Here is a 57,128-nt window from a genome sequence, read left to right on the forward strand (position 1 = left end):
GCCGCGTCGGGCTCCGCGGGCTGCCAGGGCCGGGCGCGGCTGCCCCAGACCGGATGCGGCATCGCCAGCGGGACGACGCCGCGCAGGGTCTCGTGGCCGTCGCGCGCGTCCCGGCTCCAGGCGAGGGCGACCGCGACGGGACGACCGGACGGGCGGTGCTGGGCGAGCGGGAGGAGGTGGTCCGGGTCGCGCAGCGGGTCGGTGACCGCGTTCCGCACCAGCAGGGCCCGCCACGCGGCGACGGAGGCCCCGTCGACCGCGCCGGGTCGCCGCAGATCGACCCGCCAGGTCCCGGCCTCGGGGTCGGCATCGGGCTCCGGCGCGGCCGCGAGGTCCGGCCGCTCGGACAGCCCGCCCTGTATCACGGTGAAGCGTCGCACCATCCGCCTGTCCTGCCTCTCGACGATCCGTCCCGATCCGGGACGACCCGGCGCCTCCGGGGCGCCCTTCGCGTCGAGGGCTTCAAGGACGGTGCCGACCGCCGGCGTCAGGGGCCGGGGATCGCCAGGGGGTTGTCGGTGAGGGCGGCGGCATCCGGCGCGTCGACCCGGGGGCGGCCGAGGAAGGCGTCCCAGAGCTGGCGCACGAAGGCGGGATCGAGATCGCGCAGGATCAGGACGAGCCGCGACGTGTGGTCGGGATCCGGCCATTCCGGCAGGGTGACCGGCGCGTGGAATACGTGCTGGACCCCGTGGACGACGAGGGGACGCCCGGGATCGTCGGCGAGGGCGACCAGGCCCTTGAGCCGGAGCAGCTTCGGCCCGTGGCCGGAGCGCAGGAGATCCATGAACATCTCGAAGGCGGGGCGCGGGATAGGCGCCGCGCTGGTCAGGCAGATCGCCCGGATCGACGCGTCGTGGCGGTTCACGTCGGCGTGGTGATGGTCCGCCTGCGCCAGCGCCGCGTCGCCGAGCCACGCGCGCACGTCGGCGGTCTTGCCGTCGAGGCCGAACAGGCCGCCGAGGAGCGTCTCCGCGGGGGCATCCGGGGCGACGATCGGGGCGGCCGGGTTGAGCGCCGTCAGGCGCGCGCGGATCCCCGACAGGTCACCCGCGAGGTCGGCCTTGGTCAGCACGATCCGGTCGGCGACCGCGGCCTGCCGCAGGGCCTCCGGATGGGCGTCGAGGGTCGCGGCGCCGTTAGCCGCGTCCACCACCGTCACCACGGCCTGGAGGCGGTACCGCAGCACGAGGTAGGGGTGGTAGATCAGCGCGTGCAGGATCGGCGCCGGATCGGCGAGGCCCGTCGTCTCGATGACGACCCGCCGGAACGGCCGGATCCGGCCGTTGTCGCGCTTGCGCAGCAGATCCTCGAGGGTCGCGATCAGGTCGCCGCGCACCGTGCAGCACAGGCAGCCGGCGCCGAGCAGGATCATGTCCTCGTCGACGGTCTCGATCAGCAGGTGGTCCAGGCCGATCTCGCCGAACTCGTTGACGATCACCACCGTGTCGGCGAGGGCGGGATCGCGCAGCAGCCGGTTCAGCAGGGTGGTCTTCCCGGCTCCGAGGAAGCCGGTGAGCACGGTCAGCGGGATCGGCTCCGGGCGGCGCGGGTCCGGAGTGGGGGCGGAAGACTCTGACATAGGCGGCGAAGTGGGGTGTGCCGGCGTCCGCGGCAACGCGGCGGGCGGCCGGACACCCGCGCGGGCCTACTCGTCGGCCGCCGCCTTCTTGGCGGCCGGCTTCCTGGCCGGAGCCTTCGCGGCCGCCTTGTCGGACTTCGTCTCGGGCTTCGTCTCGGCCTTGGCGGGCGCCGGCTTGTGGGCGGCCGCCTTCGGCGCCGGCTTGGTCAGGCCCTTCCCGGGCTTCGCCTCCGGCATCCCGGGCGTGACGTCCGACGTGTAGGCGCTGGCGTTCCGGGGCACGCCGTGGGCCGGCTTCGCGGCGACCTTCGGGGCGGTCCTGGCGGCGGCCTTCGCGGCCTCGGCCCGCTCCAGGCGCGCCGCGCGCGCCTGCTTGGCCGCCTCCAGGGCCGCCGCGCGCTTGGCCTTGGCGGCCTCGAGCTTGGCGGCGCGGGTGTTGGCGGCGGCGGCCTTCTGCTCGGCCTCCTGCGCCTCGAGGATCTGCTGGCCCTCGGCCGGGTTGCGGCCGACCCACACGGCGATCGGCTGGAGCGGCGCCCGCGGCGGCAGGGACCGCGCCCGCAGGGCCGGGTTGGAGAACGCGGCGAGCGCCAGGGCCGGCGAGTTCGCCGCCGAGCCGCCGATCAGCTGCGCGGCCGAGCCGGGGGCGCTCAGCGCGCCGGGACCGTCCTCGATGGCCGGGGGCTTCTTGCCGCCGCACACGAAGGGACGCATGTCCGGGGGCGCCGGGATCGCGGAGGCCGGGAGCGCGTCGAGGGTGGGGCTCGACCAGCCGGCGCTCTGGCCGAAGGCGTAGTCGAACAGGTCGGCGGTCTTCACGTCGCGCTCGCGCGGGCTCGGCTGCCCCATCACGATGGTGACGATCCGCCGGCCGTTGCGCGTGGCGGTCGCCACGACGTTGAAGCCGCCCGAGCAGATGAAGCCCGTCTTCATCCCGTCCGTGCCGGGATAGCGCCCGAGCAGGCCGTTGTGGTTCGCCATGACGGCGCGGCCGAACTGGATCGCCGAGATCGAGAACAGGTCGTGGGAATCCGGGAAGTCGCGGATCAGCGCCCGGGCGAGGACCGCCATGTCGCGGGCCGAGGTCCACTGGCGCGGGTCGGGCAGGCCGTTGGGATTGTACCAGCGGCTGTCGTGCATGCCGATCCGCTGCGCGGTCTCGTTCATCAGGGCGGCGAAGTTCTCGACGGATCCCCCGAGCGACTCGCCGATCGCGTAGGCGACGTCGTTCGCCGACTTGACCATGATGATCTTCAGGGCGTTGTCGAGGGTGAGCTGCGTCCCCGGCTTGAAGCCCATCTTCGAGGGCGGCTCGGCGGCGGCGGCGGCCGAGATGGTGATCATCGAATCGAGCGAGACCTTGCCCTGCCGGACGAGGTCCAGGGCGACGTAGGTCGTCATCAGCTTCGTGATCGAGGCCGGGTACCAGGGATCGGTCGGCGCCTGCGCGTAGATGACCTTGCCGGAATCCACGTCGGCCACGAGGATCGGCACGGTCACGGCGTTCGCTGCGCCGATCCCGACCAGGCCCGCCCCGAGCAGACCCGTCAGCGCCGCAAGCCCGACGGTGAGGCGTCGGTAGAGAGAAGAGGACATTCGAGCCCGACTCGTCAGAGGATCGCCTGGATCGACGCCGGGGGGCGTCGGATTTCCGGCCGGCCAGCCGGAGAGCGGCGCAACCCGGTCGGCCTGAGGCGGTCGCCGGACTGCATCTCGGCATGAACGAGCCCACCGTGGCAAGAGCAAGGCGAGATCACATCGCGGGTCTGCAGGGCGCGGTTGTCGGTGGCCCGCGGGCGCGGCACGGCTTATGTGCAGGCCGAGCGCGCGGGCCGGATCGCGCGCGGCGGTGACTGGGACGGTTGTGGCTTACGCGGTCAAGGAGATCTTCCACACGCTCCAGGGGGAGGGCGCGCAGGCGGGCCGTGCCGCCGTGTTCTGCCGCTTCGCCGGATGCAACCTCTGGTCCGGGCGCGAGGCCGATCGCGCCGCCGCGGCCTGCCGGTTCTGCGACACCGACTTCGTCGGGATGGACGGGGAGGGCGGCGGGCGGTTCGCGGACGCGGCCTCCCTCGCCGACGCGATCGCCGCCACCTGGGCGGGCGGCGCCGAGAACCGCTACGTCGTCTTCACCGGCGGCGAGCCGCTGCTGCAGCTCGACACGCCGCTGATCGAGGCCGTCCACGCGGCCGGGTTCGAGATCGCGATCGAGACCAACGGCACGCTGCCGGCCCCGCCGGGGATCGACTGGATCTGCGTCAGCCCCAAGGGGAGCAACGCCCTCGCGCAGGTTTCCGGCCACGAGCTGAAGCTCGTCTACCCGCAGGCGGACGCCGATCCGGCGGCCTTCGTGGGTCTCGCCTTCCAGCACCGCTTCCTCCAGCCCATGGACGGCCCGGACCGGGCCGCCAGCACCGAGGCGGCGATCGCCTATTGCCGCCGGGACGCCCGCTGGCGGCTCTCGCTGCAGACCCACAAGATGATCGGCATTCCCTGAGCGGCCCGGATTCGGTCCCGGGATCGGGTTCGGACGACGTGATCGCCGAGCCGGTGCCGCACGAGGCGCCGGTCCCCTCTCCCGTGCGGGAGAGGGACAGGGTGAGGGATCAGGGCCATCCGGACGAGTCGCGGCCTGTCGGCAACCCGAGAGCGCGCCTGATCCTGAAGCTTCTCGTCCCTCACCCCGACCCTCTCCCGCACGGGAGAGGGGGTTACGGCGCGGTTGTCTCGACCGGGATCGCCGTCTCTCCGAACCGTCAGGACGCGATCGGGGACGGCACTACCTGACGACAGCCCTCAGCTGGGCGCGCGCCGCGCGGATCGCCGAGCGCGCGAACCGTCCGCCCGCGCGCGGCGGATCGGGATCCTGGCCGTCCAGCACTGCGCGGCGCAGGGCCACCAACGCGGGATCACCCCATCGGTCGAGGACGCGTCCGAACGCGGCGTGGCGCCCGGCATCGAACGGGACCGGTCGCCCGGCCTCATCCCGCACGGGATGGGCCGGATGCAGCGTCCCGCAGGGGATCCAACCCGGCGGGATCGGCGCGGTGGCCGCGTGCGTGCGTGCGAGTCGCAGGAGTTGCGGCAGCGCGTGGCACCGCGGCCCGAGCCCCGCGGCCGCCCGATCGGCCTCCGGCGCGAAGACCTCGACACGACCGATGCGGGTGATGACGATCTGGTCCAGGCCCGAGATGACAGCGGACGGCATCGCCGCGGCGCCGGCGGCGAGGAGCGGACGGCCCGCCAGCGCCCGCAAGCGGGCGATCCGCGCGGGATCGGCGGTCCGGAGGCAGGCATCCGCGGCGCGCAGACCGAGGCCGAGATCGAACAGGCGCGCGGCGCGGTCCTCCGGCCGGATTGCCGCCTCGTCGGGACCCAGTTCGGTCAGAACGGTGCGCCGGCCCATCGCGCAGGCGGCCTCGGGAAGGCAGAGCGCGACCGTCTGGCTCCAGCCGTCGGCGAAGCCGGTCTCGTAGGCGAACGGCCTGAGATCCGGATACGCCCGGATCGCGAGCGCGCCGCGGGCCGTGACGAGGCCGACCGCTTCGTCCCCGAGGGGCCACGCCGGCTCGTCGGGCTCCCGCGCGAAGACGGCGCCGGCGCCGTAGCCGCCGAGGCTCCACGCGCAGGCCGGATCGGCCAGCTGGGCGCGCAGCAGGCCGTCCACAGCGGGTCCGGCTCCGCCCGTCATCGGTCCCTCTCGTGAACGCCACCGCAGCCGGCACGCCTTGACACGGACGGCGAATGACCGGAAGTCGCGGTGCATCACCGAGGTTGTGGTCGGCGAGGCGGGCGCGCGACCCGGAACGACCGACGCGGAGACGTCCGCTGGACCTCGCGACGGGATCCGCAAGAAGGGCGCTGGCATGGACGTCATCGAGACCGAGATCCCCGACGTGAAGCGCATCGTCCTGAAGCGCTTCGGCGACGCGCGGGGCTGGTTCTCGGAGACCTTCCGGGCCGACACCCTGGCGCGGGCCGGCATCACCACGCCGTTCGTGCAGGACAACCAGTCCTTCTCGGCCCCGCAGGGGACGGTCCGCGGCCTGCACTTCCAGATCGCCCCCCGCGCGCAGGCCAAGCTGATCCGCGTGCTGCAGGGCGCGATCCTCGACGTCGCGGTCGACATCCGCAGCGACTCGCCGACCTACGGGAAGTACGTCGCCGTCACGCTCGACGCCGAGAACGGCGAGCAGCTCTACATCCCGCACGGCTTCGCGCACGGCTTCTGCACCCTGACCCCCGACGTGATGGTCGCCTACAAGGTCGACGACTACTACAGCCCCGAGCACGACCGCGCGCTGTTCTGGAACGATCCGGCGATCGGGATCCCGTGGCCGGTCTCGGGAGAGGCGGCGATCCTGTCCGACAAGGATCGCCGGGCGCCCAAGCTCGCCGATCTCGGCCGCGTCTTCTGAAGAGCGCGGCCCGGCCGCAATTTTGTCACGACGGCCGGTCTTAGGCTGCCCCGGCTTTCTCAGTTCTCGATCGATCCGAAGAGGTAATCCGCCATGCGCATCCTGGTGACCGGAGGCTGCGGCTTCATCGGCTCGGCGCTGGTGCTGCACCTCGTCAACGATCTCGGCCACGACGTCTGCACCCTCGACGCGATGACCTACGCGGCCAACCCGGTCTCGCTGGCGCCGCTCGCCGACAACCCGCGCCATCGCCTGGTCGAGGCCGACATCTGCGACCGCGCCGCCGTGCAGAAGGCCTACGCGGACTTCAAGCCCGAGGCGGTGATGCACCTGGCCGCCGAGAGCCACGTCGACCGCTCGATCACCGACCCGGGCGCCTTCGTGCGCACCAACGTGATCGGCACGCAGACCATGCTGGACGGCGCCCGCGGCCATTACGAGACCCTGCCGGAGGCCGAGAAGAGGACCTTCCGCTTCCTCCACGTCTCCACCGACGAGGTCTACGGCTCGCTGCCGCCCGACGCGTTCTTCACGGAGGAGAGCCGCTACGATCCGCGCTCGCCCTACTCGGCCTCGAAGGCGGCCTCCGACCACCTCGCCCGCGCCTGGCACGAGACCTACGGGCTGCCGGTCCTGGTGACCAACTGCTCGAACAATTACGGGCCGCGCCACTTCCCCGAGAAGCTGATCCCGCTGATGATCCTCAACGCCCTCGAGGGCAAGAAGCTGCCCGTCTACGGCGACGGCCTGAACGAGCGCGACTGGATCCACGTGGAGGACCACGCCAAGGGCCTCGTCGCCGTGCTGGAGCGCGGGCGGATCGGCGAGACCTACCTGCTCGGCGGCCGCGCGGTGCGCAACAACCTCGCGGTGGTCAAGGCGCTGTGCGCGGCCTTCGACCGGCTGCGCCCGCAGGGCGCCCCGCACGAGCAGCTGATCAGCTTCGTGGCCGACCGCCCGGGCCACGACCGGCGCTACGCGATCGACTGCACCAAGGCCGAGACCGAGCTCGGCTGGCACCCGCAGAAGACCTTCGAGCAGGCGCTTGAGGAGACCGTGGCGTGGTACCTCGGGAACGAGGGCTGGTGGCGCCCGATCCGCGAGGGCCGCTACAAGGGCGAGCGCCTGGGGCTCAACGGCTGATGGACGTCCTCGTCCTCGGCGGCGCCGGGCAGGTCGGCACCGAGCTGCAGGCCCTGGCTTGGCCGGACGGCGTCACCGTCCACGCGCCCGGCCGCGCGGAGCTCGACATCACCGACGCGGACGCCGTCGCGGCGGCGCTCGCGGCCCGCGCCTACTGGGCGGTGATCAACACCGCCGCCTACACGGCGGTCGACAAGGCCGAGTCCGACGTGGTGGCGGCGTGGCGCCTCAACGCCCTCGCCCCGGCGATCCTGGCGGCCGCCACGGCGGCCCGATCCATCCCGCTGGTGCACGTCTCGACCGACTACGTCTTCGCCGGGACCAAGCCCGACGGGGCCTACGCGCCCGACGCTCCGATCGACCCGCAGAGCGTCTACGGCGCCAGCAAGGCCGCCGGCGAGCTGGCGGTGCGCACCGGCAACCCGCGCCACGCCGTCGTCCGGACCGCCTGGGTGGTGAGCCCGCACCGGGGCAACTTCGTCAAGACGATGCTGCGGCTCGCGGCCGAGCGCGACGCCCTGACCGTGGTGAACGACCAGCACGGCTGCCCGACCTCGGCCGCCGACCTCGCCGCCGCCCTCGCGACGATCGCGCAGGCCATGGCGGCGGATCCGGAGGCGCCCGCCGGCACGTTCCACTGCGTGAACCGGGGCGACACCACGTGGTGCGGCTTCGCCGAGGCGATCGTGGCGGGCTCGGCCCGGCGCGGCGGCCGCGCCGTGCCGGTCAAGGGCATCCCGACCTCCGCCTACCCGACACCGGCCCGGCGGCCGGCCAATTCGCGCCTGTCCACCGACAGCCTCACGGCCGCCTACGGCATCGCGCCGCGGCCCTGGCAGGCGGCGCTCGACGACATCCTGGACCGGCTCGTCGGGCCGGTCTCAGAGGGAGTTTCCAAGCCATGAAGGGCATCGTCCTGGCCGGCGGATCCGGCACGCGCCTGCACCCGGCCACGCTGTCGATCAACAAGCAGCTCCTGCCGGTCTACGACAAGCCGATGATCTACTACCCGGTCTCGGTGCTGATGCTCGCCGGCATCCGCGAGATCCTGATCATCTCGTCGCCGGAGCACCTCGACAACTACAAGCGGTTGTTCGGCACCGGCGAGCAGTTCGGCCTCAAGTTCTCCTACGCCCTGCAGCCGCGGCCGGAGGGCCTCGCCCAGGCCTTCGTGATCGGGCGCGACTTCGTGGGCGACGACGACGTGGCGCTGATCCTCGGCGACAACCTGTTCTTCGGCGCCGGCATGGGCGAGCTCCTGGAGCGCGCGTCGAGCCGGAAGCAGGGCGCGACGGTCTTCGCCTACCACGTCGACAACCCGCAGGCCTACGGCGTCGTCAACCTCGACAAGTCGGGGCGGCCGACGAAGATCGTCGAGAAGCCGCAGAACCCGGAATCGACCTGGGCGGTGACCGGCCTGTACTTCTACGACAACCAGGTGCTCGACATCGCCGCCGACGTGAAGCCCTCGGCCCGCGGCGAGCTGGAGATCACCAGCGTCAACGAGGCCTACCTGCAGCGCGGCCAGCTGCACGTGGAGCGCATGTCGCGCGGCTACGCGTGGCTCGACACCGGGACCCACGACAGCCTGCTCGAGGCGAGCGAGTTCGTCCGCACGCTGCAGAACCGGCAGGGCCTCCAGGTGGCCTGCCTGGAGGAGATCGCCTACCTGCAGAAGTTCATCACCCGCGACCAGCTCGTGGCCCGCGGCGAGATGTTCGCCAAGACCGCCTACGGGCAGAACCTGCTGCGCCTCGCCCGCGAGAGCGAGGACGATCTGCGCCTGCGCCGGGGCAAGTAGTCCCGCCAGCGGCGCTCGGTCGCCGCCCCTCTAGCGGGGGGCGCAGCCGATGCAGATGCCGCGCATGAGCCGGTCGTTCTTCGCCTCGCGCGGCGTGCGCACGCGCCGGTCGTCCGGCGTCGCCGCGCCGGCCCCGCGGCTCGGCGGCATCACGCGGCCGACCGACGAGGTGTTCGGCGCCGTCGCGGTCGAGGCGGGGCTGCCGCCGGTGCCGGTCTGGGCCTGCGCCGCCGCGGCGGTGGCCGCCAGGAGCGGCAGGACGAGCGCGAGGCCGAGGGTCGTGAGCGGGCGGATCATCGGTCGGGAACTCCGTGCCGGGCCATAACGCGGGTGTGACCCTCCGGTTCGATCGGGCCGCGCGATCCCCACCTTTGTTCGCCTTTGCAGAACCGATGCGGCGCCGTATCAGGGGCCGCGTTCCCGCCGCCGCCATCCTGAAGCGTCGAAACCCGGAGCCGCCGCGACGATGCGGGACCCCAACGCGATCGACTTCTGGCGCGGCTTCGCCCTGATCACGATCTTCATCAACCACATCCCGGGCAACACCTTCGAGCGCTACACCTTCTCGCAGTACGGCATCTCGGACGCGGCCGAGCTGTTCGTGTTCCTGGCGGGCTGGTCGATCGGGATCGCCACCCGCGGGCGCGACGGCACCCCGGAGCCGCCGGGCCGGAGCGTGGTGCGGCTCCTCGCCCGCACCGTCGAGGTCTACCGGGCGCAGCTCACCGTGATGCTGCTGGCGCTCGCCATCATCGCGGGCGCGGCGCTGCTGCTCGACAACCCGCTGATCCTCGAGTGGCACAACGCCGGCGGTTTCTTCGCGGACCCGATCCAGTCGGTCTGCGGGATGGCGCTGCTGACCTACCAGCTCGGCTACTTCAACATCCTGCCGCTCTACGTGCTGCTGATCGGCATCGCGCCGGTCTTCGTCCTGGTCGGCCGCTTCAGCCTCCTCGCGGCCCTGGGGCTGTCGGTCAGCCTCTATCTCGCGAGCCTCGTCTTCGGGTGGAACGTGCCGTCCTGGCCGGGCGAGGGCGACTGGTTCTTCGACCCGCTGTGCTGGCAGCTCCTGCTGGTGCTGGGCTTCGTCCTTCAGGGCTGGAACCTGCGCTCCGACGCCCTGCGCCGCTGGTCGCGGCGCCTGTTCCCGGCGGGCGTCGTCATCGTCCTCCTCGGGATCGTGCTCGCGGTGACGGAGATCCGCCCGGATCCGATGCTCGTTCCGGAGCCGCGCCTGCTCTTCACGTTCGAGAAGACCTACCTGACCCCGGCGCGACTGCTTCATTTTCTGGGGGTATTGTTAGCGTTTGCACCGCTTTACGCAGTGCTGGCCCCCCGAATCGGCCGCGTCGTCGGCTATCTGACTCAGATGGGCCGGAATTCACTGGCTGTCTTCTCGATGGGCTCGATCCTGAGCCTGATCGGGCAGCTCGTGCGTTTCCAGACGGGCGGCGGCGCGCTGATCGATATGCTGGTCGCCGGCTCGGGCCTGGTCGGGCTGGGGTTTACGGCATGGTTCGTCGAATGGCGCAGCCGCAGCAGATCGGCGCGACCCCGCGCATGACGCGGACCCGGCTCGCCGCGGCGCTGGCCGCTGTGCTGCTGTCGGGCACCGCCGGCGGAGCGGCCGAGCAGGCGGCCGTCCCGGCGGCGGACGATCCGGCCCTGTCGCAGGAATGCCGGGTCCCCGGCGCGCAGCTCTACACCGTCGCCCAGCTCGGCGCCGTCAAGGCGGCGCTGGCGGAGAACCGTCCCCTCAGGATCCTGGCGATCGGCGGCAGCGCGGCCCCCGGGGCCTCGGCCTCCTACCCGGCCAAGCTCGAGGCCGCCCTGGAACACGCCCTGCCGAAGGTCGACGTGGTGATCGACCACCGCGGCCTGCCGGGCGAGATCGCCTCCGGGGCCGCCGAGCGCCTGCGCACCATGGTGGCCGAGGCCGAGCCCGACCTCGTCGTCTGGCAGGTCGGCACCCACGACGCCATCGCCCGGGTCGACGTCGACGCCTTCGCGAGCGCGCTCACCGAGGCCGTGGGCTGGATGCGGTCCCACGGGATCGACGTGGTGCTGGTCGACCCGATCTACACGGCCAGCATGGCGGCCGACGTCGACTACAACCGGATCGTCGAGGCGGTGCGGAGCGTCGCGACCCAGCAGGGCGTTCCGCTGGTCCGCCGCTACGAGGCGCTGCAGTACCTGTCCCGCCGCAGCGACAAGGGCGAGGGCCACATGCTCGGCCGCCAGTTCCGGCTCAACGACCTCGGCCTGCGCTGCATGGCCGAGCACGTGGCCCTGACGATCGCCACCTCGCTGACGCGGACGGAGGCGCCCAAGGAGCCGAAGGCGGCCCCGGCCCAGCCGCCCTTAACCGAGCCGCAACGCGCCCCGGGCTAGACCGGACGGCCAGAGATCGGCCTCCCGCCGAGTTCAGGACCGGCGCGGAGCGCGTAGTGTCAGCCACGGCCCTCCCTGTCCTCGCGTTCCGGCACCTCCGGGCGCTGCGCGGCGGTCCGCAGCGGGCTGCCCTGACGGTCTTCGCGATCCGCGTCGGCTCGGCCGGTTTCGCCTACGGCGCCCAGGTGCTCGCGGCGCGGCTGATGGGCTGGGACGCCTACGGGATCTTCGCGTCGGTCTGGGTCTGGACCGCGATGCTCGGCCACACCCTGACCCTCGGCCTGTCGCAGGGCGCCTGCCGGTTCGTGCCGGGCGACCAGGCGCAGGGCGACCTCGACCTCGCGCGGGGCTACATCCGGGCCGGCGCCCTGGTGACCGGCGGCGCCGCGCTCGCCGTCGCCTGCCTCGGCGCGGCGCTGCTCGCGCTCGAGCCCGACCTGTTCGCCCCCGCCTACCGGGCACCGATCGTGGTCGCGCTCTGCGTGATGCCGCTGTTCGCGCTCCAGGATTACCTCGAGGGCGTGGCGCGCAGCCAGAACTGGGTCGGGCTCGCCATCGCGCCGCCCTACCTCCTGCGCCAGACCCTGATGATGGCCTGCATGGTCGCGGCGATCCTGCTCGGCGCGCCGCCCCGGGCCGAGGTCGCGATGGCCTGCATGCTGATCGCCGCCGCCGTGGCGACCGCCCTGCAGGCCGGCCTGCTCGCCGCCCGGCTCCGGCGGGACCTGCCGCCCGGGCCGCACCGCTACCGGTGGCGCACGTGGCTCGGCACGGGCCTGCCGATCGCCGCGATCGACCTCGCCAATGCCGGCTTCACCTTCGTCGACGTGGTCGTGCTCGGCGCCCTGGTGAGTCCGGCGGAGGTCGGGGTCTACTTCGCGGCGACGCGCATCCAGCAGTTCGTCGTGTTCGTCCACTACGCGGTCAGCGCGGCGACGCTCCAGCGCTACAGCGCCGCCCAGGCGCGGGCCAACCGCTTCCTCCTCGCCGAGCTGGTCCGGCGCCAGGGCCGCCTGACGGCGGCCGCGACGCTCGTGGTCGGCGGCGCGATCCTGGCCGTCAGCCCCCTGCTGCTGGCCATGTTCGGACCGGGGCTCGGCGGCAGCGTCCCGATCCTGTGCATCCTGATCGCCGGCAGCGTCGGGGCGAGCCTGTTCGGTCCGGGCGAGGATCTCCTGACCATGCTGGGCGGAGAGCGGCTCTGCGCCGGCATCACGGCGGGGAGCCTCCTCGCCGCCGCCGGCCTGTGCCTCGCCCTGGTCCCGGCCCTCGGGACCCTCGGCGCGGCCGTGGCGGTGGCGGTGGCGAGCGTGGGCCGGGCCGGCCTCCTGGCCCGGGCCGCGGGGCGGATCCACGGGCTGCCGACGCCGGTCTGGGCCGCCGGGACCGTCCGATGATCCCGGCGAGCCCCCCCCGCGCGCCGTCCGGAGGCGCGATCACCCTCGGCGACGCGCCGGAGCCGGAGGCCTGGGACGCGCTGGTCGCGGCGAGCGCCGCGCCGCACCCGCATTTCTCGCGGCACGTCATCGAGGCCCATCGGGCCGCCGGGCTGCTGCCGGCGGCCCTCCGCTACGTCACGGTCCGCGAGGGCGGCCGGCTGGTCGCGCTGCTGCCGTACCGGACGGCCCGGGACCTGTCGGGACTCGGTGGCCGGATCCTGCGGCCCTTCCTCTCGCCCTACGTGACCGCCACGGCGCCCCTGATCGCCGACGGCCCGGACCGGGCCGCCCACGCGCTTGCCCTGGTGGCCGGCCTCGAAGCCGCCGCCGGCGGATCCGCCTGGCGCTGGCCGCTGCTGCCGACCGGGGAGGGCGCCGTACCGGAGATGCTGGCGGCGATGCGCGCGCGCGGCTGGGCCATCGGCACGGTGGCGGGCTTCGACCGCCCGGTCATGGACCGGCGCGCCGATCACGCGGCGTTCCTCGCCGATCACCCCGATCGGGCGCGCTTCAAGGATCTGCGCCGCCGGGCGCGCCGCCTGGCGGAGGCCGGAATCGTCGCCCACGCGTGCGCCACGGCCGGCGCCGACCTCGCCCGCCTCGTGACTTCCTTCCTCGACCTGGAGCGCGCCGGGTGGAAGGGGCGGGCCGGCACCGCCATGGCCTGCCGGCCCGAGAGCGCCGCGCTGGCCCGGGCGCTGTTCACAGCGGCTCCGGGTCCGGTCGGCGTCCGGGCCGACGCGCTGACCCTCGACGGCCGGCCGGTCGCCGTCAGCCTCGCCCTGGTCCACGGCGGCACCGCGACCCTGCTGAAGACCGCCTACGACGAGGACCTGCGCAGCCACGCCCCGGGCCTGCTGCTGGAAGCCGAGATCGTGCGCGCCTGCCACGAGACCGCCTTCGCCGACCGGCTCGACTCGGCGACGTCGGAGGGATCGGCCCTGGAAGGTCTCTACCGCGACCGGGTTCCGGTCGCCGAGATCATCGCCGTCCCGCCCGGTCGGCAGGTGATCGCGCTGGAGCGGCGCCTCCGGCTCGCACGGTTCGAGCGGGACGCGCGGGCGGCCGCGAGGCGGGCCCTGCGGCGGCGCTAGCGCCGTTCCCGACCGCATCGCGACGGTTTGGAAGGACGCGATTCCGGTCGAGGCAGACGCGCCGTGCGCCATCTCTCCCGTGCGGGAGACGGGACCCGCGCCCCGCTCGGCACCGGACCGACCATCGCCCCCGCCGCGATCCGAGCGGAAGCGGCACTAGCGGCCCCGGTACGGACCGTCGCCCTGCACCTGGTCGTAGACGCCGTGCCCGGTCCGGGCACGGTAGGCGCGACCCGCGATCGCGCCGGGGGTCGGCGGCGTGCCGGGCTGGGCGAAGCTCGTCTCCGGCCGGTAGGCCGGCCCCCAGCCGATCTCCTCGTCGCCGGCGGGATCCTTGCCCGGGAAGCCGGTGACGTAGCCCGTGCTCTGCGCGAGGGCGGGCCCGGCGGCGAGCCCGAGCAGGAGCGCCAGGGCGCAGCGGTACGTTGTTCTGGATCGCATCGGCCGTATTCTCCACCTCCGGTCCGCCGAGCGGACCACCTGCGGAGCAAACCCGGGTCCGGACCGGAGGGTTTTCCGGCGTGTACTCATGCCGCGGGAGAGACGGTGAGGGGGCTGCTCGGGATACCGGCAGCCGGCGCGGGGCGCGCGATGATCGCGGAGGCGGGCATCATGGACGATTGGAAGGCGGGGCTCCGGGCGGAGATGCGGGCCATCGACATCGCCACGGGCGACGCGGCCTCGGCGCAGCTGCCGGACCTGCTGCGACGCCTCAGCCGCCATCAGGCCGGTCTCGGCGGCAACCCGATCCTGTCGCTCTACCGGCGCTGGCGCATCCGGCGCCTCGCGCGCGCTGTCGCCGATGCGCGCTGGCACGCGGAACAGGGGCGTCTCGCACGCCGCGGCGGGCTCGATCCGCGACCCTGAGCGGCTCTGCTCAGGGTTCCCCGCTCAGGCGACGGCGGTGCGGCCCGCCGCGGTCCGGCCCGCCCGCGGCGCCTCGCGCGTCGGCGACGCGGAACCGGCCGTCGCAGGATTGGCTGACGCGGCCGGAACGAGGGCGTCCGGACGCTCGGCCGGCGTGGCCGGCAGCCGCACGAGCACGATGGTGCCCACCGTCTCCTCGGAGCGGATCCGGAGCGAGCCGCCGTGCAGCTCGACCATCGAGCGGGTGATGGCGAGGCCCAGGCCCGAACCCTTGTGGCAGCGGGTCATCTGTCGCTCGACCTGCGTGAAGGGCCGGCCGAGGCGGGCGAGGTCGGTGCGCGGGATGCCGATGCCGTTGTCCTCGATGTAGAGGTGTGTGCAGGCGCCGGCGCGGCGGCCGCGGACCGCGACGCGGCCGCCGGCCGGCGTGAACTTCACGGCGTTCTGCACGAGATTGGCGAGGATCTGCCCGATCGCCTGCGGGTCGGCCAGCAGCTCGAGCCCCGGCACGACGTCGACGCTGACGGTGATCGCCTTCTCGCGGGCGGCCGCCTCGACGGGCGCGAGGGCCGCGCTGACGGCGGTCTCGGCGGAGATCGCCCGCGGGCTCAGGCGCACGCGCCGGGCCTCGAGCCGGGCCATGTCGAGGATGTCGTCGATCATGGACAGCAGGTGCGAACCGCTCTCGCGGATGTCGCGGCAGTACTCGGTGTAGCGCGGGGTGCCGAGCGGGCCGAGCACGGCGTTCTCCATCACGTCGGCGAAGCCGATGATGGCGTTGAGCGGCGTGCGCAGCTCGTGGCTCATATTGGCCAGGAACTCGGCCTTGGCCTGGTTGGCCGCCTCGGCGGCCGCCTTCTGGTCGAGGTAGCGCTCGGCGAGGTCCGCGAGCTGCTGGGTCTGGAGCTCGAGGGTGCGGCGGGACCGTTTGAGGTCCTTCACGGTCTCGATGAGCTCGCGCTCGGAGGCGAGGAGCTGTTCCTGATTCCGCTTCAGGCTGGTGATGTCGGTCCCGACCGAGACGTAACCCCCGTCCTTGGTGCGCCGCTCGCTGATCTGCAGCCAGCGGCCGTCGCTGAGCTCGGCCTCGAAGGTGCGGGCCGCCATGCCGGTCAGCGCCATCCCGGCCTCGGGCGATTCCCGCCGGACCTGGGGCAGCACGCCGCGGCCCATGACGTCGGTGTAGCTCCGGCCGGCCTGCGCATCCTCGGGGCTCAGCGCGTGGAGGTGGCGGAACTTCGAATTGCACAGGACCAGGCGGTTGCCGGTATCCCAGAGCACGAAGGCCTCCGAGATCGCCTCGACGGCGTCGCGCAGACGCATGTCGGCCGCGGCGTTGGTCTCCTCCAGGGCCCGCTGCTCGCTGATGTCGTTGGCGATGCCGACGAGGTGGCGGCCGCCGTCGGCGGCGTCGGCCACGACCTCGGCGCGGGCGCGCAACCAGACATAGGCCCCGTCGGCGCCGCGCATGCGGAAGGCGTGGTCGACATGCGTCTGGTTGGCCGCGAGCCCCCGGGCGAGGCTGTACAGGTCGCCGTCGTCGGGATGGACGAGGCCGTTGACGTCCCCGAACGAGAGGTACTCGTGCTGCCGCCTGTAGCCGAGAAGGGTGTACATCGAATCCGACCAGTAGATCCGGCCGCGCGCGATGTCCCAGTCCCACAGTCCGCAGGCGCCCCGGCGCAGGGCGGTCTCCAGGCGACCGCGGATCTGCTCGCGGGCGCGGTCGGCGCGGGCGGCTTGGCGGGTCTGGAGGCCGTAGGCGAGCCCGACGCCGACGATGACGATCGCGGCGGCGGCGATCAGGACGATCTGGTCGCGGGTGCGCGCGCTCCAGCCGCGCAGCAGCGGCTCGACGGGCTGGAGCACCGCCACCTGTCCCGCGCCGCCGGGCAGGCTGTGCATGGCGGCGAGCACGCTCTCGCCGCCGGGAAGTTCGAGGGCCATGGCGCCGGCGCGCTCGCCGAGGCCGGAGAGCGGCTCGCTGTCGCCGAGCACCGCCGCGAGGGTCGTCCGGTCGGCGGGCAGCGGCGGATGGGCGGCGACGATCCGGGTATCGGGGCGGACCACCAGCAGGCGGCGGCCGGGATGCCGCTCGCTCTCGGGCATCAGGGCGCGCAGGTCCTCGGCCACGGTGCCGGCCGGACCCACCGCCCGGGCGGCCAGCCGGGCGAAGCCCTCGACCTCGGCCTTCGCGCCCGCCAGGATCTCGGCCCGCTGGCCCTGGATGTGGAGCGCGGCCAGCCCGACGAGACAGGCCAGGAACACCGCGAGCGTTCCCGGCACGGCGTAGCGCAGCCAGCGCTCGGCTTGGCCGAGACGCGGGTCCGGGCTCCGCATGGGCCAGGAGATCGTGAGACTCGAATCCGCACGCGCGGAGAAGGAAGCGGAAGCCGCCTCCGGCATGGCCGAACCTCGCCCGTGGGAACTGTGATCCGGTGCGGGCACCCGGCCCCCGAAGGCCCCCCGAATCTGACTGAATACAATCACTTCGGGGGGCAGTTTGTCCACGGATTTTTTACCATAAGGGCTTGACGAAAGCCGGGTGTTGCCCGGCCGCCCGAGAATCGATTTCTACCGCAGGTTCAGACGCTTAGCCGTCTCCGAGGGTGCGCGCGAGGATGTCGGCCGTGTCCCGGGAAAGCCCCGGGATCGCCTTGATCCCATTCAGCATTTCGACCGCTCTGGCGCCGCGTGATTTTTCCAGCCGGCGCCAGGATCCGAAGGCCGTGAGGAGCCTCGCGGCAACCTGTGGGTTGGTCGAATCGAGCGCCGCGACCGTGTCGGTCACGCGGGCGAACCCCGCCCCGTCGCGCCGGGCGAACTGGGTCGGATTGCCGAACGCGAAGCTCCCGATCAGCGCCCGCACGCGGTTCGGGTTGGTCAGGGTGAAGGCCGGGTGTTCCTGCAGCCGCGCGATCCGGTCGAGGGTGCCGGGCTCCGGGATCTGGGCCTGGATGGCGAACCACTTGTCGAGGACGAGGGGCTCGTCGGCGTAGCGGGCCGCGAACGCCGCGAAGGCGGCCTCGCGGGTCTCCCCCGGGATCAGCGCCAGCGTGCCGAGGGCGGCGAGCCGGTCGGTCATGTTGGTGGCCTCGGTCAGGCGCTCGGCGGCGCGGGCGGCGCCCGCCCGGGGATCGCCGGCGGCGATCAGGTCGAGGGCCGCGTTGCGGAGCGACCGGCGTCCCGCCGAGGCGGCGTCGGGGCTGTAGGGCGCGCCGGCCTCCGGCGCGAGCGCCGCGTCGATCGATTCGAGCCGCGGCCGCAGGGCCTGGCCCAGACGCGCCCGCAGGTTGAATCGCGCCCGGTGGATCGCGTCGGGATCCACGTCGGCCGGCACCGCGTCGGCGGCCTCGCCCTCGCTCGGCAGCGCCAGGACCAGGGCCGCGAAGGCCGGGTCGGCCAGGGCTTCGTCTTCGAGGAATTGGCCGAGTGCCGCGGCGAACGCCTCCGTCCGGTCGGCGTCTGGCTCGAGGATCAGCCGCAATGCCACGTCCTGCGCGGCCTGCCAGCGGTTGAACGGGTCGCTGTCCTGCGCGAGGAGCCGCATCCGCTCCGCGTCGGTCAGGGCGAGGTCGAGCCGCACCGGCGCCGAGAAGTCGCGCAGGAGCGAGGGGACCGGCTCCTCGGCGACCGCGTCGAACACGATCTCGGCCTCCGGGCGGTCGAGAACGTAGACGCCGTCCCGGACGTCCGGGCAGGTCGCGCCGTCCAGCGGCCCGGACGCCCCGACGAGACCGAGGGCCACGGGGATCACCAGGGGCGGCCCGTCGGGCTCCGCGCTCCCGCCGGGCAGGCTCTGGGCGAACCGGAGCGTGTAGCGCGCGGCGGCCGGATCGTACGCGGTCGTGACGGCGAGGCGGGGCGTGCCGGGACGCTCGTACCAGCGGGCGAAGGCGTCGAGACCGCGCCCGGTCACCGCCGCGAAGGCGGCGAGGAAGTCCTCCACGGTGGCGGCGCGCCCGTCATTGTCGGCGTAGTACCGGTCCATGCCGGCCCGGAAGGCCTCGGGACCGATCAGCGTCCGCAGCATCCGGACGATCTCGGCACCCTTGTCGTAGACGGTCGCCGTGTAGAAGTTGTTGATCTCGGCATAGGCCCGCGGCCGCACCGGGTGCCGCAGCGGCCCGGCATCCTCGGGGAACTGGCGCGCCCGCAGGGAGCGCACCTCGGCGATGCGGTGCACCGGCCGGGAGCGCATGTCGGAGGAGAATTCCTGGTCGCGGAAGACCGTGAGCCCTTCCTTCAGGCAGAGCTGGAACCAGTCCCGGCACGTGACGCGGTTGCCGGACCAGTTGTGGAAGTACTCGTGGGCGATGATCGCCTCGATGGCGGCGTAGTCGCCGTCTGTCGCGGTTTCGGGACTCGCCAGGACGTATTTGTCGTTGAAGATGTTGAGACCCTTGTTCTCCATGGCGCCCATGTTGAAGTCGGACACCGCGACGACGTTGAACACGTCGAGGTCGTAGGCGCGGCCGAAGGCGGTCTCGTCCCAGGCCATGGAGCGGATGACGGCGTCGAGGGCGTAGCCCGCCCGATCTTCCTTGCCGGGCTCGACGTAGACCGCGCAGGTGACGGGGCGGCCCTCCATCGTGGTGAAGCGCGTCTCGACCTTCCCGAGCCGGCCGCCCACGAGGGCGAACAGGTAGGCGGGCTTCGGGTGGGGATCGTGCCAGATCGCGAAGTGGCGGTCCGGCCCGGCCTCGCCGGTCTCGACGGGATTGCCGTTGCCGAGCAGGACCGGCGCGTCGGCCCGGTCGGCCTCGATGCGCGTGGTGTAGACCGACAACACGTCCGGCCGATCGAGGAAGTATGTGATCCGCCGGAAACCGTCGGCCTCGCACTGGGTGCAGTAGACGCCGTTCGACCGGTAGAGGCCCATCAGCTTCGTGTTGGCGGTCGGGTCCACCTCCGTGACGAGACGCAGCGCGAAGGGCCGCCGCGGCGGATCGCGGAGGATGAGGCCGGACGGCGTCGCCGCGTAGGCGTCGGGCGGCAGCGGCGCGCCGTCGAGTTCGGCCGAGACCAGGCGGAGATCGTCGCCGTCGAGAGTGAGCGGCGCCGCTGGCACACCGGCCGGGTTCGGCCGCAGCGTCAGCGTCGCGTCGATGCGGGTCGCGTGCGGATCGAGACGGATGTCGAGGTCGACGCGATCGATCAGGTAGTCGCTGGGCCGGTATTCCTCGAGGCGGATCAGCGGCGGCGTCTCGGTGCGCATTCGGCTCACTCCGGGTGCGGGACGAGCCCGTTCTGGTCCCTCGGAGCGCGCGGCGCAACGATCGGAGCCGTCGAAGCGGCGCGGGTGGGGCGGTCTTCGGTCGGCTCAGAGCCCTGGGGCGTGGCGGCCCTCCGCGAGGAGAGGGCGATCGAGGCCGATCCTGTCGAGCGCGGCGGACAGGCAGCCCCGGACGAACGGCTCGGCCCAGCGCATGACGGCGAAGCTCGTGAGAAGCATGGCGCAGCAGGCGACCACGAGCGCCGCGTGGGGCGGAACCCCGGCGCCGACGAGGCGATGGATCAGGGCGGCACCGTCGACGTTGTGCAGGAGGTAGAGCGGGTAGGTCATCAGCCCGAGCCGCCGGGCCAGCGCGCAGCCCCGCTCGCCGAGCCGCGCGCGGAGCCACGCGTTGCCGCGCACGCTGGCGACGATCATCAGGACGCAGGCCGCGAAGACGAGGCGCGGGAGGAGCGGAGACTCGCTCCGGCTCATCTGGAACAGGAACGACTCGGCCGCGTCGCCGATCTCGATGAGTGTCCCGACCGCGCAGGCGGCGATCACGCAGAGGCGTCCAGCCGTCGGGCCCTTGACCAGCGACAGCCACAGGAAGACGCCGAGCGCGAAGAAGCAGCCGTGGCGCAGGAGCGTCAGCTCGGCCACGCGGCTCGCCGCGACGGTGCCGAGACTCGGCACGGCCAGGGTCGCGACCCAGAAGAGAGTGCTGGCTCCGCCGACCGCCGCGCAGACCGGGCCGACGCTCCGGAATCGCCCGAGCCGCAGCAGCGCGAAGACGAGCGCGTAGAACGCGATCTCCACGCCGAGGGTCCAGTAGACCCCGTCCAGCCACGGCTCGACCGGAACGAACAGCACGCAGTCGAGATAGGCCCGCAGCACGTGCGGGACGGATCCCATGCGGCCGATGGCGAGCGAGACGAGGGCGGTGAGCGTGGCGCAGATCCAGACCGCGGGCACGAGGCGCAGGAGGCGGCTGCGCAGGAAGGCGCGCGCGGTCGCATGCTCGGCCGAGTAGGCGATCACGAAGCCCGAGATGACGAAGAACAGCTCGACCCCGATCCATCCGAACCACGTCCAGGCGAACAGGCCGGGGTAGGCCGCGGCGGAGTCGAAGGCGCGCCCGGCCGTCGAGAGCGGCGCCTGCCAAGCGTAGGCGCCAAGATGAAACGTCATGACCAGCATTGCGGCGATAAATCGCGCCGCATCGAGACCGATCATCTGTGCATCATGCCTGCCGCGCCGAGAATTCTGGGTTATCATCGCGGGCTCCGACGTTCGAAACCGCTCTCATCATCCCACCGAATAGATCGAACCCGTCGCGGCGGGGCTACATCTTGCTGAGTAAGACGCGCACCATCGTTCGGCTTAAGGATCTCTCCACCGACGGATCCGGAGAGTGCGGCCGGGCCGATCAGAAACAGACGGCCGTCCGGCGGCTGCCTCCGGGGCCTGCCGCCGAAGCGGCAACGTGGGCTCGACAGATCCCGATCCGCGCGAACGCCCGGGCCGTTTTGTCCCGAGTCTGCACCGGGCGGCCTTCTCACCGCGGGAGTGGCCGCTAGCTAGCGGGACGAGTCAGCCGGGGACGGGCCAGCGGTCCGTTTTCGAAGATCACAGGACAGGTCCCGATGGAATTTCTGCACACCATGGTCCGCGTCGCCGACCTCGACCGGGCGCTCGCCTTCTACGTCGACACGTTCGGCCTGAAGGAGGTGCGCCGGGTCGAGAACGAGAAGGGCCGCTTCACCCTCGTGTTCCTCGCCGCGCCCGGTGATGTCGAGCGGGCCGCGGCGACCAAGTCGCCGCTGATCGAGCTCACGTACAACTGGGATCCGGAGACCTACTCGGGCGGGCGCAATTTCGGCCATCTCGCCTATCAGGTCGACGACATCTACGGCTTCTGCGCCAGGCTGCAGGAGAAGGGCGTCACCATCAACCGGCCACCGCGCGACGGCTACATGGCCTTCGTGAAGTCGCCGGACGGCATTTCCATCGAGATCCTCCAGAAGGGCGGCGCCAAGGAGCCGCAGGAGCCGTGGAAGTCGATGGAGAACACCGGCACCTGGTAGCGGGCCCGCACCCTTGACCCGAACGGCCCCGCGGGCGCATCTGCCCGCGGATCAGCCGGCCGGGCAGCCGCTCCGGACGCGCGAGCGTTCGGGGAGGAAAGTCCGGGCTCCATGGAGAGACGGTGCCGGATAACCTCCGGCGGGGGCGACCCCAGGGACAGTGCCACAGAGAGCAGACCGCCCCGGATCCGTCCGGGGTCAGGGTGAAAGGGTGCGGTAAGAGCGCACCGCGGACGCGGCAACGCGGACGGCACGGCAAACCCCACCGGGAGCAAGACCGAATAGGGGCGGCGCGCCCTTCGCGAGAAGGGCAGGCCGGCTCTCCAGGCCAGTCGCCCGGGTTGGTTGCTCGAGGCGGTCGGCAACGATCGTCCCAGAGGAATGGCTGCCACGTCGGCGCGCGCGAGCGCTCCGGCCCTACAGAACCCGGCTTACAGGCCGGCTGATCCACCGCCCGATAAGACCTGCTTCTTCAACGCCTTATCGATCCGGCGCCCGTCCGCGGCCGCCGGGCGCGCGCCGAAAATTCCGGTGCGGCAAAAACCTTCGGTTAACCTTGCCGGGTTCAGATCGGTCCGCGCGGCAGCGCCAAGCTTGTGCGTTGACGATCCTCCGAGGCCCATGATACCCGGCATCCTCCCGTCAACGGCGTGTATCGGATCGCCGGGCGCACCCTGCCATCGCGCAGGTCCCGTCCGTGCGCGGCGTGTTGCGCGCTCAGCATCCGGTGCCGTTCCCGTCACGCGCGCCGCGCTCGCGCGGCCCGGCACAGGGCACCATGAGACGCACGAGCCGCATCCGCGCCCGGATTTCCGGGACGCGCCGACAATCCGCCCGTCCTCGCGCGCCGCGCCGCGCCGCGCCCCCGAGGCGGTCATGAGCCGGCGCCGCCCCGCTCCCGAGAGTTCGCCCCGTCACGACGGCGCCGATGCGCCGCCCGAGCCGCACGTGCCCGTCCTCCTCGCGGAGGTCGTCGAGGCGCTCGGCACCGAGGGCGGGACCGCGGTCGACGGCACGTTCGGTGCCGGCGGCTACACCCGCGCGCTGCTCGCGGCCGATCCGGCCCTGCAGGTCGTCGCGATCGATCGCGACCCCACGGCGATCGCGGGCGGGCAGGCGCTCGTCGCCGAGTCCGGCGGGCGCCTGCGCCTCCTGCCCGGCCGCTTCGGCGACCTCGACGGCCTCCTCGCGGAGGCCGGTATCGCGCAGGTCGACCGGGTCGTCCTCGATATCGGTGTCTCGTCGATGCAGCTCGACGCGCCGGAGCGGGGCTTCTCGTTCCGCAGCGACGGCCCCCTCGACATGCGCATGGCCTGCGACGGGCCGAGCGCCGCCGACCTCGTGAACGAGGCCGACGAGACCGTTCTGGCCGACATCATCTACCATTTCGGCGAGGAGCGGCGCTCGCGGGCGGTCGCGCGGACGATCCTCGAGGCGCGCCGCCGGGGGCGGATCGAGACCACCGCGCAGCTGGCCGAGCTCGTCGCCGGCGTGGTGCGGACCGAGCCCGGCAGCCACATCCACCCGGCGACGCGGACCTTCCAGGGCCTGCGGATCGCCGTCAACGACGAGCTCGGCGAGCTGGTCCGTGCCCTGCACGCGGCCGAGCGCGTGCTCAGGCCCGGCGGCCGGCTCGCCGTCGTGACGTTCCACTCGCTCGAGGATCGGATCGTCAAGCAGTTCTTCGCGGCGCGCAGCGGCCGCTCAGCGCAGGGCTCGCGCCATCTGCCCGGCGGCCCCGTCGAGACCGTCCGCAGCTTCCGCCCCGTCACCAAGGGTCCGGTCCTGCCGGGCGAGGCCGAGACTGCCCGGAACCCGCGCGCCCGCTCGGCCAAGCTCCGGGCCGCGGAGCGCACCGAATCCGACGTTCCCGAACCGCTGGCCGCGCTGACCGCGCTGGCGAGCCTGCCCGACGCGGCCCGAGGCCATCGCCGATGATCCGCCTCCTGAACCTGCTGGCGGTGGCCGGCCTCGTCGCCTCGGCGATCTACGCCTACTCGATCAAGTACGACACGCTCTACCAGGGCGGCCAGGTCTCGAAGCTGCAGACGGCCCTGCACAAGGAGCGGCAGGCGATCGCCGTGCTGCGCGCCGAGTGGCAGCTCCTGACGCGGCCGGATCGCCTCCAGGCGGCCGTCGACAAGCATCTCGCCCTGGAGCCGATCGGCACCAGCCACTTGGCGCGCCTCTCGGACCTGCCCGCACGGCCGGAGCGCGGGGACGAGATCGGCCGCCTGCTCGCCGCCACGGCGACGCCCAAGGACAAGGGTGCGATCGAGCCGCGCACGACCGGTTCGATCACCCGCACCGTCACCACGACCCGCACCCCGACGACGGCTTCGAGGTAAATCCCCGTGTCCGATGACGCCGACCAGACCCTAGACCCGGCGGTCGAGCCCGCCGTGTCGGACCACGAGGCGGCGCTGCTCGAAGCCGCCGCGCTGGCGCATGCCGCCGGCGCGCCACGCCCCCTGGAAGAGGAGGCGCGCGTGCCCGAGCCGCGCGCCGAGCGCGCCAAGGCGCTCCTGCGCAGCATGTTCCGGCTGGCGATCGAGCGCTCGCACATGCGCGTCGCGATGGTCGGGTTGGTCTTCGTCGGCGTGTTCGGGACGATCTCGGCCAAACTCCTGATGATGGCGATCTTCGGGGAGCCGCCCAGCCAGGAGCACCGGGTCGCGGCGGCGTCCTCGACCGCCTTCCGGCCCGACATCATCGACCGCAACGGCGAGATCCTGGCCACCGACATCCGTACGGTCTCGGTCTTCGCCGAGCCGGGCAACATCTACGACAAGGACGAGGCGGTCGAGCTGCTCACCGCCGTCCTGCCGGAACTCAACGCGTCCGAGCTGCGCGCGAAGCTGACGCAACGCAAGGACAAGAAGGGCGCGGGCTTCGTCTGGGTGAAGCGCGAGCTCACGCCGAAGCAGCAGGCCGAGGTTCACCGGCTCGGCATCCCGGGCATCGGCTTCCTGCCCGACCACAAGCGGGTCTACCCGAACGGCGTCGCCGCCGCCCACATCCTGGGCGCGACGAACCTCGACGGCGTCGGCATCGCCGGCATGGAGAAATACATCGACTCCACCGGCCTGCAGGCCCTCAACAGCTTCGGGCTGATCAACAAGCAGGCCGACCTGAAGCCGGTGCAGCTGTCGATCGACCTGCGGGCGCAGTTCGCCGTGCGCGACGAGCTGGCCTGGGGCATCGACCACTTCAAGGCCAAGGCCGGCGCCTCGATGATCCTCGACGTGAAGACCGGCGAAGTCATCGCCCTCGTCTCCATGCCGGATTTCGACCCGAACGATCCGAAGGACGCGCTCTCGCCCGACCGGATCAACCGGATGAATGTCGGCGTCTACGAGATGGGCTCGACCTTCAAGGCGATGACCCTCGCCATGGCGCTCGATTCCGGCAAGTACAACGTCAACTCGACCTTCGACACCCGGGGCGGCGTGCTGAACTGGGGCCGGCAGAAGATCCACGAGTACCACGGCACCAACCGCGTCATCACCATGCCGGAGGTCTTCACGCACTCCTCCAACATCGGCTCCGCCAAGATGGCGCTCGGCGTGGGCGTGCCCGGCCACAAGGCCTTCCTGAAGAAGATGGGTCTGCTCGACCGGCTGCGCACCGAGCTGCCCGAGAGCGCGGCGCCGATCGTCCCGTCGCGCTGGACCGAGATCAACACCATCACCATCGCGTTCGGCCACGGCATCGCGGTGGCGCCGATCCAGGCGGCGGCCGCGGTGGCGGCCATCGCCAACGGCGGCGACCTGATGACGCCGACCTTCCTCAAGACGACGCCCGAGGCGGCGAAGGCCCGCGCCGCGCACGTGCTCTCCGGCCAGACCTCCGAGGCGATGCGCTACATCATGCGGCTCAACGCCTCCGAGGGGTCGGCCAAGAAGGCGGCGATCCCGTACTACTTCGTCGGCGGCAAGACCGGCACCGCCGAGAAGGTCATCGGCGGCCGCTACATCCACAACCGCCTGTTCACGACCTTCATGGCGGCCGCGCCGATGAACGATCCGAAGTACCTGTTCGTCACGATCATGGACGAGCCGCAGGGCCTGCCGGAATCGGGCGGCTACGCCACGGCGGCCTGGAATTCCGGCGTGGTGACCGGCAAGGTGATCGAGCGCGTGGCGCCGATCCTCGGCCTGCCGCCGCAATTCGAGCCGCCGGTGAGGCCGTTCCCGCAGATGGTCAAGCTCAATGCCTACCACGTCAACCAGCTCGGCGGCCCGTGAGATTGGATCGATGAGGGTGGATCGATGAGCGCGCGGCTCGCCGACCTCTTCCCCGAGGCCGCCGGCCCCGCCGCGGACCTGACCGTCTCGGACCTCACGGCCGACAGCCGGCAGGTCGCGACCGGCACGGTGTTCGTCGCCGTGCCGGGGACGAAGGCCGACGGCCGCCGCTTCGCCGCGCAGGCCGCCCAGCGCGGCGCCGCCGCGGTGGCCGGTGAGGGGACCCGTCCCGCCGACCTGCCGGACGCGGTCGCCTGGATCCCCGTCGCCGACGCGCGCCGGGCGCTTGCCCTGGCCGCGGCCCGTCTCGCGGGTCCGCAGCCCGAGACCGTCGTGGCGGTGACCGGCACCGCCGGGAAGAGCTCGGTGGCGGACTTCGTCCGCCAGATCCTGGCGCGCCTCGGCCGCGACGCCGCGAGCCTCGGCACCGTCGGCATCGTCACCGGTCGCGGCGCGCAGTACGGCTCCCTCACCACCCCGGACCCGGTGACGCTGCACAGGACGCTGGCGCGGCTCGCCGCGGAGGGCGTCACCGACCTCGCCATGGAGGCGTCCTCCCACGGGATCGAGCAGCGCCGGCTCGACGGCGTGCGGCTGGACGCGGCCGGCTTCACCAATCTCGGCCGCGATCATCTCGACTATCACGCGAGCATCGAGGAGTACCTCGCGGCCAAGCTGCGCCTGTTCACCGACCTGCTGCCGCCGGGACGCCCCGCCATCGTCAACGCCGACGGCGGCTATGCCGAGCGGGTGATCGCCGCGGCCGAGGCCGCCGGCCGGCCGGTCCGCACGGTCGGGCGCGGCGGCCGGGACCTGCGCGTCGAGGCGGTCCGCACGGAGGGGTTCGCGCAGGCCGCCCGCGTCCTGTTCGCGGGCCGGGCTCGGGACCTGCGCCTGCCGCTCGTCGGCGAGTTCCAGGTCGAGAACGCCCTGGTGGCGGCCGGCCTCGCGCTGGCCACCCCGGCGGGGGCGGCCGATCCCGACGGGGTCTTCGCGGCCCTCGACCACCTCACGGGCGTCCCCGGCCGCATGGAGCGGATCGGCGAGGCGCGGGGCGGACTCTGTCTCGTCGACTACGCGCACAAGCCCGAGGCCCTGGAGAGCGTCCTGACCGCCCTGCGGCCCTTCGCGACCGGCCGGCTGGTCGCGGTGTTCGGCTGCGGCGGCGACCGCGACCGGGGCAAGCGGCCCCTGATGGGCGCCATCGCGCAGCGGCTCGCCGACGTCGTGATCGTCACGGACGACAACCCGCGCACAGAGGACGCGGCCGCCATCCGCCGGGCCATCCTGGACGCGGCGCCGGGCGCGGAGGAGATCGGCGACCGGTCGGAGGCGATTCACAGCGCCGTCAGCCGGCTCGGACCGGGCGACGTGCTGGTCGTGGCCGGCAAGGGTCATGAAACCGGCCAGATCGTGGGAGATCGCACGCTGCCGTTCTCGGACCACGCGGTCCTGCGCGCCGCGATCGCCGCGGCGGCCTGAGGACGACGGGGGAGCGACGATGACCGCACTCTGGACGCGGGAGGAGCTGGAATCCGCGACGGGCGGCTGCCTGACCGGCGCCGAGCGCGCCATCTCGGGCGCCTCGATCGACACCCGCACGCTCCAGCCCGGCGACCTGTTCTTCGCGATCCGCGGCGATGCCCGCGACGGCCACGACTTCGTCCCCGACGCCCTGGGGCGCGGGGCCGGTGCCGCGGTGGTGAGCGCCGCGCGCGCCGAGGCGCTCGCCGCCCACGGCCCCGTCCTGGCGGTGCCCGAGGGGGGCGCCGACCCGGTCCTGACCGCCATGGTGCGGCTCGGCGCCGCCGCCCGGGCCCGGACGTCCGCGCAGGTCGTGGCGGTCACCGGCTCGGTCGGCAAGACCGGGACCAAGGAAGCGTTGCGCCACGTCCTGTCCGAGCAGGGCGAGACTCACGCCTCGGCGGCCTCCTACAACAACCACTGGGGCGTGCCCCTGACCCTGACGCGGATGCCGCGCTCCGCGCGCTACGGCGTGTTCGAGATCGGCATGAACCACGGCGCCGAGATCGTGCCGCTGACCGCCCAGGTCCGGCCGGACATCGCGCTGATCACCACGATCGCGCCCGCCCATATCGAGCACTTCGCCTCGCTCGCCGCGATCGCGGACGCCAAGGGCGAGATCTTCTCCGGCCTCCGGCCCGGCGGGGTGGCGATCCTGAACCGCGACGCCCCGCATTTCGACCGGCTGGCCGCCCACGCCCAGGCCTCCCGGGCGGGCCGGGTGGTGACCTTCGGCGAGCACCCGGATGCCGATGTCCGCGCCCTGAAGATCGTGCTCCGGCCCGACCTGTCGGTGATCGACGCGGCGGTGATGGGCCAGCCCGTCACCTACAAGCTCGGCACGGCCGGCCGGCACGCGGCGCTGAACTCGCTGGGCGTCATGGCGGTGGTCCACAGCCTCGGGGCCGACCTCGCCCGCGCGGCCCTGTCGCTCGGCGGGCTGACACCGCCGGCGGGGCGCGGCGAGCGCACCGCCCTCGAGATCGGCGGCGGCACCGCCTACCTCGTGGACGAGAGCTACAACGCCAATCCCGTCGCGGTCCGCGCGGCGCTGGCGACCCTGGCGGGGATCGAGACCGGGCCCCGCGGCCGCCGGATCGCGGTGCTGGGCGACATGCTGGAGCTCGGCGCCGCCGCGCCCGACCTGCATCGCGGCCTGGCGGAGGCGATCGAGGCGGCCCGGGTCGACCTGGTCTTCACGGCCGGTCCGCTCATGCGCCACCTGTTCGAGGCCCTTCCGGTGAGCCGCCGCGGCGCGGTGGCCGACACCGCGGCCGACCTGCTCGAGCCGCTCGCCCGGACCCTGCGGTCCGGCGACGCCGTCATGGTGAAGGGATCGAACGGCAGCCGCATGGGCCGGATTGTCGAGGCGCTGAAAGCCCGCTACGCGGTCGATCCGGCCCGGCGGACCCAGGCCGCCCCGTGACCGGCACGCCTGCGCGTTCGGCGCCGTCCCCCGAAACCTGAGCCTGAACAAGGGGGCCGAGCGCCCGGATGCTGTACCTTCTCTCGGACCTGAGCAGCAGCTTCACGCCGCTCAACGTGTTCCGCTACATCACCTTCCGCACCGGCGGCGCGCTGTTCACGGCGGGCCTGTTCGTGTTCTGGTTCGGACCCTGGATCATCTCGCTGCTGCGGATCCGCCAGGGCAAGGGCCAGCCGATCCGCGAGGACGGGCCGCAGACCCATCTGCTGACCAAGCGCGGCACGCCGACCATGGGCGGCCTGATGATCCTGGCCGGTGCCGTGGTGGCGATCCTGCTCTGGGCCAACCCGCGCAACCACTATGTCTGGGTGACGCTGACCGTCACCCTCGGCTTCGGCGCGATCGGCTTCTACGACGATTACCTCAAGGTCACGAAGCAGTCGCACAAGGGCTTCTCGGGCAAGTTCCGCCTCGCCCTCGAGGCGGTGATCGCCATGGCGGCCTGCGTGACCATCGCGGTCTACTCGCCCGCCGCGCTCCAGAACCAGCTCGCCTTCCCGGTGTTCAAGGACGCGCTCCTCAATCTGGGCTGGTTCTACCCGCTGTTCGGCGCCTTCGTGATCGTCGGGGCGGGCAATTCCGTGAATATGACCGACGGCCTCGACGGCCTCGCGATCGTGCCGGTGATGATCGCCTGCGGCACGTTCGGCTTCATCGCCTACCTCGTCGGCAACTCGTTCACCGCCAGCTATCTGCAGGTGAACTACGTCCGCGACACGGGCGAGCTCGCTGTGGTCTGCGGCGCGGTCATCGGCGCCGGGCTCGGCTTCCTCTGGTTCAACGCGCCGCCGGCCCAGATCTTCATGGGCGACACCGGCTCGCTGGCGCTGGGCGGCCTGCTGGGCTCCATCGCGGTTGCGACGAAGCACGAGATCGTCCTGGCGATCGTCGGCGGCCTGTTCGTGCTGGAGATGATGTCGGTGATCATCCAGGTCGCGTCGTTCAAGCTGACGGGCAAGCGCGTCTTCCGCATGGCGCCGATCCACCACCATTTCGAGCAGAAGGGCTGGAAGGAGCCGCAGGTCGTGATCCGCTTCTGGATTATCGCGGTGATCCTGGCGATGGCCGGTCTGGCGACGCTGAAGCTGCGCTGAGAATCTGTGCTAGAGGGGCGACCTGAGAGGTCGATCCGACCCTCGCCCTCACCCTGAGGTGCGGCCGCGGAGCGCGGGCCTCGAAGGAGGCTCCGGGCCGGCCGCGCGATCCCTGGAGCCCGCCTTCGGGGTCCGCCGACGCGGTCACCTCGGGATGACGGTCCGGTTCGGATCGGCCGGGTTCGGCCGCCGCATCCAGAGTTCCGCATGACCCCCGTCACCGTCTTCCAGGACAAGACCGTCGCCCTGTTCGGACTCGGCGGCTCGGGGCTCGCCACGGCGCTGGCGCTGAAGGCAGGTGGCGCGGCCGTGCAGGCCTGGGACGACAATGCCGACAGCCTCGCGCGCGCGCGGGAGGCCGGCATCGAGACGCGGGACCTCCGGGAGGCCGACTGGTCCGGCTTCGCCGCCTTCGTGCTGAGCCCGGGCGTGCCGCTGACCCATCCCGAGCCGCACTGGAGCGTCCGGCTCGCCCGGGACGCCGGCGTCGCGATCATCGGCGACATCGAGCTGTTCTGCCGGGAGCGGCGGGCGCGGGCGCCGGGGGCGCCGTTCGTGGCGATCACCGGGACCAACGGCAAGTCGACCACCACGGCGCTGATCGCCCACGTGCTCGCGCAGGGGGGCCGCGACGTGCAGATGGGTGGCAATATCGGCACGGCAATCCTGTCGCTGGAGCCGCCGGCCGCCGACCGCGTCCACGTGATCGAGATGTCGTCGTTCCAGATCGACCTGACGCCGAGCCTCGACCCGAGCGTCGGCGTGCTGATGAACATCACGCCGGACCATCTCGACCGGCACGGCACGATGGAGCAGTACGCGGCCATCAAGGAGCGCCTGATCCAGGGCGCCGGCCTCGCGGTGGTCGGCGTCGACGACGCCCCGAGCCGCGCCATCGCGGACCGCCGCGGCGCCGACCTCGTGCGCGTCCACGTGCCCCACGGCGACGTTCTGTGCACCGACGCGCTGACGGTGCGCGACGGGATCGTCCGGGAGCCGGACGGGACGGCCCTCGCCGACGTCAACGGGATCGGCTCGCTCCGGGGGGCGCACAACTGGCAGAACGCCGCGGTGGCGGTCGCCGTGGCGCGGGCCCTCGACCTGTCGCCGGAGCAGATCCAGGCCGGCCTGACCTCGTTCCCAGGCCTGCCGCACCGGATGGAGGAAGTCGGGCGGCGCGGCCACGTGCTGTTCGTCAACGATTCGAAGGCGACGAACGCGGATTCCACCGAGAAGGCCCTCACCGCCTTCCGGGATATCCACTGGATCCTCGGCGGCAAGGCCAAGGAGGGCGGGATCTTCCCGCTGGTGCCGTATTTCGAGCGGGTCGCGCACGCCTACCTGATCGGCGCGGCGTCGGACGCCTTCGCGGCGACCCTGGAGGGCGCCGTGCCCTACACGCGCTGCGAGACCCTCGAGAACGCCGTCCCGAAGGCCGCCGAGAACGCCGCCGCCTCGGGCGCACCGGAACCGGTGGTGCTGCTGTCGCCGGCCTGCGCGTCCTACGATCAGTTCCGGAACTTCGAGATCCGCGGCAACCGCTTCCGGGAGCTGGTGCAGGCGCTGCCCTGAGGCGGCGCCACCTCAGCGCGCCAGAACCTCAGCGCGCCAGAACCTTGGCGGCGTCGCGGGTGGTGTCGACCGCCTGCGAGACGTTGGCCACCGACTGGACGATCGACCCGATATTCCCGGTGATCGCCGTGACGGCGCCCGCGGCGCTCTGCATGCTCTGGGCGAGGTCCCGGGTCACGGCGCTCTGCTCCTCGATGGCGGCGGCGGTCGCCACCACGGTCTCGCGCATCACCGCGACCGACGACCCGATCGAGCTGAGAGCCTGCACGACCTCCTGCGAGACGCGCTGCACGCTGGCGATCTCGCCGTTGATCTGGCCGGTGGCGCGCGCCGCCTGGTCGGCCAGAGCCTTCACCTCCGAGGCGACAACCGCGAAGCCGCGGCCCGCCGCGCCCGCGCGGGCGGCCTCGATCGTGGCGTTCAGCGCCAGCAGGTTGATCTGGCCGGCGATGTCCTGGATCAGGCCGACGATGCCGGTCATGGCGGTGGCGGTCTCGGCGAGCCGCTTGGTGTGACCGTCCGCGTCCTGGACGCAGGCATAGGCGGTGTCGGTGGCGCTCTGGGAGCGCACGATGCTCTGGGACATCTCGGCCACCGAGGCCGCCAACTCCTCGGCCGCCGCCGCCACGGTCTGGACGTTGCCGGAGGTCGAGTCCGCCGCCGAGGAGGCCAGAGCGGCCGCCTTGGTCGAGTGCGTCACCGCCTGCTCGATCTCGCCGAAGTTCCGGTCGATGAGCGTCCGCAGGTTGGCGAACAGCCGGACCTGATCGCTGATGTCGGTGGCGAATTTCACGACCTTGTAGGGCCGGCCGGCGGCGTCGAGGATCGGGTTGTAGGAGGCCTGGATCCAGACCTCGCGCCCGTCCTTGCCGATCCGCCGGAACTGGGCCGCCTGATAGGTGCCGTTCCGCAGGGCGGCCCAGAAGGCCCGGTAGGCCTCGCTCTCGCGGTAGGCGGGCTCCACGAACAGGCTGTGATGCTGCCCGATCACCTCGGCGCGGCTGTAGCCCATCGCGGCGAGGAAATTGTCGTTCACCGCGATCACCGTGCCGTCGAGGTCGAAGGCGATGACCGCCTGCACCTTGTCGATCGCGGCGATCTGCCCGGCGCGCTCGGCCTCCTCGGTGCGCTGCTGCGTGATGTCGGTGGCGAATTTCACGACCTTGTAGGGCCGCCCGCGGACGTCGAGCATCGGGTTGTAGGAGGCCTGGATCCAGATCTGCCGGCCACCCCGGCCGACCCGCTGGAACTGGCCCGATTCGAACGCGCCGGAGCGCAGGCGCTCCCAGAAGGCCCGGTAGTCCGGGGCGTCCCGCTCGGCCGGCTCCACGAACATGCTGTGGTGCTGGCCGACGATCTCCGGCAGCGTGTACCCGACCGCGTCGAGGAAATTCTGGTTCGCCGACAGGATCCGCCCCGCGAGATCGAACTCGATCACGCCCTGAACCCGGTCGAGGGCCGCGAGCTTGGCATTCGCTTCACGGACGTTCAGGGAAGAGAACATGGCGCATCGGCTTCCGCTGGGCGGATCGGGCGCGGCGCACCGGGACCCGCCGGGGGGATACATCCGGAAGTTGCAGCAGGAAGATTAACATAGAGTATCTTTTTACTAGTATCTCGCCGGCCTAATACAGCATTCCCGCAGTTGCCGGTGACGCGGCCGGCGCGCACGGATGCGTCGGCCATAAGGCTCCGTTTACCATTCCTGCCGAGGATCCGGGCCGACCCGCGCGGATCGGCATCCGCGCGGCCTGGAGTCGTTGCCCGGCATGATGTCACGCGCGGAACGCACCCCCCTGACGGACTGGTGGTGGACGGTGGACCGCGGCCTGCTCGCGGCGCTGTTCGCGCTGATGGTCGCGGGCCTCGTCTTCCTGATGGGCGGCGGCCCGCCCGTCGCCGAGCGGATCGGCCTGCCGACCTTCTACTTCCTCAACCGGCAGGCGATGTACCTCGCGCCGACCATCCTGCTGATCTGCGCGGTCTCGTTCCTGTCGCTGCGCGGCATCCGGCGGCTCGCGCTCGTCACGTGGATCCTGGGCGTCGTCCTGTGCCTGCTCGCCGGCAAGTTCGGGCCCGAGATCAAGGGCGCGCACCGCTGGATCCAGTTCGGCTCCTTCGGCCTGCAGCCCTCGGAGTTCGTGAAGCCGGCCTTCGTGGTCGTCGCCGCCTGGGCCTTCTCGGAGGGCGCCCAGCGCCGCGACATGCCGGGCGGCATCCTGGCGCTGCTGCTCCTGCCGATCACCATCGTGCCGCTGCTGCTCCAGCCCGATTTCGGCCAGACCATGCTGATTACCATGGTGTGGTGCGCGCTGTTCTTCGTGGCCGGCCTCCACCTGATCTGGGTGGCCGTCCTGGGCGTGCTGGGCCTCGGAGGTGTGTTCGCTGCCTACCTGTTCTTCCACCACGTCCGCGAGCGCTTCAACAAGTTCCTCGACCGGGATTCCGGCGGCGGCTTCCAGGACTTCTGGTCGCGCGAGTCGTTCCGCTCGGGCGGCTGGTTCGGAACCGGGCCGGGGGAGGGCGTGGCCAAGCGCCACCTGCCGGACGCGCATACCGACTTCATCTTCTCGGTCACCGGCGAGGAGTTCGGCGTGATCGTCTGCCTGTGCCTCGTGGCCCTCTTCGCCTTCATCGTGCTGCGCGGCCTCAAGCTCGCGCGGCGCACGGACGACACCTTCTCGCGGCTGGCGATCACCGGGCTGACCACGCTGTTCGGCCTCCAGGCCTGCATCAACATGGCGGTGAACACCCAGCTGATGCCCGCCAAGGGCATGACCCTGCCGTTCGTCTCCTACGGCGGCTCCTCGCTGATCTCGCTGGCGCTCGGCACCGGCTTCCTCGTCGCCCTGACCCGCAAGCGCCCCCGCACCGTGATGCTCAGCCAGAAGCCCCCCGGCACCGCGCCCGCCACCGTCGCCGGAGTGATGCGGTGACGGTCTTCACGCCCACGATCCTGCTCTGTGCCGGCGGCACCGGCGGCCATCTCTTCCCCGCCGAGAGTCTCGCCCACGCGCTGCGGGCCCGCGGCATCCGGGTGGCCCTCGCCACCGACGCCCGGGTCGATTCCATCGCGTCCGAGTTCCCGGCCTCCGAGGTGGTGACCATCGCGTCGGCGACGCCGTCCGGCCGCTCGCCGCTCAAGCGGGCCGGCGCCGTGCTGACCCTCGGCCGCGGGTTCGGCGTGGCCGCGAAGGAGATCCGCCGGATCAACCCGGCGGCCATCGTTGGCTTCGGTGGCTACCCGACAGTCCCACCGGTGCTCGCCGGCCAGATCCTGCGCGTGCCGACGATCCTGCACGAGCAGAACGCCGTGATGGGCCGGGCCAACGCTTTCCTGGCGCGGGGCGCCCGCACCATCGCCACCGGCTTCAAGGTCGTGCGCGGCGTGCCCGACAAGGCGAGAGCCCCGCGGATCCACACCGGCAACCCGCTCCGCCCGGCGGTGATCGAGGCGGCGGAGGTCCCGTATCCCGCTTTCGGACCGGACGACGCCCTGCGGCTCCTGGTGTTCGGCGGTAGCCAGGGCGCCCGCGTGATGGGCGAGGTCGTGCCCGAGGCGATCGCCCGCCTGCCCGACGCACTGCGCGCCCGGCTGCACCTCGTCCAGCAGGTCCGCCCCGAGGACCTGACGGCGGTGCAGAACCGCTACCTCGCCATGGGGCTCGCCGGGATCGAGGCGGCGCCCTTCTTCAAGGACCTGCCGGCACGGATGGCCGCGAGCCACCTCGTGGTCTCGCGCTCGGGCGCCTCGACGGTCTCGGAACTGGCGGCGATCGGCCGCCCGGCGATCCTCGTGCCGCTGCCCGGCTCCCTCGACCAGGACCAGGCCGCCAACGCCGCAACCCTCGACGCGATCGGCGCGGCGCTGGCCGTGAAGCAGCCGGATTTCACGCCGGAGCGCCTCGCCGCGGAGCTGACCGCCTGCTTCGCGACGCCGGCAAAATTGACCGCGGCGGCCGATGCGGCCAGAAGCGCGGGCATCCACGACGCCGCCGAGCGGCTGGCCGAGGTCGTCGTCGAGACGGCCGCCCGCACCTGATCCTCAAGGGATTCCGCACCGGCGGTCCCGCCACCAGACGGTTCGACCCATGAAGCTGCCCGACAAGCTCGGCCCCATCCACTTCATCGGCATCGGCGGCATCGGCATGTCCGGCATCGCCGAGGTGATGCACAACCTCGGCTACACGGTGCAGGGCTCGGACGCGTCCGACAACGCCAATGTGCGCCGTCTCGCCGAGAAGGGCATGCGCACCTTCGTGGGCCACGACGCCAAGAACGTCGAGGAGGCCGCCCTCGTCGTCGTCTCGACCGCGATCCGGCGCGACAACCCCGAGTTGCAGGCCGCCCGCGAGCGACGCCTGCCCGTGGTGCGACGGGCCGAGATGCTGGCCGAGCTGATGCGCTTCAAGTCCTGCGTGGCGATCGCCGGCACGCACGGGAAGACCACGACCACGTCGCTCGTCGCCACCCTGCTCGACGCCGGCAACCTCGACCCGACCGTGATCAACGGCGGCATCATCAACGCCTACGGCACCAACGCCCGCATGGGCGCGGGCGAGTGGATGGTGGTGGAGGCCGACGAGTCCGACGGCACCTTCCTGAAGCTGCCGGCCGACGTCGCGATCGTCACCAACATCGACCCCGAGCACCTCGACCATTTCGGCTCGTTCGACGCGATCAAGGACGCGTTCCGGCGCTTCATCGACAACATCCCGTTCTACGGCTTCGCGGTGATGTGCATCGACCACCCGGTGGTGCAGGATCTCGTCGGCCATATCGAGGACCGGCGGATCATCACCTACGGTGAGAACCCGCAGGCCGATGTGCGCCTCATCGACGTGGACCTGCGCGGCGGCCAGAGCCGCTTCCGGGTGATGATCCGCGACCGTCGCCCCGGCTACCGGATGGAGATGGAGGATCTCGTCCTGCCGATGCCCGGCAAGCACAACGCGCTCAACGCCACCGCGGCGCTCGCCGTCGCGCACGAGCTCGGCGTGAAGCCGGACGCGATCCGCCAGGCACTCGCGGGCTTCGGCGGCGTGAAGCGGCGCTTCACCCGCACCGGCGAGTGGAACGGCGCGACGATCTTCGACGATTACGGACACCACCCGGTGGAGATCAAGGCGGTGCTCAAGGCCGCCCGTGCCTCGACCGAGCACGGCGTCATCGCGGTGGTGCAGCCGCACCGCTACACCCGGCTGCAGTCGCTCTTCGACGATTTCTGCACCTGCTTCAACGATGCCGACACGGTCATCGTCGCGCCGGTCTACGCGGCCGGCGAGCAGCCGATCGAGGGTTTCGACCGAGACAGCCTCGTGGCCGGCCTGCGCTCCCGCGGCCATCGGGACGCCCGGGCCCTGGAGCGGCCGGAGGAACTGGCCGGGATCATCGCGGACCTCGCCAAGCCCGGCGATTACGTGGTCTGCCTCGGCGCCGGCACGATCACGCAGTGGGCCTACGCCCTGCCGGACGAACTCGCCGCGCGGGGACGGTAGGCGCGATGCGTGAGCCCGCCCCGGGAGGCGTCTCGGGGCGGCCACGCCGTCGGCCGTCCACACTGGGCTGCGCTCTGAGGATGAACCCGGCGGTGACTCTCCGGACCCCGGCCTCGCAGCGTCCGCTGCCACCCCGATGCGACGACACCAGGATCGCCGCATCCCTCTCCCCGCGGGCGGGGCGAGGGGAGACACACAGATGACCGCCTCTCTGCACGATCGCATCCGGGCCGCTGCGCCCGACCTCCGCGGGCGCCTGCTCGCCGACCAGCCGCTCGCCGACCTCACGTGGTTTAGGGTCGGCGGACCGGCCGAGGTCCTGTTCACCCCGGCCGACGAGGAGGATCTCGCCCGCCTTCTCGCGACCCTCGATCCGGACGTGCCGGTCACGGTGATCGGGCTCGGCTCGAACCTGATCGTGCGGGACGGCGGCGTGCCGGGCGTCGTGGTCCGCCTCGGCGGCAAGGCCTTCGGCAGCATCGCGATCGACGGCGACGCGCTGACCGTCGGCACCGCGGTCCCGGACATGCGCCTCGCCAAGGCGGCCGCCGAGGCCGGGCTCGACGGGCTCGCCTTCTATCGCGGCATCCCCGGGTCGATCGGCGGCGCGCTCCGCATGAACGCGGGCGCGCATGGCGGCGAGACCACCGACGTGCTGGTGGAAGCCCGCGGGATCGACCGCGGGGGCGCGCTGCGCACCTTCAGCCACGCCGACATGGGCTTCTCCTACCGGCATTCGGACGCCCCAGAGGACGTGATCTTCACGCGCGCCGTCTTCCGCGGCCGGACCGGCGACCGCAGGGCGATCGAGGCCGAGATGGAACGGGTCACGGCCGCCCGGGAGGCCGCGCAGCCGATCCGCGAGCGGACCGGCGGCTCGACCTTCGCCAACCCGGACGGCGGCAAGGCGTGGCAGCTGATCGACGCCGCCGGCTGCCGCGGGCTGAGGCGGGGGGGCGCCCAGGTCAGCGAGATGCACTGCAACTTCCTGATCAATACCGGTGACGCGACCGCGGCCGACATCGAGGGGCTGGGCGAGGAGGTTCGCCGCCGCGTCCGCGACACCAGCGGGGTCGAGCTGCGCTGGGAGATCCGGCGCATCGGCCGGCCCACCGGCGCCGCGTGAGAGCGGTCTTCCGGACGCGCCGACGCGGCCGAGATACGATGCTCGGCCGGCGCAGCGACCGTTCGGGTGCGTTCAGATCCTGATTGAAGCCGACCTTTTCGAGGTGCCCTGATGTCCAAGCACGTCGCCGTCCTCCTGGGCGGCACCTCCGCCGAGCGCGAGGTCTCCCTCAATTCCGGCAAGGCCTGCGCCGACGCGCTCGAAGGGGAGGGCTACCGGGTCACCCGGGTCGATGTCGGCCCCGACATCGCCTCCGTGCTGACGGCGCTCCGACCGGACGCGGCGTTCAACGCGCTCCACGGACCTGACGGCGAGGACGGCACGATCCAGGGCCTGCTGGAGATCCTCAAGATCCCCTACACCCATTCCGGCGTCCTCGCCTCGGCGCTGGCCATGAACAAGGAGCGGGCCAAGACCGTCATGCGCGCCGCCGGCGTCGACGTGCCGGAGGGCCGGATCGTTAACCGTCGTGAGGCCGCCAGGACACACCCCCTGCCGCCACCCTACGTCGTGAAACCGATCGCCGAAGGCTCATCGGTGGGTGTGATCATCGTGCGCGACGGCCGCTCGCACCCGCCCCAGATCCTCGCCTCCGAGGAATGGACGTTCGGCGAGCAAGTCCTTGCAGAACCTTACATTGCTGGCCGCGAACTCACCTGCGGCGTGATGGGCGACAAGGCCCTCGGGGTGATCGAGGTGAAGGCCGCCACGGGCGATTGGTACGATTACGACGCCAAGTACGCTCCGGGGGGCTCGGTTCACGTGCTCCCGGCCGAACTTAAACCAAATGTTTACCAGCGTGTCCAAGAACTGTCGTTAACGGCGCATCAAGCACTGGGCTGTCGGGGCGTCAGCCGTGCCGACCTTCGCTACGACGACACACCGGGTGGAACCGGTCTGCTCGTGGTGCTGGAGGTCAACACGCAACCCGGCATGACCCAGACGAGCCTTGTGCCGGAGATGGCGGCCCATGCGGGCCTGAGTTTCGGTGAGCTCGTCCGATGGATGGTGGAGGACGCTTCCCTGAATCGCTGAGCGGCGACGCCGCCGGCCGGAGCGGTCCCGCGCGCCTCGCCGGCGCGATCCTGGGCCGGCTCGCCGGCCGCGCCACGTCCCGGTCGCTCTCGGTTCGTCGGGCCCGCCCGAGTCAGCGGCTGAGCGAGCGCCTGCCCCGCGGCGCCGGAATCGTGGCGGTCGCCGTGTCCGCCGCCGCCGTGGCGCTCGCCGGCTTCGTGGCGAGCGGCCGCTACGACGCGTTCGTGGCCGAGCAGGGCCGCCCCCTCGACATCGCCGCGCGCGTCGCCGGCTTCGGCGTCGAGCGCGTCACCATCTCGGGCATCTCCCGCATGTACGAGCGCGAGGTCCTGGCGGCCGCCGGGATCGACTGGCGCTCCTCCGTTCCCTTCCTCGACGTCAACGACGTGCGCGAGCGGCTGCTCCGCGTGCCGCTGATCGCGCAGGCCTCGGTCCGGAAGATCTACCCCAACGAGATCGCCATCACCCAGGTGGAGCGCGAGCCCGCGGCCCTCTGGCAGAAGAACGGCGAGATCAACGTGATCGCCGCCGACGGCACCGTCATCGACGCCATGCGCGACGACCGTTACGCGAGCCTGCCCCTGGTGGTCGGCGAAGACGCCAACACCAAGCTTCCGGAATATCTCGCCCTCATCGCCGCCGCCGGGCCGCTCGCCGAGCGGATCAAGGCCGGCACCTACGTGTCCGGCCGGCGCTGGACCCTCAAGTTCGACGGCATCGACGTGCGCCTGCCCGAGGCCGACCCGGCCGCGGCGCTCGCCCGCCTCGTGCGGTTCGAGCGCGAGGCCCACCTGCTCGAGAAGGACATCATCGCGGTGGACCTGCGCATGCCGGACCGCCTGGTGGTGCGCCTGACCGAGGAGGCCGCCGCCGCCCGCGCGGAAGCCCAGAAGGCGAAGAAGAAGGGCGCGGCCAGCTGATGCCCTTCCTGTCGATCTCCGCTCGTCCCGCATCCCGCGCCCGGTAGCGTCAATGCACAGCCAACACGGCCTCACGCCGCGCTTGAAGCCGCTCTCCGCCCGGCGCTCGACCACCCTCTCGGTGCTCGACATCGGCACGAGCAAGGTGGTCTGCCTCATCGCCGAGCTGCAGCCCGCCGAGGCGCTCACGACGCTCCGCGGCCGCACGCACCTCGCCCGCATCATCGGCATCGGCCACCAGCGCTCCCTGGGCCTGAAGGGCGGCGCCATCGTCGATCTCGCCGCGGCCGAGAGCGCGATCCGCCAGGCGGTGCACGCCGCCGAGCGGATGGCCAAGGTCGAGGTCCAGTCGGTCATCGTCAACATGTCGGGCGGCCGGCTCGCCTCGCAGCATTTCCAGGCGCGGGTGAACGTCCGCTCGGGCACCGTCACGGGCAGCGACGTCGAGCGGGTGCTCGAGACCGCGAGCGCCCACGGCGTCAGCCCCGGCCGGGCCGTGCTGCACGCCCTGCCCACCGGCTACGCCCTGGACGGGCAGGGCGCCGTCATCGACCCGTCGGGCATGATCGGCGAGGCGCTCAGCGTCGACCTGCACGTCGTCACCAGCGAGCTCGCGGCCGCCCGCAACGTCATGCTGGCGGTGGAGCACTGCCACCTCGGCGTCGAGGCGGTGATCGCCACGCCCTACGCGGCCGGCCTCTCGGCGCTGGTCGACGACGAGGCCGAGATGGGCGTCTGCGTCGTCGACATGGGCGGCGGCACCACCAGCGTCGGCGTGTTCTCCGGCGGCCACCTCGTGCACGTGGACGCCCTGGCGGTCGGCGGCCACCACGTCACCATGGACATCGCCCGCGGCCTCTCCACCCGCATGGCGGCGGCCGAGCGGCTGAAGACCCTCTACGGCTCGGCCCTCTCCACCCCCTCCGACGACCGCGACATGATCGCCGTGCACGGCGTCGGCGAGGACGAGGGCGAGGCGCCGGCCCACATCCCGCGCTCGCAGCTCGTGCGGATCATCAAGCCGCGCGTCGAGGAGGTGGTCGAGCTGGTGCGGGACCGCCTGCGCGACGCGGGCTTCGCCGCCCAGGCCGGGCGGCGGGTGGTCCTCACCGGCGGCGCCAGCCAGCTCGTCGGCCTGCCCGAGGTCGCCCGCCGCGTCCTCCAGGGTCAGGTGCGGATCGGACGGCCCCTCGGCATCCGGGGCCTGCCGGAGGCCGCCAAGGGTCCGGCCTTCTCGGCGGCGGTCGGCCTGCTCGTCTACCCGCAGGTGGCCCATGCCGAGCATTTCGAGCCGCGCGGGCACGGCGCCTTCGCGGCGACCGGGACCGACAACTACCTGAACCGGGTCGGCCGCTGGCTCCGGGACAGCTTCTAGGTTTCACGCCCGCCCGCTCGCGCGGGGGGATCGAAGGGAATCCGGCGCCCAGGCGTCGCACGGACAGCACAGTTAGCGAGAGGCTCGACACCATGGCCATCACCCTCCAGGCGCCGGACATCCGGGAACTCAAGCCCCGCATCACCGTCTTCGGCGTCGGTGGCGCCGGCGGCAACGCCGTCAACAACATGATCGAGTCGGGCCTGCTGGGCTGCGAGTTCGTCGTGGCCAACACCGACGCGCAGGCGCTCACCTCCTCGAAGGCCGAGCGGGTGATCCAGATGGGCCTGGGCGTGACCCAGGGCCTCGGCGCCGGCTCGCACCCGGAGGTCGGCTCGGCCGCCGCCGACGAGGTGATCGACGAGATCCGCGACCAGCTCTCCGGCGCCCACATGTGCTTCATCACCGCCGGCATGGGCGGCGGCACCGGCACCGGCGCCGCCCCGGTCATCGCCCGCGCAGCCCGCGACATGGGCATCCTGACGGTCGGCGTCGTGACGAAACCGTTCCAGTTCGAGGGCATGCGCCGCATGCGCACCGCCGAGTCCGGCATCCAGGAGCTGCAGGCCGCGGTCGACACCCTGATCGTGATCCCGAACCAGAACCTGTTCCGGGTCGCCAACGAGAAGACCACCTTCGCCGACGCCTTCGCGATGGCCGACCAGGTGCTCTACTCGGGCGTCGCCTGCATCACCGACCTGATGGTGAAGGAGGGCCTCATCAACCTCGACTTCGCCGACGTGCGGGCGATCATGCGCGGCATGGGCAAGGCCATGATGGGCACCGGCGAGGCCTCCGGCGAGAAGCGCGCCAACCGCGCCGCCGAGGCCGCCATCGCCAACCCGCTCCTCGACGATGTGTCGATGAAGGGCGCCCGCGGCCTGCTGATCTCGATCACCGGCGGCTCGGACCTGACCCTGTACGAGCTCGACGAGGCCGCCACCCGCATCCGCGAGGAGGTCGATCAGGACGCCAACATCATCCTGGGCGCCACCTTCGACGAGAGCCTGGACGGCATCATCCGCGTGTCGGTGGTCGCCACCGGCATCGAGCCGGCCCTGATCTCGGCGAACTCGCCGAACAACCCGGCCATCGCCGAGACCGAGCAGCGCATCGCCGAGGTTGCCGAGCGCCTGCGCGCCGAGGCCCGCTCGCGCGCCGCCTCGCCGGTGCCGAGCATCCGCACCGAGTCGGTCGCCCCGGCGCCGAGCTCCGCCCCGGCCCCCGCGCCGCTCTCGGCCCCCGAGATGCGCCCCGAGTCGCGGATGGAGACCCGCATCGAGTCCGCCGCCCCGGTGACCCGCGACGACGTCGTGCTCGCCCCGGTCCAGGCCCGCGCCGCGGCGCCGTTCGTCCCGGCCCCCGCACCGCAGCGCGTCGAGGCGGCGCCCGCCGTCGAGGCCGGCCCGTTCGTGCCGCCGCGTCCGGCCGCCCCGACGGGCACGCCGCTCGCCCGCGCCCCGCGCATGCCGCAGATCCACGAGCTGCCGCCGATCGCCCAGACGCAGATCATGGCGAACCGCGCTGCCGAGGAGACTGCCCCGGAATCCAAGCGGACCTCGCTGCTGCGCCGGCTCGCGACCGTGGGCTTCGGCGGCCGCCGCGAGGACATGGACGGCGCCCCGGCGGCCCGTCCGGCCTCGGCCGTCGCCCCGCAGCCGCACATGAGTCAGCCGCACATGGCTCAGCCGCACATGGGTCAGCCGCACATGGCTCAGCCTCACGTGCCGCCGGCCCCGCGCACTCCGGCCGCGCCCGCGGTCCCGCAGTACCGCCCGGCCCAGGGCAACCTCGACGCGCAGGGCCGGGTCGCGCCTCAGCCGCGGATGATGGACGACGATCAGCTCGAGATCCCGGCCTTCCTCCGCCGCCAAGCGAACTGACCGGTCCGGGTCTCCAACACGGCCTGGGGCTGGCGGGAAACCGCCGGCCCCTTCGCGCTGCAGCAAAGCAACTCATGGTTGTTGCAGTGGTATGGTGACTTCGACAAGGCTGTGCACCGCGCCTCCCGAGGCGGGGCGCATGGTGCATCCGCGCCACAGAACGGCCGCGGGTTAGTCACGTATTAACCAACCTTTAAGCCATTGGTGGAGCAGCGCTTTGCGGTGACGGACCGCTAAGCGTGTCTGTAACAGACCGTAAGAATCCGTGATTTGGCTGCCCTGTGCGGCGCAGCTATAGAAACCATGTGATCGAGACGACACGCGGCAGGACACAACCTGATCGCGTGGGCTAGGGCATCAAGCAGCGGACGGATCAGTCAGTTTCTCCTCACCTCCAGTCGGGGTGACGGGATCTGGTCGCGCCCGGGGGCTAAGGAATGCGAACGCATAAACAGACGACCCTCAAAGGGCCGGCGACTCTCTCGGGGATCGGAGTTCACTCCGGCAACCCCGCCGAGATCACCATCCGACCCGCTCCGGCCAATCACGGCATCGCCTTCCTCCGCACCGGTACCACCCACGGCAACGATCGCCTGATCAAGGCGCATCACGCCCTCGTCTCCGCCACCGAACTCTGCACTGTCCTGGGCGACGTCGAGACCGGCGCCGTCGCCACCGTCGAGCACCTGATGTCCGCCCTCTACGGCCTGGGCGTCGACAATGCTCTGATCGAGATCGACGGCCCCGAGATGCCGATCCTCGACGGATCCGCGCTCCCCTTCGTCCAGGCGATCGACCAGATCGGGATCGCCACCTGCGACACGCCGCGCCGCTGGCTCAAGATCCTCCGACACGTCCGCATCGAGGCCGGGACATCCTTCGCGGAGCTGCGCCCGATCGATCGCGGTTTCCGCCTCGACGTCGAGATCGATTTCGAGAGCCCGGTGATCGGCCGCTCCCGCAAGGCGATGGACCTGTCGCCCGCCACCTACCGCCGCGAGATCGCAGGCGCCCGCACCTTCGGGATGATGCGGGACGTGGAGCGCTACTGGAAGGCCGGCTTCGCCCTCGGCGCCTCGCTGGAGAACACCGTGGCGGTCGGCGAGACCGCGGTGGTCAATCCCGAGGGCCTGCGCTTCCAGGACGAGTTCGTCCGCCACAAGATCCTCGACGCCATCGGCGACCTCGCCCTGGCCGGCCTGCCGATCCAGGGCGCCTACCGCTCCTATTGCGGCGGCCACCGGATGAATGTCGGGGTGCTGTCCGCCCTCTTCGCCGACCGGGCGAACTACGCCGTCGTCGAGGCGCAGGGCTCGCGCCGCGAGACCGTGCTGTCCGAGCTCGGCGTCGGCCTCGGCATCGCCGCCTTCGCGGGCGACCTGTAGCCCTGTGACCGGCGGGACACAGCCCGCCACCGATCCTGGCCGCCGCAGCCTTGCCGCTTTCGTGCCCGAATCGAAGGGCAGGGTTTAACGGTCCGTGAACGGCGGGCACGGCCCGGGGCGGGCCGGATCCACCCACGCGATGGCATGACGGCGCGAAACGGCGCCGGTTCCGGGAAAGAGCGCCAGATGCCTGTCACCATTCGTCATCGCCGGGCAGCGGCCTTCGCGGTGCCCTTCGTGGCCGTCCTCGGCCTGGGCCTCGGCGGCTGCGACTTCGACCCGACCAGCATCTTCGCCGAGAAGTACAAGCCCGAGGTCGTGCCGGACGTCCCGGCCGACAAGCTGTACAGCGACGGTCTGGCGAAGCTCGAGGACAGCGACTACGAGGGCGCAGTCAAGAAATTCGACAATCTGGACAAGCAGTACCAGTATTCCGAGTGGTCCCGGAAGGCGCTGCTGATGACGGCCTACGCCAATTACGAGGGCCAGAAGTACGACGACGCGATCAGCGCCTCGAAGCGCTACCTGCAGCGCCACCCGGCCAGCAAAGATGCCGCCTACGCGCAGTATCTGATGGCGATGTCGAACTACAAGCAGATCCCGGACGTCACCCGCGACCAGGAACGCTCCGAGAAGGCGCTCGTCGCGCTGCAGGAGCTGGTCCAGAAGTACCCGACGTCGGAATACGCCGCGGACGCGAAGGCGAAGATCCAGATCACCCGCGACCAGCTCGCCGGCAAGGAGATGGAGATCGGCCGCTTCTACCTCGAGAAGCGCAATTTCCCGGCGGCGATCAACCGCTTCCGCGACGTGGTCGCCAAGTATCAGACCACGCGGCACGCCGAGGAGGCGCTCGAGCGCCTGACCGAGGCCTACTGGGCGCTCGGCATCACCCAGGAGGCGCAGAACGCCGCCGCGGTGCTCGGCCACAACTTCCCGGAGAGCCCCTGGTACAAGGACGCGCACGCGCTCCTGGCCCAGAACGGGGTCGAGCCCCGCGAGGAGAAGAGCTCGTTCCTCTCGAAGATCTTCCGCACCGTCACCGGCAAGACCGCCTCGGCCGAGTAGGCCGCCCGGCCCGCCCGGGGCCGGGACGCGAGAGATCGAGGCCCGGAGCCGCCGCTCCGGGCCTTTCCCATTGCGGCCCCCGGCGCGTTGCACCATCCGCGCGGTGCGACGCATTTTTGGGGTGAATCCGAGCCGCGGCGGCCTTATGTCTGCGGTCCCATCCTGAGGAATCCCCGTCGCCGCATGCTGGCGCAGCTCGCGATCCGCGACATCGTCCTGATCGACAGGCTCGAACTGAATTTCCGATCGGGGCTCAGCGTCCTGACCGGAGAGACGGGCGCGGGCAAATCGATCCTTCTCGACGCCTTCGCCCTGGCGCTCGGCGGCCGCGGCGACGGCCGTCTGGTCCGCCACGGCGAGGCGCAGGGCGCGGTCACGGCCGTGTTCGATCTGCCCCTCGATCATCCGGCGCGCCGGATCGCGGCCGAGGCCGAGATCGACACCGAGGGTGACCTGATCCTGCGCCGGACCCAGATGGCGGACGGCCGGACCCGCGCCTTCGTCAACGACCAGCCCGTGGGCGTGCAGGTCCTGCGGGCGATCGGCGCGGCCCTGGTGGAGATCCACGGGCAGCACGACGACCGGGCGCTGGCCGACCCCGCCTCGCACCGGGCGATCCTCGATGCCTTCGGCGGGCTTCAGAGCCAGCTCGCCAAGGTCGCGGCCGCGTCGCGGGCCGTGCGGACGGCCCGCACCGAGCTCGCCGAGCACCGCGCCCGCGTGGAGGCGGCCCGCAAGGAATCCGACTTCCTGCGCCACGCCGTGGAGGAGCTCGCCGCCCTCGCGCCGCTCGCGGGCGAGGAGGCCCAGCTCGCCGAGCGCCGCACGATCATGCAGCAATCCGAGAAGGTCGCGCGCGAGCTCAACGAGGCGCTCGAGGCCGTCGGCGGCCCCCACTCCGGCGTGCCGCACCTCTCGGCCGCTTTGCGCAAGCTGGAGCGGCGCGCCGCGCAGCTGCCGGCCCTGGTTGACCCGTGCGTGAACGCCCTCGACGCCGCCATGGTCGCCCTCGACGAGGCCCGCGCGGTGCTCGAGGCGGCGGTGGCCGAGACGGAGTTCGACCCCCGCGACCTGGAGCGCGTCGAGGAGCGGCTCTTCGCCCTGCGCGCCGCGTCGCGCAAGTACGATGTCCCGGCCGACGACCTCGCGGCCCTGGCGGAGCGCTACGCCGGCGACGTGGCGGCGATCGATGCCGGCGAGGCGGCGCTGGCCGGGCTGGAGCAGGCGCTCGCGACGGCGGAGGCCGCCTATACCGAGGCGGCCGAGAAGCTCAGCGCCGGGCGGCGCCGGGCGGCCAAGCAGCTCGACGCGGCCGTGAAGGCCGAGCTGCCGCCGCTCAAGCTGGAACGGGCCCGCTTCATCACCGAGATCGCCACGGACCCGGACTCCCGCGATCCGGCGGGAACCGACCGGGTCGAGTTCTGGGCCCAGACCAATCCCGGGACCAAGCCCGGCCCGATGATGAAGGTCGCCTCGGGCGGCGAGCTGTCGCGCTTCATGCTGGCGCTGAAGGTCGTGCTGGCCGACAAGGGCTCGGCCCCGACGCTCATCTTCGACGAGATCGATACCGGCGTGGGCGGCGCGGTGGCGGACGCCATCGGGATGCGGCTCGCGCGGCTGGCGGCCACCGTGCAGGTGGTGGCGGTGACCCACGCCCCCCAGGTCGCCGCGCGGGCCGAGACGCATTTCCTGATCGCCAAGGCGCCGGTGAAAGGGGCCAGCCGCGTCGCCACGCGCGTGGCGAGCCTGCCGGTCGCCGAGCGCCGGGAGGAGATCGCCCGGATGCTGGCGGGCGCCACCGTCACCGACGAGGCCCGGGCGGCCGCGGCGCGGCTCCTGCAGGGCGCCGACGCGTAGTCGGGCGACAACCTTAACCGTTGGTTGAAGGTAATGATTCGTTAACCATTCATCGTGAGAGTACGGCCATCCCGGTACCGCGGCAGGTTTGGGCGGTGGAAGGGCGGGAGGGAGCCATGAAGCCGTCAGTCGTCGAGTCCGATGGGTCTCTGCCTGCGGGACAGCCTCTGAAGCGGGCGGTCGACACCCGCCAGCTCGGCCTCACGCTCCGCACGGTCTACGAGGGCAGCGTCGACACGCAGCCGATCACCGACACGCATGTCGAGCTGCTCCTGCGCCTGCGCCAGAAGGAGCGGGAGCTGCGCCGGGCGGTCTGACCCGGCACCGCGGGCGCTACCAGCGGCGCGCGCCCGGCCGCCGACGATACTCGGCCGCGCGAATCAGCGTCAGCACCCGGTCGAGGCTCACCAGCAGCTCCGCCTCCTCGACGCGCGCCGCCGACGCCGCCTCCGGATCGCGGCTGAATTTCTGACGGGCCTGCGCCAGCGCCAGGGCCCGCTCCACGGCTTCCCGCTCGGCGTGCAGGGCCTGCCAGGCCGGATCGGATTCCGTCGCTGCACCCACCTCGTCGCCGCCCACGATCCGCGCGTCCTTCTGCTGCCGGCTGCCGCTCCTGGCAGAGAGGAACGCGCGAGAGCCCGGAACCGTGCCGCGCCCGGGCGGAGCGCCGTGTCACCCCGCGTGTCATCCGGGTGTCATCTACTTGTCGTAACCGCCCGGCCATCGGGCGGCCGGCGCTGGGTCTCTTCGGAAGATCGGCCGCAGGGCTCTGCCGCGGGCATGGGCTTGCCGGCGGGGCAGCGCAGGCTCTTGCCCGACGGCAACGGAGATTCCTTTGAGACCCTTCGCTTACGCGCTCGCCGTCGGCCTCGCGACGGTTCAGCTGGCGTCCGCGGCGCTCGCCGCCGATATCACCGGCGCTGGCGCCACGTTCCCCTTCCCGGTCTACTCCAAGTGGGCCGAGGCCTATCGCAAGGAGACCGGCTCGGGCCTCAACTACCAGTCGATCGGCTCCGGCGGCGGCATCAAGCAGATCCAGGCCAAGACGGTCGATTTCGGCGCCACGGACGCGCCCCTGAAGGCCGAGCAGCTGTCCAAGGACGGCCTCGTCCAGTTCCCGACCGTGATGGGCGGCGTCGTGCCGGTCGTGAACATCCCGGGGATCGAGCCGGGCAAGCTCAAGCTCACCGGCGACGTGCTGGCCGACATCTACGCCGGCAAGATCGCGAAGTGGAGCGATCCGCGGATCGCCAAGCTCAATGACGGGCTGAAGCTCCCCGACGCCAACATCACCCCGGTCTACCGCTCCGACGCGTCGGGCACGACCAACATCTTCACCACCTACCTGTCCCAGGTCTCCGAGCCCTGGAAGAAGGAGTACGGCGCGGCCACGACGATCTCCTGGCCGGTGGGTCAGGGCGGCAAGGGCAACGAGGGCGTCACCGCCACCGTGAAGCAGGTGCCGAACGCGATCGGCTACGTCGAGTCGGCCTACGCCAAGCAGAACAAGCTCTCCTACGCCCTGCTGCAGAACAAGGCCGGCAAGTACCCGCAGCCCGACGACAAGGCGTTCCAGGCCGCGGCCGCCAGCGCCGACTGGAAGGCCGCCCCGGGCTTCGGCATCTCGCTGACCAACCAGCCGGGCGAGGAGGCGTGGCCGATCACGGCGGCGACCTTCATCCTGGTCCACAAGGACGCCGCCGATCCGGCCAAGTCCGCCGCCGTGCTGAAGTTCTTCGACTGGGCCTACAAGAACGGCGACAAGCTCGCCACCGACCTCGACTACGTCCCGCTGCCGGACAACGTCGTCGAACTGATCCACCAGGAGTGGAAGGACGTGAAGGGCAAGGACGGCAAGCCTGTCCTCAACATGTGAGCGTGGCCGGGAGGAGGTGAGAACCTCCTCCCTCGCTTCCGGGAACGCAGCGCGCTACCACGCCCCCCTTCGCAGAGAACCGCGGATGCCCGCTTTGACCGAATCGATCGCCCTCGGCCGAACCCGTACCGCGACCGCGCGGAAGGCGCCGAGCCGGAGCCTCGACACGCTGTTCCGGACCTGCTCGTACGGCGCGGCCCTGCTGGTGCTGCTCGTGCTCGCCGGCATCCTCGGCTCGATCCTGTACGGCGGCTGGCCCGCCTTCCGCGAGTTCGGCTTCGGCTTCCTGACCTCCAGCGCCTGGAACGTCGGGACCGAGCAGTACGGCGCCCTGGTCGCGGTGATCGGGACCGTCGCCTCCGCCTTCCTGGCCCTGCTGATCGGCGTGCCGGTCTCGCTGGGCATCGCGGTCTACCTCACCCAGCTCTGCCCGGGCTGGGCCCGCAAGCCGGTCGCCATGACGATCGAGCTGCTCGCCGCCGTGCCGAGCATCATCTACGGCATGTGGGGCCTGTTCGTGTTCGCGCCGCTCTTCGCGCGCTACGTCCAGATCCCGGTCTCGAACCTCGTGGAGGGCATGCCCATCGTCGGCACGCTGTTCTACGCCCGGGTACCGTCGGGCGTCGGCGTGTTCACCGCCGGGATCATCCTGGCGATCATGATCGTGCCGTTCATCGCCTCGATCGCCCGGGACATGCTCGACCAGATCCCGACCGTGCTGCGCGAGAGCGCCTACGGCATCGGCTGCACCACCTGGGAGGTCGTGCGCCACGTGCTGGTGCCGCAGGCGGCGGTCTCGATCATCGGCGCGATCATGCTCGGCCTCGGCCGGGCGCTCGGCGAGACGATGGCGGTGACCTTCGTGGTCGGCAACGCCAACCGGCTCTCGGCCTCGATCTTCGACCCGAGCTCGACCATCGCGTCGCGCATCGCCAACGAGTTCAACGAGGCGGACGGCCTTCAGCTGAACGCGCTGATGGCCCTGGGCTGCATCCTGTTCGTGATCACCTTCGTGGTGCTCATCATCGCCCGGCTGCTGACGCGCCGCGTCAAGGCCGCCTGAGGAGCACGCGCGATGGTTTCCTCCAGCACGATCGCCCCGGCCGCCCAGCGCCGCCCCGGCCGCGTCCGCCAGGGACGCCGCGTCGCCGACCGGGCCCTGCGCGTCGCCTGCACCGCCGCGACGGTGGTGGGCGCCCTGGTCCTCGGCTCGATCCTGGTGATGCTGATCGTCCAGGGCGTGCGCGGCTTCACGCCCACCCTGTTCACCAACCCGACCCCGGGCCCGGGCTCCGAGGGCGGCGGCATCGCCAACGCGATCCTGGGCAGCCTCGTGCTGACCGGGATCGGCATCCTGATCGCCACACCGGTCGGCGTCATGGCCGGGACCTTCCTCGCCGAGTACGGGCGCGGCTCGAAGCTGGCGGCCCTGATCCGCTTCCTCAACGACGTCCTGCTCTCGGCGCCGTCGATCCTGATCGGCCTGTTCGTCTACACGCTGATGGTGCGGCCGATGGGCACCTACTCGGGCTGGGCCGGCGGCGTGGCGCTCGCGATCATCGCCGTGCCGGTGATCGTGCGCACCACCGAGGACATGCTGCGCCTCGTCCCCGGAACCCTGCGGGAGGCCGGCGCGGCGCTCGGCGCGCCGCCCTCGACGGTGATCATGAGCGTGACCTGGCGGGCGGCCTCGGCCGGCATCGTCACCGGCATCATCCTGGCGCTCGCCCGCATCGCCGGCGAGACCGCGCCGCTGCTGTTCACCGCGCTCAACAACAATTCCTGGTTCTCGGCCAACCTGATGGGCGGCGTCGCGAACCTGCCGGTGATGATCTACCAGTTCGCCCTCTCGCCCTACCCGAACTGGCAGGGCCTCGCCTGGGCGGGCGCGCTCCTGATCACCGCGACCATCCTGGCGCTGTCGATCATCGCGCGCCTCGTGATCAAGCCGCAGGCCTCGCGCTGAGCCCCCTTTCGAGGACACGACGATGAACGCCGCCTCCGCGATCCCGACGGTCGAGCTGAACCGCAACCGCGCCGAAGAGGGCGGCCCCGTGCGGATCGCCGTCAAGGACCTGAACTTCTACTACGGCAGCTTCCACGGGCTGAAGGACGTCAACCTCAACTTCCACGACCGGCAGGTGACGGCGCTGATCGGCCCCTCCGGCTGCGGCAAGTCCACCCTGCTGCGCTGCTTCAACCGGATCTACAGCCTCTACCCGGAGCAGCGCGCGGAGGGCGAGATCCTGCTCGACGGCGAGAACATCCTCAGCCCCTCCGTCGACCTGAACGAGCTGCGCTCGCGCATCGGCATGGTGTTCCAGAAGCCGACGCCGTTCCCGATGTCGATCTACGACAACGTGGCCTTCGGCCTGCGCCTCTACGAGAAGCTGCCGAAATCCGAGCTCGACGGCCGGATCGAGGAATCGCTGCGCAAGGCCGCCCTCTGGGACGAGGTGAAGGACAAGCTCCGGCAGCCGGGGACCGGCCTGTCGGGCGGCCAGCAGCAGCGCCTGTGCATCGCCCGGACGGTGGCGCAGCGTCCGGAGGTGATCCTGTTCGACGAGCCGACCTCGGCCCTCGACCCGATCTCCACCGGCCGCATCGAGGAGCTGATCGAGCAGCTGCGCGACGAGTTCACCATCGTGATCGTCACCCACAACATGCAGCAGGCGGCGCGCATCTCGCAGTTCACCGCCTTCATGTATCTGGGGCAGCTCGTCGAGTTCGGTCCGACCAACCGGATGTTCATGAATCCGACGGAGCGCCGCACGCAGGACTACATCACCGGCCGCTTCGGCTAGTCTGCCGGGCCGCTCCGGTCCCGGGACCGCCGCTCGCGTCTCCGGCGCGTCGGCGGATCCGCAAACCTCCCGGAGGGCCGTCCCCGGGACCCCATCGAAGGATCCGCCATGCCCGGCCATATCGTCACCTCCTACGACACCGACCTGGAGAACCTGCGTCGCTCGATCTCGGAGATGGGCGGCGTCGCCGAGAAGATGACCGCGGAGGCGACCGATGCCCTCGTGCGCCGGGACGACACGCTCGCCCAGGCGGTGATCCTCGCCGACAAGCGCCTCGACGCGCTGCAGCGGGACATCGAGGAGCGCGCCGTGCTGCTGATCGCCCGGCGCCAGCCGCTGGCGATCGACCTGCGCGAGACCATCTCGGCGATCCGCGTCTCCGGCGATCTCGAGCGGATCGGCGACCTCGCCAAGAACGTCGCCAAGCGCGTGGTGGCGATCTCCGACCAGGCTCCGGCCCAGAAGATCGTGCTCGGCGTGCGCCACATGAGCGACCTCGCCGAGGGCCAGCTCAAGGACGTGCTCGACGCCTACGCGAGCCGCGACGTCCAGGCGGCCCACGACGTCTGGGAGCGCGACGGTGAGATCGACGCCCTGTACAATTCCCTGTTCCGCGAGCTCCTGACCTACATGATGGAGGACCCGCGCAACATCTCGTTCTGCACGCATCTGCTGTTCTGCGCCAAGAACGTCGAGCGCATCGGCGACCACACCACCAACATCGCCGAGACGATCCACTACCTCGCCACGGGCGAGACCCTGGCGGGCGACCGGCCGAAGAACGACGCGTCGAACTACGCGACGGTGGACGGACTCCAGGCGCCGTGAGCCCCCGACCCCGGCCTTCCTGCGGGCATGGCCGGGGCCAGTAACCGTGCAGGTTGAGGCCGGGCGGCGCCTCCTGCACCATCCGCGGGACCGCCGGTAGAACGAGTCGTCGAACGTGAGCATGCAAGTCCTGATCGTCGAGGACGAGGAGGCGCTGACCACGCTGCTGCGCTACAACCTGGAGGCCGAGGGCTTCCTGGTGGATTCGGCGGCGCGCGGCGACGACGCCGAGCTGCTCCTGGCGGAGCGGATCCCGGACCTCGTCCTGCTCGACTGGATGCTGCCCGGCCTCTCCGGGATCGAGCTGTGCCGCCGGATCCGGGCGCGCCGGGAGACCGAGCGCCTGCCGGTGATCATGCTCACCGCCCGGGGCGAGGAGGGCGACCGCGTCCGCGGTCTCGGCACGGGCGCCGACGACTACATCGTCAAGCCGTTCTCGGTGCCGGAACTGCTCGCCCGGATCCGCGCGCTGCTGCGCCGGGCCAAGCCCGCCCACGTCTCGGACCGGCTGGCGGCGGGCGATTTGGAGCTCGACCGCACCGGCCACCGCGTCCGTCGCGGCGGCGAGGAGCTGCATCTGGGCCCGACAGAGTTCCGGCTGCTGGAATTCCTGATGCTGGCGCCGGGCCGGGTCTTCTCCCGCGAGCAGCTCCTCGACGGGGTCTGGGGCCACGACGTCTACATCGACGAGCGCACGGTGGACGTGCATGTCGGGCGGCTGCGCAAGGCGCTGAACGGCCCGCGCCAGGCCGACCCGATCCGCACGGTCCGCGGCTCGGGCTACGCCTTCGACGAGACCTTCTCGCTCGAGGCCTGAGGAGGCCCCATGGACTGCCGGAGCGACAGATCGCTCCGGCGCGCCGTCTCTGCTCAGGCGCCCGAGACCGCGGACGGGTTCAGCGCGCCAGCGCCGCGCTCCGTCCCGCGGCGGCCGGCACCGCCTCCAGCGCCGCCAGGACCGTCCCCTCGGTCAGGATCTGCGGGAGCACCTGGGGCTCCCCCGTCCCGGTGTAGAGCAGGTAGAGCGGGACGCCGCTGCGCCCGTGCTTCTCCAGGAGGCGGGTGATCTCGGGGTTCTGGTTGGTCCAGTCGCCCTTCATGTAAGTCACGCCGCGCTCGGCCATCGCGGACCGCACCGCCCTGGTGTTGAGCGAGGTCGCCTCGTTGACCGCGCAGGTGATGCACCAGGCGGCGGTCATGTCGACGAAGACGGGGCGGTGCGCGTCGAGAAGGGCGTCGAGGCGCGCCTGCGTGAACGGCTCGACCCCGTCGGCGGCGGCCTGCGCCGCCGGCGCGGCGCTGCTCCGGGGCAGGGTGACGGCGAGGGAGGCGACCGCGATCAGCGCCAGCGCCGCGGCGGCCTGCGCGATCCGACCCGTCCGCGGCGCGGCGGCGCGGCCGTGCTCCCAGGCCCAGGCGGCGAAGCCCACGAGCACGAGGCCGATCAGCGCCGCCAGCTGCCCGCGCGGGTCGACCTGCTGCGCCAGCACCCAGATCAGCCACGCGACGGTGGCGTAGACCGGGAAGGCCAGCACCTGCTTGAGGGTCTCCATCCAGGCGCCCGGCCGCGGCAGTGCCCGCAGGGCCGGCGGCCAGAGGGTCAGGAGCAGGAAGGGCAGGGCGAGGCCGAGGCCGAGGCTGGCGAAGACGGCGAGCGCCACGCCGGCGCTCTGGGTCAGCGCGAAGCCCACCGCCGAGCCCATGAACGGCGCCGTGCAGGGCGTCGCCACCAGGGTGGCGAGCACGCCCGTGAAGAACGAGCCGCTCAGGCCGGCGCGCCGGGTGAGGCCGTCGCCGAGGCCGGCGAGCCGCCCGCCGACATGGACCGCGCCGGAGAGACTCAGGCCCATCGCGAACAGCAGGTAGGCGAGCCCCGCGACCACGGCGGGCGATTGCAGCTGGAACCCCCAGCCGATCGCGGCCCCGCCGCTCTTCAGGCCGATCAGCGCGGCGGCGAGCGCCAGGAAGCTCGCCAGGACGCCGGCCGTGTAGGCGAGGCCGTGGAGCCGCAGCCGGGCCGGCCCCTCGCCCGCGTGCCGCACGAGGCTCAGGACCTTGATCGACAGGACCGGGAAGACGCAGGGCATCAGGTTGAGGATCAGGCCGCCGAGGAAGGCGAAGGCCGCGGCGGTCGCGAGGGTCAGCGCGTCGAAGTCGGAGGTTGCCGGCGCGGTCGAGGCCGGGTTCGGCGCGGTCGGGGCCGGCGCCGCGGCGGCCGGGAGCACCGGCTCGTCGCCGTACGCGAAGGCGAGCCGGCGGGTCCCGGCGGCGTCGACCTCGTCGACCGTCAGGACGCCGGGCAGCGCGGTGGGCACCGGATCGGTCGGGCTGCTCCGCGCGAGGGTCAGGTGCAGGCCGGTCTCGTCGACGGTCATCACCTGGGCGGCGGCGTTGTCGATCGCGGTCTCGGCGTAGGGGAAGTACGCGGCGTTGCGGAGCGCCTCGGGCTTGAGACCGGTCGCGGCGAAATCGAGGCGCAGGGTGTCGCCCTGGCTCGACAGGCGCAGGGGCCAGAGCGCCGGCACGGGCAGCGCGGCGCGCGCGCGCGCGAACAGCGCGGCGCTGGCCGGGTCCGGCTCGGCCTTGCCCACGGGCAGAGTCAGGGCGAGGTCGGCCGAGCCGGGGACGCACTCGGTCTCGCAGACGAGGTAGGTCAGTTTCGCCTGGATCCGCACCGGGTCCGCCGGGTCGAGGCTCGGCGGCGGCGTCACCGGCACGAGGAGCGTGACCTCGCCCTCGTAGCCGTAGTTCATGAGGGTCGCGATCGGGATGCGCTCCGGCGCCGGCCACCGGATCGCGCCGGCGTTGAAGCCGGCCGGCAGGGTCCAGGTCACCTCCGGGGGCAGGCCGGAATCGCCCGGATTGCGCCAGTAGACGTGCCAGCCGGGCTTGATCTGCATCCGCACGGCCAGCGTGAAGGGCTGCGCGCCGGCGACCGCGGCGGGCTCGGCCACGAGGCTCGCGCGCACGAGGTCCGCGGGCGTGCGGAAGCCCTGCGGAAACCCCTGCGCCGCGGCGGCCGAGAGGCTCGCGGCGAGGGCCAGGATCAGGATGGCGAGGCGGCGGATCATGCTGTCCCTTCGCGCGCGGGGCGGTCGCGGTTTCACGCGCGGCGTCTCTCGCCCGGCGCGGGCGTTTCCGTGGCGCCGGGTCTTACCATGGACCGCGTCCGGGGTCCCGTCCGGGGTCCCGTGCGGCCGGCTCACCCCTCCAGCGGCGCCGTCGCCCGCTCCAGCCAGTCGCGCGCGGCGGTGTCGAGCCCGGGCGCCAGGGTCTCGCGCACCCGGGCATGGTAGGCGTCGATCCAGGCCCGCTCCCCGGGTTCGAGCAGGTCCGGCCGGATCAGCCGGCGGTCGTAGGGGGCGAGCGTCAGCGTCTCGAAGCCGAGCATCGGGCGCTCGCCGCCCGCGATCGCGCGGGACTCGACCAGGACGAGGTTCTCGATCCGGATGCCGTAGGCGCCGCGGGCGTAGTAGCCCGGCTCGTTCGACAGGATCATGCCGGGCTCCAGCG

48 protein-coding genes, 1 other RNA gene and 1 pseudogene (1 of these 50 running past the window's edge) are annotated in these 57,128 nt (G+C 72.1%); 37 read left to right on the forward strand and 13 right to left on the reverse strand.

Going from position 1 to position 57,128, the window contains the following annotated elements:
- From ME121_RS16305 to ME121_RS16315, 3 genes and pseudogenes are all read right to left on the reverse strand, one after another.
- Positions 1-383 (reverse strand): annotated as a pseudogene (locus ME121_RS16305) (hypothetical protein); the annotation flags it as partial.
- 104 nt (positions 384-487) lie between these two features.
- A complete protein-coding gene (locus ME121_RS16310) occupies positions 488-1,582 on the reverse strand; it encodes a CobW family GTP-binding protein (protein ID WP_029361357.1) in 1,095 nt (364 codons plus the stop codon).
- Positions 1,583-1,648: 66 nt separating this feature from the next.
- On the reverse strand, positions 1,649-3,178 hold the full coding sequence (locus ME121_RS16315; protein ID WP_029361358.1) for a D-alanyl-D-alanine carboxypeptidase family protein: 1,530 nt from the start codon (positions 3,176-3,178) through the stop codon (positions 1,649-1,651).
- 268 nt (positions 3,179-3,446) lie between these two features.
- Between ME121_RS16315 and queE the strand changes: the two genes are divergently transcribed.
- Entirely contained in the window at positions 3,447-4,079 is a 633-nt protein-coding gene (queE, locus tag ME121_RS16320; RefSeq protein WP_012319350.1) for a 7-carboxy-7-deazaguanine synthase, read from the forward strand.
- Positions 4,080-4,361: 282 nt separating this feature from the next.
- Here the strand turns inward: queE and ME121_RS16330 are convergent, their stop codons facing one another.
- The gene (locus tag ME121_RS16330; RefSeq protein ID WP_053620756.1) at positions 4,362-5,273 is read right to left on the reverse strand and encodes a DUF6925 family protein; all 912 of its coding nucleotides are present in this window, start codon (positions 5,271-5,273) and stop codon (positions 4,362-4,364) included.
- 175 nt (positions 5,274-5,448) lie between these two features.
- Between ME121_RS16330 and rfbC the strand changes: the two genes are divergently transcribed.
- From rfbC to rfbA, 4 genes are all read left to right on the forward strand, one after another.
- Positions 5,449-6,000, forward strand: coding sequence for a dTDP-4-dehydrorhamnose 3,5-epimerase (gene rfbC / locus ME121_RS16335; RefSeq protein WP_020094104.1), 552 nt, complete (start codon positions 5,449-5,451; stop codon positions 5,998-6,000).
- A 93-nt stretch (positions 6,001-6,093) separates the two neighbouring features.
- Positions 6,094-7,143 (forward strand): dTDP-glucose 4,6-dehydratase, encoded by a 1,050-nt coding sequence (gene rfbB / locus ME121_RS16340; protein ID WP_059409203.1) that lies wholly within the window; start codon positions 6,094-6,096, stop codon positions 7,141-7,143.
- A complete protein-coding gene (gene rfbD / locus ME121_RS16345; protein WP_059409204.1) occupies positions 7,143-8,048 on the forward strand; it encodes a dTDP-4-dehydrorhamnose reductase in 906 nt (301 codons plus the stop codon). The genes rfbB and rfbD overlap by 1 nt, the downstream gene beginning before the upstream one ends.
- Entirely contained in the window at positions 8,045-8,944 is a 900-nt protein-coding gene (rfbA, locus tag ME121_RS16350) for a glucose-1-phosphate thymidylyltransferase RfbA (protein ID WP_024830008.1), read from the forward strand. Before rfbD ends, rfbA begins: the two co-directional genes overlap by 4 nt.
- Before the next feature lie 30 nt (positions 8,945-8,974).
- Here rfbA and ME121_RS16355 read toward each other — a convergent pair whose 3' ends face one another.
- On the reverse strand, positions 8,975-9,241 hold the full coding sequence (locus tag ME121_RS16355; RefSeq protein WP_058606866.1) for a hypothetical protein: 267 nt from the start codon (positions 9,239-9,241) through the stop codon (positions 8,975-8,977).
- Between the two features lie 169 nt (positions 9,242-9,410).
- Here ME121_RS16355 and ME121_RS16360 point away from each other — a divergent pair, with 169 nt between their 5' ends.
- From ME121_RS16360 to ME121_RS16375, 4 genes are read left to right on the forward strand one after another with little or no spacing between them, the layout of a single operon-like run.
- Positions 9,411-10,508: an OpgC family protein gene (locus tag ME121_RS16360; protein WP_024830009.1), complete on the forward strand. Its 1,098-nt coding sequence runs from the start codon at positions 9,411-9,413 to the stop codon at positions 10,506-10,508.
- A complete protein-coding gene (locus ME121_RS16365; RefSeq protein WP_245297704.1) occupies positions 10,505-11,335 on the forward strand; it encodes an SGNH/GDSL hydrolase family protein in 831 nt (276 codons plus the stop codon). The genes ME121_RS16360 and ME121_RS16365 overlap by 4 nt, the downstream gene beginning before the upstream one ends.
- 56 nt (positions 11,336-11,391) lie before the next feature.
- Positions 11,392-12,732: a lipopolysaccharide biosynthesis protein gene (locus tag ME121_RS16370; RefSeq protein WP_059409206.1), complete on the forward strand. Its 1,341-nt coding sequence runs from the start codon at positions 11,392-11,394 to the stop codon at positions 12,730-12,732.
- Complete coding sequence (locus ME121_RS16375) at positions 12,729-13,868, forward strand: GNAT family N-acetyltransferase (protein ID WP_059409207.1); 1,140 nt, start codon at positions 12,729-12,731, stop codon at positions 13,866-13,868. The genes ME121_RS16370 and ME121_RS16375 overlap by 4 nt, the downstream gene beginning before the upstream one ends.
- Positions 13,869-14,024: 156 nt before the next feature.
- Here ME121_RS16375 and ME121_RS16380 read toward each other — a convergent pair whose 3' ends face one another.
- On the reverse strand, positions 14,025-14,309 hold the full coding sequence (locus tag ME121_RS16380) for a hypothetical protein (protein ID WP_012319339.1): 285 nt from the start codon (positions 14,307-14,309) through the stop codon (positions 14,025-14,027).
- A gap of 171 nt (positions 14,310-14,480) precedes the next feature.
- On the opposite strand from ME121_RS16380, the gene ME121_RS16385 reads away from it, so the two are divergent.
- Entirely contained in the window at positions 14,481-14,735 is a 255-nt protein-coding gene (locus tag ME121_RS16385; protein ID WP_012319338.1) for a hypothetical protein, read from the forward strand.
- 24 nt (positions 14,736-14,759) lie between these two features.
- Here the strand turns inward: ME121_RS16385 and ME121_RS16390 are convergent, their stop codons facing one another.
- The 3 genes from ME121_RS16390 to ME121_RS16400 all read right to left on the reverse strand — a co-directional run bounded on the left by ME121_RS16390 (position 14,760) and on the right by ME121_RS16400 (position 21,228).
- Entirely contained in the window at positions 14,760-17,141 is a 2,382-nt protein-coding gene (locus ME121_RS16390) for a sensor histidine kinase (RefSeq protein WP_024830011.1), read from the reverse strand.
- A 187-nt stretch (positions 17,142-17,328) separates the two neighbouring features.
- Positions 17,329-19,953, reverse strand: coding sequence for an aminopeptidase N (gene pepN / locus ME121_RS16395; protein WP_059409208.1), 2,625 nt, complete (start codon positions 19,951-19,953; stop codon positions 17,329-17,331).
- A gap of 105 nt (positions 19,954-20,058) precedes the next feature.
- Entirely contained in the window at positions 20,059-21,228 is a 1,170-nt protein-coding gene (locus ME121_RS16400; protein WP_043073736.1) for an acyltransferase family protein, read from the reverse strand.
- A gap of 368 nt (positions 21,229-21,596) precedes the next feature.
- Here ME121_RS16400 and ME121_RS16405 point away from each other — a divergent pair, with 368 nt between their 5' ends.
- From ME121_RS16405 to murD, 9 genes are all read left to right on the forward strand, one after another.
- Positions 21,597-22,037 (forward strand): VOC family protein, encoded by a 441-nt coding sequence (locus ME121_RS16405; protein ID WP_012319334.1) that lies wholly within the window; start codon positions 21,597-21,599, stop codon positions 22,035-22,037.
- Between the two features lie 51 nt (positions 22,038-22,088).
- Positions 22,089-22,487, forward strand: an RNA gene (gene rnpB / locus ME121_RS16410) — RNase P RNA component class A.
- A gap of 426 nt (positions 22,488-22,913) precedes the next feature.
- A complete protein-coding gene (gene rsmH, locus ME121_RS16415; protein WP_012319333.1) occupies positions 22,914-23,975 on the forward strand; it encodes a 16S rRNA (cytosine(1402)-N(4))-methyltransferase RsmH in 1,062 nt (353 codons plus the stop codon).
- Positions 23,972-24,385 (forward strand): cell division protein FtsL, encoded by a 414-nt coding sequence (ftsL, locus tag ME121_RS16420; RefSeq protein WP_012319332.1) that lies wholly within the window; start codon positions 23,972-23,974, stop codon positions 24,383-24,385. The genes rsmH and ftsL overlap by 4 nt, the downstream gene beginning before the upstream one ends.
- A gap of 6 nt (positions 24,386-24,391) precedes the next feature.
- A complete protein-coding gene (locus ME121_RS16425) occupies positions 24,392-26,284 on the forward strand; it encodes a peptidoglycan D,D-transpeptidase FtsI family protein (protein ID WP_024830013.1) in 1,893 nt (630 codons plus the stop codon).
- A 24-nt stretch (positions 26,285-26,308) separates the two neighbouring features.
- The gene (locus ME121_RS16430; protein WP_029360265.1) at positions 26,309-27,766 is read left to right on the forward strand and encodes a UDP-N-acetylmuramoyl-L-alanyl-D-glutamate--2,6-diaminopimelate ligase; all 1,458 of its coding nucleotides are present in this window, start codon (positions 26,309-26,311) and stop codon (positions 27,764-27,766) included.
- 19 nt (positions 27,767-27,785) lie between these two features.
- Complete coding sequence (locus ME121_RS16435) at positions 27,786-29,234, forward strand: UDP-N-acetylmuramoylalanyl-D-glutamyl-2,6-diaminopimelate--D-alanyl-D-alanine ligase (protein WP_024830015.1); 1,449 nt, start codon at positions 27,786-27,788, stop codon at positions 29,232-29,234.
- A 68-nt stretch (positions 29,235-29,302) separates the two neighbouring features.
- The gene (gene mraY, locus ME121_RS16440; RefSeq protein ID WP_012319328.1) at positions 29,303-30,388 is read left to right on the forward strand and encodes a phospho-N-acetylmuramoyl-pentapeptide-transferase; all 1,086 of its coding nucleotides are present in this window, start codon (positions 29,303-29,305) and stop codon (positions 30,386-30,388) included.
- A gap of 207 nt (positions 30,389-30,595) precedes the next feature.
- Entirely contained in the window at positions 30,596-31,960 is a 1,365-nt protein-coding gene (gene murD / locus ME121_RS16445) for a UDP-N-acetylmuramoyl-L-alanine--D-glutamate ligase (protein ID WP_012319327.1), read from the forward strand.
- A 28-nt stretch (positions 31,961-31,988) separates the two neighbouring features.
- On the opposite strand, the gene ME121_RS16450 is transcribed toward murD, so the two are convergent.
- Positions 31,989-33,464 carry a methyl-accepting chemotaxis protein gene (locus tag ME121_RS16450; RefSeq protein ID WP_059409209.1) on the reverse strand — a complete coding sequence of 492 codons (1,476 nt, stop codon included), beginning with the start codon at positions 33,462-33,464 and terminating at the stop codon, positions 31,989-31,991.
- A 265-nt stretch (positions 33,465-33,729) separates the two neighbouring features.
- On the opposite strand from ME121_RS16450, the gene ME121_RS16455 reads away from it, so the two are divergent.
- From ME121_RS16455 to ME121_RS16510, 12 genes are all read left to right on the forward strand, one after another.
- The gene (locus tag ME121_RS16455; RefSeq protein ID WP_012319325.1) at positions 33,730-34,896 is read left to right on the forward strand and encodes an FtsW/RodA/SpoVE family cell cycle protein; all 1,167 of its coding nucleotides are present in this window, start codon (positions 33,730-33,732) and stop codon (positions 34,894-34,896) included.
- Positions 34,893-36,002: an undecaprenyldiphospho-muramoylpentapeptide beta-N-acetylglucosaminyltransferase gene (gene murG / locus ME121_RS16460; protein ID WP_059409210.1), complete on the forward strand. Its 1,110-nt coding sequence runs from the start codon at positions 34,893-34,895 to the stop codon at positions 36,000-36,002. The genes ME121_RS16455 and murG overlap by 4 nt, the downstream gene beginning before the upstream one ends.
- 49 nt (positions 36,003-36,051) lie before the next feature.
- Positions 36,052-37,458, forward strand: a complete 1,407-nt coding sequence (murC, locus tag ME121_RS16465) for a UDP-N-acetylmuramate--L-alanine ligase (RefSeq protein WP_024830018.1) — start codon at positions 36,052-36,054, stop codon at positions 37,456-37,458.
- A gap of 199 nt (positions 37,459-37,657) precedes the next feature.
- Entirely contained in the window at positions 37,658-38,584 is a 927-nt protein-coding gene (gene murB, locus ME121_RS16470) for a UDP-N-acetylmuramate dehydrogenase (protein WP_059409211.1), read from the forward strand.
- A 111-nt stretch (positions 38,585-38,695) separates the two neighbouring features.
- Entirely contained in the window at positions 38,696-39,619 is a 924-nt protein-coding gene (locus ME121_RS16475) for a D-alanine--D-alanine ligase (protein ID WP_012319321.1), read from the forward strand.
- Positions 39,586-40,539: a cell division protein FtsQ/DivIB gene (locus ME121_RS16480; protein ID WP_012319320.1), complete on the forward strand. Its 954-nt coding sequence runs from the start codon at positions 39,586-39,588 to the stop codon at positions 40,537-40,539. Before ME121_RS16475 ends, ME121_RS16480 begins: the two co-directional genes overlap by 34 nt.
- Positions 40,540-40,591: 52 nt before the next feature.
- Entirely contained in the window at positions 40,592-41,914 is a 1,323-nt protein-coding gene (gene ftsA / locus ME121_RS16485; RefSeq protein WP_012319319.1) for a cell division protein FtsA, read from the forward strand.
- Between the two features lie 92 nt (positions 41,915-42,006).
- Positions 42,007-43,797 carry a cell division protein FtsZ gene (ftsZ, locus tag ME121_RS16490; RefSeq protein ID WP_059409212.1) on the forward strand — a complete coding sequence of 597 codons (1,791 nt, stop codon included), beginning with the start codon at positions 42,007-42,009 and terminating at the stop codon, positions 43,795-43,797.
- A 437-nt stretch (positions 43,798-44,234) separates the two neighbouring features.
- Positions 44,235-45,182, forward strand: a complete 948-nt coding sequence (lpxC, locus tag ME121_RS16495) for a UDP-3-O-acyl-N-acetylglucosamine deacetylase (protein ID WP_012319317.1) — start codon at positions 44,235-44,237, stop codon at positions 45,180-45,182.
- A 186-nt stretch (positions 45,183-45,368) separates the two neighbouring features.
- Positions 45,369-46,250, forward strand: a complete 882-nt coding sequence (locus ME121_RS16500) for an outer membrane protein assembly factor BamD (protein ID WP_012319316.1) — start codon at positions 45,369-45,371, stop codon at positions 46,248-46,250.
- 183 nt (positions 46,251-46,433) lie between these two features.
- Positions 46,434-48,107 (forward strand): DNA repair protein RecN, encoded by a 1,674-nt coding sequence (gene recN, locus ME121_RS16505; RefSeq protein WP_024830023.1) that lies wholly within the window; start codon positions 46,434-46,436, stop codon positions 48,105-48,107.
- A gap of 116 nt (positions 48,108-48,223) precedes the next feature.
- On the forward strand, positions 48,224-48,424 hold the full coding sequence (locus ME121_RS16510; RefSeq protein ID WP_024830024.1) for a hypothetical protein: 201 nt from the start codon (positions 48,224-48,226) through the stop codon (positions 48,422-48,424).
- Between the two features lie 16 nt (positions 48,425-48,440).
- Here ME121_RS16510 and ME121_RS16515 read toward each other — a convergent pair whose 3' ends face one another.
- On the reverse strand, positions 48,441-48,686 hold the full coding sequence (locus ME121_RS16515; RefSeq protein WP_024830025.1) for a hypothetical protein: 246 nt from the start codon (positions 48,684-48,686) through the stop codon (positions 48,441-48,443).
- A gap of 256 nt (positions 48,687-48,942) precedes the next feature.
- Here ME121_RS16515 and pstS point away from each other — a divergent pair, with 256 nt between their 5' ends.
- From pstS to phoB, 6 genes are all read left to right on the forward strand, one after another.
- The gene (pstS, locus tag ME121_RS16520) at positions 48,943-49,983 is read left to right on the forward strand and encodes a phosphate ABC transporter substrate-binding protein PstS (RefSeq protein ID WP_012319312.1); all 1,041 of its coding nucleotides are present in this window, start codon (positions 48,943-48,945) and stop codon (positions 49,981-49,983) included.
- A gap of 85 nt (positions 49,984-50,068) precedes the next feature.
- Positions 50,069-51,046, forward strand: coding sequence for a phosphate ABC transporter permease subunit PstC (gene pstC, locus ME121_RS16525; protein ID WP_012319311.1), 978 nt, complete (start codon positions 50,069-50,071; stop codon positions 51,044-51,046).
- Positions 51,047-51,058: 12 nt separating this feature from the next.
- Positions 51,059-51,949 (forward strand): phosphate ABC transporter permease PstA, encoded by an 891-nt coding sequence (gene pstA / locus ME121_RS16530; RefSeq protein WP_012319310.1) that lies wholly within the window; start codon positions 51,059-51,061, stop codon positions 51,947-51,949.
- A 22-nt stretch (positions 51,950-51,971) separates the two neighbouring features.
- Positions 51,972-52,787: a phosphate ABC transporter ATP-binding protein PstB gene (pstB, locus tag ME121_RS16535; protein ID WP_012319309.1), complete on the forward strand. Its 816-nt coding sequence runs from the start codon at positions 51,972-51,974 to the stop codon at positions 52,785-52,787.
- Positions 52,788-52,895: 108 nt separating this feature from the next.
- Positions 52,896-53,615, forward strand: a complete 720-nt coding sequence (gene phoU / locus ME121_RS16540; protein ID WP_012319308.1) for a phosphate signaling complex protein PhoU — start codon at positions 52,896-52,898, stop codon at positions 53,613-53,615.
- A gap of 121 nt (positions 53,616-53,736) precedes the next feature.
- Positions 53,737-54,432, forward strand: coding sequence for a phosphate regulon transcriptional regulator PhoB (gene phoB, locus ME121_RS16545; protein WP_012319307.1), 696 nt, complete (start codon positions 53,737-53,739; stop codon positions 54,430-54,432).
- Positions 54,433-54,511: 79 nt separating this feature from the next.
- Here phoB and ME121_RS16550 read toward each other — a convergent pair whose 3' ends face one another.
- Positions 54,512-56,686: a protein-disulfide reductase DsbD family protein gene (locus tag ME121_RS16550; protein WP_012319306.1), complete on the reverse strand. Its 2,175-nt coding sequence runs from the start codon at positions 56,684-56,686 to the stop codon at positions 54,512-54,514.
- A gap of 131 nt (positions 56,687-56,817) precedes the next feature.
- On the reverse strand, positions 56,818-57,128 hold the final stretch of the coding sequence (locus tag ME121_RS16555; protein ID WP_059409213.1) for an aminopeptidase P family protein. Its footprint extends 1,528 nt past the window's final position; 311 of the gene's 1,839 nt are visible here — the last part of the coding sequence; the start codon falls outside the window, past its right edge; it ends in the stop codon at positions 56,818-56,820.

This window comes from Methylobacterium sp. ME121, from assembly GCF_000974725.1.
Lineage (GTDB): Bacteria > Pseudomonadota > Alphaproteobacteria > Rhizobiales > Beijerinckiaceae > Methylobacterium > Methylobacterium radiotolerans.

Coding starts and splice junctions, on each gene's coding strand:
- ME121_RS16310 (WP_029361357.1), bottom strand. CDS start 1,582: ATGTCAGAGTCTTCCGCCCCCACTCCGGACCCGCGCCGCCCGGAGCCG.
- ME121_RS16315 (WP_029361358.1), bottom strand. CDS start 3,178: ATGTCCTCTTCTCTCTACCGACGCCTCACCGTCGGGCTTGCGGCGCTG.
- ME121_RS16330 (WP_053620756.1), bottom strand. CDS start 5,273: ATGACGGGCGGAGCCGGACCCGCTGTGGACGGCCTGCTGCGCGCCCAG.
- rfbC (WP_020094104.1), top strand. CDS start 5,449: ATGGACGTCATCGAGACCGAGATCCCCGACGTGAAGCGCATCGTCCTG.
- rfbB (WP_059409203.1), top strand. CDS start 6,094: ATGCGCATCCTGGTGACCGGAGGCTGCGGCTTCATCGGCTCGGCGCTG.
- rfbD (WP_059409204.1), top strand. CDS start 7,143: ATGGACGTCCTCGTCCTCGGCGGCGCCGGGCAGGTCGGCACCGAGCTG.
- rfbA (WP_024830008.1), top strand. CDS start 8,045: ATGAAGGGCATCGTCCTGGCCGGCGGATCCGGCACGCGCCTGCACCCG.
- ME121_RS16355 (WP_058606866.1), bottom strand. CDS start 9,241: ATGATCCGCCCGCTCACGACCCTCGGCCTCGCGCTCGTCCTGCCGCTC.
- ME121_RS16360 (WP_024830009.1), top strand. CDS start 9,411: ATGCGGGACCCCAACGCGATCGACTTCTGGCGCGGCTTCGCCCTGATC.
- ME121_RS16365 (WP_245297704.1), top strand. CDS start 10,505: ATGACGCGGACCCGGCTCGCCGCGGCGCTGGCCGCTGTGCTGCTGTCG.
- ME121_RS16375 (WP_059409207.1), top strand. CDS start 12,729: ATGATCCCGGCGAGCCCCCCCCGCGCGCCGTCCGGAGGCGCGATCACC.
- ME121_RS16380 (WP_012319339.1), bottom strand. CDS start 14,309: ATGCGATCCAGAACAACGTACCGCTGCGCCCTGGCGCTCCTGCTCGGG.
- ME121_RS16385 (WP_012319338.1), top strand. CDS start 14,481: ATGGACGATTGGAAGGCGGGGCTCCGGGCGGAGATGCGGGCCATCGAC.
- ME121_RS16390 (WP_024830011.1), bottom strand. CDS start 17,141: ATGCCGGAGGCGGCTTCCGCTTCCTTCTCCGCGCGTGCGGATTCGAGT.
- pepN (WP_059409208.1), bottom strand. CDS start 19,953: ATGCGCACCGAGACGCCGCCGCTGATCCGCCTCGAGGAATACCGGCCC.
- ME121_RS16400 (WP_043073736.1), bottom strand. CDS start 21,228: ATGATAACCCAGAATTCTCGGCGCGGCAGGCATGATGCACAGATGATC.
- ME121_RS16405 (WP_012319334.1), top strand. CDS start 21,597: ATGGAATTTCTGCACACCATGGTCCGCGTCGCCGACCTCGACCGGGCG.
- rsmH (WP_012319333.1), top strand. CDS start 22,914: ATGAGCCGGCGCCGCCCCGCTCCCGAGAGTTCGCCCCGTCACGACGGC.
- ftsL (WP_012319332.1), top strand. CDS start 23,972: ATGATCCGCCTCCTGAACCTGCTGGCGGTGGCCGGCCTCGTCGCCTCG.
- ME121_RS16430 (WP_029360265.1), top strand. CDS start 26,309: ATGAGCGCGCGGCTCGCCGACCTCTTCCCCGAGGCCGCCGGCCCCGCC.
- ME121_RS16435 (WP_024830015.1), top strand. CDS start 27,786: ATGACCGCACTCTGGACGCGGGAGGAGCTGGAATCCGCGACGGGCGGC.
- mraY (WP_012319328.1), top strand. CDS start 29,303: ATGCTGTACCTTCTCTCGGACCTGAGCAGCAGCTTCACGCCGCTCAAC.
- murD (WP_012319327.1), top strand. CDS start 30,596: ATGACCCCCGTCACCGTCTTCCAGGACAAGACCGTCGCCCTGTTCGGA.
- ME121_RS16450 (WP_059409209.1), bottom strand. CDS start 33,464: ATGTTCTCTTCCCTGAACGTCCGTGAAGCGAATGCCAAGCTCGCGGCC.
- ME121_RS16455 (WP_012319325.1), top strand. CDS start 33,730: ATGATGTCACGCGCGGAACGCACCCCCCTGACGGACTGGTGGTGGACG.
- murC (WP_024830018.1), top strand. CDS start 36,052: ATGAAGCTGCCCGACAAGCTCGGCCCCATCCACTTCATCGGCATCGGC.
- murB (WP_059409211.1), top strand. CDS start 37,658: ATGACCGCCTCTCTGCACGATCGCATCCGGGCCGCTGCGCCCGACCTC.
- ME121_RS16475 (WP_012319321.1), top strand. CDS start 38,696: ATGTCCAAGCACGTCGCCGTCCTCCTGGGCGGCACCTCCGCCGAGCGC.
- ME121_RS16480 (WP_012319320.1), top strand. CDS start 39,586: ATGGATGGTGGAGGACGCTTCCCTGAATCGCTGAGCGGCGACGCCGCC.
- ftsA (WP_012319319.1), top strand. CDS start 40,592: ATGCACAGCCAACACGGCCTCACGCCGCGCTTGAAGCCGCTCTCCGCC.
- ftsZ (WP_059409212.1), top strand. CDS start 42,007: ATGGCCATCACCCTCCAGGCGCCGGACATCCGGGAACTCAAGCCCCGC.
- lpxC (WP_012319317.1), top strand. CDS start 44,235: ATGCGAACGCATAAACAGACGACCCTCAAAGGGCCGGCGACTCTCTCG.
- ME121_RS16500 (WP_012319316.1), top strand. CDS start 45,369: ATGCCTGTCACCATTCGTCATCGCCGGGCAGCGGCCTTCGCGGTGCCC.
- recN (WP_024830023.1), top strand. CDS start 46,434: ATGCTGGCGCAGCTCGCGATCCGCGACATCGTCCTGATCGACAGGCTC.
- ME121_RS16510 (WP_024830024.1), top strand. CDS start 48,224: ATGAAGCCGTCAGTCGTCGAGTCCGATGGGTCTCTGCCTGCGGGACAG.
- pstC (WP_012319311.1), top strand. CDS start 50,069: ATGCCCGCTTTGACCGAATCGATCGCCCTCGGCCGAACCCGTACCGCG.
- pstA (WP_012319310.1), top strand. CDS start 51,059: ATGGTTTCCTCCAGCACGATCGCCCCGGCCGCCCAGCGCCGCCCCGGC.
- pstB (WP_012319309.1), top strand. CDS start 51,972: ATGAACGCCGCCTCCGCGATCCCGACGGTCGAGCTGAACCGCAACCGC.
- phoU (WP_012319308.1), top strand. CDS start 52,896: ATGCCCGGCCATATCGTCACCTCCTACGACACCGACCTGGAGAACCTG.
- phoB (WP_012319307.1), top strand. CDS start 53,737: ATGCAAGTCCTGATCGTCGAGGACGAGGAGGCGCTGACCACGCTGCTG.
- ME121_RS16550 (WP_012319306.1), bottom strand. CDS start 56,686: ATGATCCGCCGCCTCGCCATCCTGATCCTGGCCCTCGCCGCGAGCCTC.